The 57,671-nt window shown below is 46.1% G+C and carries 54 protein-coding genes and 1 pseudogene (2 of these 55 cut by a window edge); 30 read left to right on the top strand and 25 right to left on the bottom strand.

Annotation, left to right across the window (positions count from 1 at the left end; genetic code table 11):
- A protein-coding gene (locus QUB13_RS03760) for a tocopherol cyclase family protein (protein WP_333379082.1) crosses the window boundary here: on the bottom strand, window positions 1-845 show its 5' portion. Its footprint begins 274 nt before the window's first position; the window shows 845 of its 1,119 coding nt (coding positions 1-845); it begins with the start codon at window positions 843-845; its stop codon lies beyond the left edge, outside the window.
- Between the two features lie 238 nt (window positions 846-1,083).
- Between QUB13_RS03760 and QUB13_RS03755 the strand changes: the two genes are divergently transcribed.
- Window positions 1,084-1,665 carry an Npun_F5749 family FMN-dependent PPOX-type flavoprotein gene (locus tag QUB13_RS03755; protein ID WP_333379080.1) on the top strand — a complete coding sequence of 194 codons (582 nt, stop codon included), beginning with the start codon at window positions 1,084-1,086 and terminating at the stop codon, window positions 1,663-1,665.
- The gene (locus QUB13_RS03750) at window positions 1,662-1,856 is read left to right on the top strand and encodes a hypothetical protein (RefSeq protein ID WP_333379078.1); all 195 of its coding nucleotides are present in this window, start codon (window positions 1,662-1,664) and stop codon (window positions 1,854-1,856) included. The genes QUB13_RS03755 and QUB13_RS03750 overlap by 4 nt, the downstream gene beginning before the upstream one ends.
- A gap of 47 nt (window positions 1,857-1,903) precedes the next feature.
- On the opposite strand, the gene cysE is transcribed toward QUB13_RS03750, so the two are convergent.
- Window positions 1,904-2,695, bottom strand: a complete 792-nt coding sequence (gene cysE, locus QUB13_RS03745; RefSeq protein WP_333379076.1) for a serine O-acetyltransferase — start codon at window positions 2,693-2,695, stop codon at window positions 1,904-1,906.
- 278 nt (window positions 2,696-2,973) lie between these two features.
- Window positions 2,974-3,456, bottom strand: coding sequence for a hypothetical protein (locus tag QUB13_RS03740; RefSeq protein ID WP_333379074.1), 483 nt, complete (start codon window positions 3,454-3,456; stop codon window positions 2,974-2,976).
- Window positions 3,457-3,584: 128 nt separating this feature from the next.
- Between QUB13_RS03740 and QUB13_RS03735 the strand changes: the two genes are divergently transcribed.
- Together QUB13_RS03735 and mrdA are read left to right on the top strand one after the other, a co-directional pair.
- Window positions 3,585-3,797: a hypothetical protein gene (locus QUB13_RS03735; protein WP_333379072.1), complete on the top strand. Its 213-nt coding sequence runs from the start codon at window positions 3,585-3,587 to the stop codon at window positions 3,795-3,797.
- A 203-nt stretch (window positions 3,798-4,000) separates the two neighbouring features.
- Complete coding sequence (gene mrdA, locus QUB13_RS03730; RefSeq protein WP_333379070.1) at window positions 4,001-5,812, top strand: penicillin-binding protein 2; 1,812 nt, start codon at window positions 4,001-4,003, stop codon at window positions 5,810-5,812.
- Between the two features lie 246 nt (window positions 5,813-6,058).
- Here the strand turns inward: mrdA and QUB13_RS03725 are convergent, their stop codons facing one another.
- Window positions 6,059-7,795, bottom strand: a complete 1,737-nt coding sequence (locus QUB13_RS03725) for a DUF3352 domain-containing protein (protein WP_333379067.1) — start codon at window positions 7,793-7,795, stop codon at window positions 6,059-6,061.
- Between the two features lie 136 nt (window positions 7,796-7,931).
- Between QUB13_RS03725 and QUB13_RS03720 the strand changes: the two genes are divergently transcribed.
- Complete coding sequence (locus tag QUB13_RS03720; RefSeq protein ID WP_333379065.1) at window positions 7,932-8,558, top strand: Uma2 family endonuclease; 627 nt, start codon at window positions 7,932-7,934, stop codon at window positions 8,556-8,558.
- Window positions 8,559-8,567: 9 nt separating this feature from the next.
- Here the strand turns inward: QUB13_RS03720 and QUB13_RS03715 are convergent, their stop codons facing one another.
- Window positions 8,568-9,167 carry a pentapeptide repeat-containing protein gene (locus QUB13_RS03715; RefSeq protein WP_333379062.1) on the bottom strand — a complete coding sequence of 200 codons (600 nt, stop codon included), beginning with the start codon at window positions 9,165-9,167 and terminating at the stop codon, window positions 8,568-8,570.
- 503 nt (window positions 9,168-9,670) lie between these two features.
- Here QUB13_RS03715 and purL point away from each other — a divergent pair.
- The 3 genes from purL to QUB13_RS03700 all read left to right on the top strand — a co-directional run bounded on the left by purL (window position 9,671) and on the right by QUB13_RS03700 (window position 15,919).
- A complete protein-coding gene (gene purL, locus QUB13_RS03710) occupies window positions 9,671-12,223 on the top strand; it encodes a phosphoribosylformylglycinamidine synthase subunit PurL (RefSeq protein ID WP_333379060.1) in 2,553 nt (850 codons plus the stop codon).
- Between the two features lie 343 nt (window positions 12,224-12,566).
- Window positions 12,567-14,033: an amidophosphoribosyltransferase gene (gene purF, locus QUB13_RS03705; RefSeq protein ID WP_333379369.1), complete on the top strand. Its 1,467-nt coding sequence runs from the start codon at window positions 12,567-12,569 to the stop codon at window positions 14,031-14,033.
- Window positions 14,034-14,833: 800 nt separating this feature from the next.
- Entirely contained in the window at window positions 14,834-15,919 is a 1,086-nt protein-coding gene (locus tag QUB13_RS03700) for a fatty acid desaturase (RefSeq protein WP_194071098.1), read from the top strand.
- 306 nt (window positions 15,920-16,225) lie between these two features.
- Here QUB13_RS03700 and rbsK read toward each other — a convergent pair whose 3' ends face one another.
- On the bottom strand, window positions 16,226-17,152 hold the full coding sequence (gene rbsK / locus QUB13_RS03695; RefSeq protein ID WP_333379058.1) for a ribokinase: 927 nt from the start codon (window positions 17,150-17,152) through the stop codon (window positions 16,226-16,228).
- A 305-nt stretch (window positions 17,153-17,457) separates the two neighbouring features.
- Between rbsK and nblR the strand changes: the two genes are divergently transcribed.
- A complete protein-coding gene (gene nblR, locus QUB13_RS03690; protein ID WP_194012185.1) occupies window positions 17,458-18,153 on the top strand; it encodes a response regulator transcription factor NblR in 696 nt (231 codons plus the stop codon).
- 47 nt (window positions 18,154-18,200) lie between these two features.
- On the opposite strand, the gene QUB13_RS03685 is transcribed toward nblR, so the two are convergent.
- Complete coding sequence (locus tag QUB13_RS03685) at window positions 18,201-18,368, bottom strand: hypothetical protein (RefSeq protein ID WP_333379056.1); 168 nt, start codon at window positions 18,366-18,368, stop codon at window positions 18,201-18,203.
- A gap of 1 nt (window position 18,369) precedes the next feature.
- Between QUB13_RS03685 and QUB13_RS03680 the strand changes: the two genes are divergently transcribed.
- The 4 genes and pseudogenes from QUB13_RS03680 (at window position 18,370) to QUB13_RS03665 (ending at window position 20,232) form a co-directional block, all read left to right on the top strand.
- Complete coding sequence (locus tag QUB13_RS03680; RefSeq protein ID WP_333379054.1) at window positions 18,370-18,885, top strand: DUF192 domain-containing protein; 516 nt, start codon at window positions 18,370-18,372, stop codon at window positions 18,883-18,885.
- 398 nt (window positions 18,886-19,283) lie between these two features.
- A pseudogene (locus QUB13_RS03675) lies at window positions 19,284-19,421 on the top strand (RNA-guided endonuclease TnpB family protein); the annotation flags it as partial.
- A gap of 3 nt (window positions 19,422-19,424) precedes the next feature.
- A complete protein-coding gene (locus tag QUB13_RS03670) occupies window positions 19,425-19,568 on the top strand; it encodes a hypothetical protein (RefSeq protein ID WP_333090957.1) in 144 nt (47 codons plus the stop codon).
- Between the two features lie 451 nt (window positions 19,569-20,019).
- Entirely contained in the window at window positions 20,020-20,232 is a 213-nt protein-coding gene (locus QUB13_RS03665; RefSeq protein WP_194012183.1) for a DUF2949 domain-containing protein, read from the top strand.
- A 58-nt stretch (window positions 20,233-20,290) separates the two neighbouring features.
- On the opposite strand, the gene QUB13_RS03660 is transcribed toward QUB13_RS03665, so the two are convergent.
- The 3 genes from QUB13_RS03660 to trpC all read right to left on the bottom strand — a co-directional run bounded on the left by QUB13_RS03660 (window position 20,291) and on the right by trpC (window position 23,032).
- Window positions 20,291-21,448 carry a pyridoxal-phosphate-dependent aminotransferase family protein gene (locus QUB13_RS03660; RefSeq protein WP_333379051.1) on the bottom strand — a complete coding sequence of 386 codons (1,158 nt, stop codon included), beginning with the start codon at window positions 21,446-21,448 and terminating at the stop codon, window positions 20,291-20,293.
- A gap of 86 nt (window positions 21,449-21,534) precedes the next feature.
- Window positions 21,535-21,780 carry a DUF5340 domain-containing protein gene (locus tag QUB13_RS03655; protein ID WP_106148463.1) on the bottom strand — a complete coding sequence of 82 codons (246 nt, stop codon included), beginning with the start codon at window positions 21,778-21,780 and terminating at the stop codon, window positions 21,535-21,537.
- Between the two features lie 352 nt (window positions 21,781-22,132).
- A complete protein-coding gene (gene trpC, locus QUB13_RS03650; protein ID WP_333379049.1) occupies window positions 22,133-23,032 on the bottom strand; it encodes an indole-3-glycerol phosphate synthase TrpC in 900 nt (299 codons plus the stop codon).
- 106 nt (window positions 23,033-23,138) lie between these two features.
- On the opposite strand from trpC, the gene QUB13_RS03645 reads away from it, so the two are divergent.
- Together QUB13_RS03645 and QUB13_RS03640 are read left to right on the top strand one after the other, a co-directional pair.
- Window positions 23,139-23,474 carry a DUF433 domain-containing protein gene (locus tag QUB13_RS03645; protein ID WP_333090952.1) on the top strand — a complete coding sequence of 112 codons (336 nt, stop codon included), beginning with the start codon at window positions 23,139-23,141 and terminating at the stop codon, window positions 23,472-23,474.
- Window positions 23,471-23,830, top strand: a complete 360-nt coding sequence (locus QUB13_RS03640; RefSeq protein ID WP_333090951.1) for a DUF5615 family PIN-like protein — start codon at window positions 23,471-23,473, stop codon at window positions 23,828-23,830. Before QUB13_RS03645 ends, QUB13_RS03640 begins: the two co-directional genes overlap by 4 nt.
- Window positions 23,831-24,090: 260 nt before the next feature.
- Here QUB13_RS03640 and QUB13_RS03635 read toward each other — a convergent pair whose 3' ends face one another.
- The 3 genes from QUB13_RS03635 to QUB13_RS03625 form a co-directional block, all read right to left on the bottom strand.
- Window positions 24,091-24,516: a helix-turn-helix domain-containing protein gene (locus tag QUB13_RS03635; protein ID WP_333090949.1), complete on the bottom strand. Its 426-nt coding sequence runs from the start codon at window positions 24,514-24,516 to the stop codon at window positions 24,091-24,093.
- Complete coding sequence (locus QUB13_RS03630) at window positions 24,479-24,778, bottom strand: type II toxin-antitoxin system HigB family toxin (RefSeq protein ID WP_333379046.1); 300 nt, start codon at window positions 24,776-24,778, stop codon at window positions 24,479-24,481. The genes QUB13_RS03635 and QUB13_RS03630 overlap by 38 nt, the downstream gene beginning before the upstream one ends.
- A gap of 102 nt (window positions 24,779-24,880) precedes the next feature.
- Window positions 24,881-26,314, bottom strand: a complete 1,434-nt coding sequence (locus QUB13_RS03625; RefSeq protein WP_333379044.1) for an NB-ARC domain-containing protein — start codon at window positions 26,312-26,314, stop codon at window positions 24,881-24,883.
- 215 nt (window positions 26,315-26,529) lie between these two features.
- On the opposite strand from QUB13_RS03625, the gene QUB13_RS03620 reads away from it, so the two are divergent.
- Both QUB13_RS03620 and QUB13_RS03615 read left to right on the top strand, forming a co-directional pair.
- A complete protein-coding gene (locus QUB13_RS03620) occupies window positions 26,530-27,033 on the top strand; it encodes a hypothetical protein (protein ID WP_333379042.1) in 504 nt (167 codons plus the stop codon).
- Between the two features lie 87 nt (window positions 27,034-27,120).
- Window positions 27,121-27,600, top strand: a complete 480-nt coding sequence (locus QUB13_RS03615) for a hypothetical protein (RefSeq protein ID WP_333379040.1) — start codon at window positions 27,121-27,123, stop codon at window positions 27,598-27,600.
- A gap of 304 nt (window positions 27,601-27,904) precedes the next feature.
- Here the strand turns inward: QUB13_RS03615 and QUB13_RS03610 are convergent, their stop codons facing one another.
- Window positions 27,905-28,102, bottom strand: coding sequence for a hypothetical protein (locus QUB13_RS03610; protein WP_333379038.1), 198 nt, complete (start codon window positions 28,100-28,102; stop codon window positions 27,905-27,907).
- A gap of 33 nt (window positions 28,103-28,135) precedes the next feature.
- Here QUB13_RS03610 and QUB13_RS03605 point away from each other — a divergent pair, with 33 nt between their 5' ends.
- Together QUB13_RS03605 and QUB13_RS03600 are read left to right on the top strand one after the other, a co-directional pair.
- Window positions 28,136-29,170, top strand: a complete 1,035-nt coding sequence (locus tag QUB13_RS03605; protein WP_333379036.1) for a mechanosensitive ion channel family protein — start codon at window positions 28,136-28,138, stop codon at window positions 29,168-29,170.
- Window positions 29,167-30,513: a DUF2254 domain-containing protein gene (locus QUB13_RS03600; protein WP_333379033.1), complete on the top strand. Its 1,347-nt coding sequence runs from the start codon at window positions 29,167-29,169 to the stop codon at window positions 30,511-30,513. Before QUB13_RS03605 ends, QUB13_RS03600 begins: the two co-directional genes overlap by 4 nt.
- A 400-nt stretch (window positions 30,514-30,913) precedes the next feature.
- Here QUB13_RS03600 and lpdA read toward each other — a convergent pair whose 3' ends face one another.
- Window positions 30,914-32,350 carry a dihydrolipoyl dehydrogenase gene (gene lpdA, locus QUB13_RS03595; RefSeq protein ID WP_333379031.1) on the bottom strand — a complete coding sequence of 479 codons (1,437 nt, stop codon included), beginning with the start codon at window positions 32,348-32,350 and terminating at the stop codon, window positions 30,914-30,916.
- Between the two features lie 968 nt (window positions 32,351-33,318).
- On the opposite strand from lpdA, the gene QUB13_RS03590 reads away from it, so the two are divergent.
- Window positions 33,319-33,477, top strand: a complete 159-nt coding sequence (locus QUB13_RS03590; protein ID WP_333379029.1) for a hypothetical protein — start codon at window positions 33,319-33,321, stop codon at window positions 33,475-33,477.
- Window positions 33,478-33,657: 180 nt separating this feature from the next.
- On the top strand, window positions 33,658-33,936 hold the full coding sequence (locus QUB13_RS03585) for a hypothetical protein (RefSeq protein ID WP_333379026.1): 279 nt from the start codon (window positions 33,658-33,660) through the stop codon (window positions 33,934-33,936).
- 118 nt (window positions 33,937-34,054) lie between these two features.
- On the opposite strand, the gene QUB13_RS03580 is transcribed toward QUB13_RS03585, so the two are convergent.
- Complete coding sequence (locus tag QUB13_RS03580) at window positions 34,055-34,363, bottom strand: hypothetical protein (protein WP_333379024.1); 309 nt, start codon at window positions 34,361-34,363, stop codon at window positions 34,055-34,057.
- 252 nt (window positions 34,364-34,615) lie between these two features.
- On the opposite strand from QUB13_RS03580, the gene QUB13_RS03575 reads away from it, so the two are divergent.
- The 4 genes from QUB13_RS03575 to QUB13_RS03560 all read left to right on the top strand — a co-directional run bounded on the left by QUB13_RS03575 (window position 34,616) and on the right by QUB13_RS03560 (window position 42,511).
- Window positions 34,616-35,752: an ATP-binding protein gene (locus QUB13_RS03575; protein WP_333379022.1), complete on the top strand. Its 1,137-nt coding sequence runs from the start codon at window positions 34,616-34,618 to the stop codon at window positions 35,750-35,752.
- Window positions 35,753-35,781: 29 nt separating this feature from the next.
- The gene (locus QUB13_RS03570; protein WP_333379020.1) at window positions 35,782-36,015 is read left to right on the top strand and encodes a hypothetical protein; all 234 of its coding nucleotides are present in this window, start codon (window positions 35,782-35,784) and stop codon (window positions 36,013-36,015) included.
- Between the two features lie 372 nt (window positions 36,016-36,387).
- Complete coding sequence (locus tag QUB13_RS03565) at window positions 36,388-38,679, top strand: AAA family ATPase (RefSeq protein ID WP_333379018.1); 2,292 nt, start codon at window positions 36,388-36,390, stop codon at window positions 38,677-38,679.
- A gap of 673 nt (window positions 38,680-39,352) precedes the next feature.
- Window positions 39,353-42,511, top strand: coding sequence for a Calx-beta domain-containing protein (locus QUB13_RS03560; RefSeq protein WP_333379016.1), 3,159 nt, complete (start codon window positions 39,353-39,355; stop codon window positions 42,509-42,511).
- Between the two features lie 325 nt (window positions 42,512-42,836).
- Here the strand turns inward: QUB13_RS03560 and QUB13_RS03555 are convergent, their stop codons facing one another.
- From QUB13_RS03555 to QUB13_RS03535, 5 genes are all read right to left on the bottom strand, one after another.
- Window positions 42,837-45,149: a GumC family protein gene (locus QUB13_RS03555; RefSeq protein WP_333379014.1), complete on the bottom strand. Its 2,313-nt coding sequence runs from the start codon at window positions 45,147-45,149 to the stop codon at window positions 42,837-42,839.
- A 319-nt stretch (window positions 45,150-45,468) separates the two neighbouring features.
- Window positions 45,469-47,094 carry a polysaccharide biosynthesis/export family protein gene (locus tag QUB13_RS03550; RefSeq protein WP_333379012.1) on the bottom strand — a complete coding sequence of 542 codons (1,626 nt, stop codon included), beginning with the start codon at window positions 47,092-47,094 and terminating at the stop codon, window positions 45,469-45,471.
- A 214-nt stretch (window positions 47,095-47,308) separates the two neighbouring features.
- The gene (locus QUB13_RS03545; RefSeq protein ID WP_333379010.1) at window positions 47,309-48,010 is read right to left on the bottom strand and encodes a cyanoexosortase B system-associated protein; all 702 of its coding nucleotides are present in this window, start codon (window positions 48,008-48,010) and stop codon (window positions 47,309-47,311) included.
- A gap of 8 nt (window positions 48,011-48,018) precedes the next feature.
- Window positions 48,019-48,894, bottom strand: a complete 876-nt coding sequence (gene crtB / locus QUB13_RS03540; protein ID WP_333379007.1) for a cyanoexosortase B — start codon at window positions 48,892-48,894, stop codon at window positions 48,019-48,021.
- A 227-nt stretch (window positions 48,895-49,121) separates the two neighbouring features.
- Window positions 49,122-50,303 carry a DegT/DnrJ/EryC1/StrS family aminotransferase gene (locus QUB13_RS03535; protein WP_333379005.1) on the bottom strand — a complete coding sequence of 394 codons (1,182 nt, stop codon included), beginning with the start codon at window positions 50,301-50,303 and terminating at the stop codon, window positions 49,122-49,124.
- Between the two features lie 197 nt (window positions 50,304-50,500).
- Here QUB13_RS03535 and QUB13_RS03530 point away from each other — a divergent pair, with 197 nt between their 5' ends.
- The 4 genes from QUB13_RS03530 to QUB13_RS03515 all read left to right on the top strand — a co-directional run bounded on the left by QUB13_RS03530 (window position 50,501) and on the right by QUB13_RS03515 (window position 53,909).
- Window positions 50,501-51,538 carry an NADP(H)-dependent aldo-keto reductase gene (locus QUB13_RS03530; protein ID WP_333379003.1) on the top strand — a complete coding sequence of 346 codons (1,038 nt, stop codon included), beginning with the start codon at window positions 50,501-50,503 and terminating at the stop codon, window positions 51,536-51,538.
- A gap of 891 nt (window positions 51,539-52,429) precedes the next feature.
- Window positions 52,430-52,780 (top strand): hypothetical protein, encoded by a 351-nt coding sequence (locus tag QUB13_RS03525; RefSeq protein WP_333379001.1) that lies wholly within the window; start codon window positions 52,430-52,432, stop codon window positions 52,778-52,780.
- Between the two features lie 87 nt (window positions 52,781-52,867).
- Complete coding sequence (locus QUB13_RS03520) at window positions 52,868-53,548, top strand: DUF433 domain-containing protein (RefSeq protein ID WP_333378999.1); 681 nt, start codon at window positions 52,868-52,870, stop codon at window positions 53,546-53,548.
- Window positions 53,532-53,909: a type II toxin-antitoxin system PemK/MazF family toxin gene (locus tag QUB13_RS03515; protein WP_333378996.1), complete on the top strand. Its 378-nt coding sequence runs from the start codon at window positions 53,532-53,534 to the stop codon at window positions 53,907-53,909. Before QUB13_RS03520 ends, QUB13_RS03515 begins: the two co-directional genes overlap by 17 nt.
- Window positions 53,910-53,961: 52 nt before the next feature.
- On the opposite strand, the gene QUB13_RS03510 is transcribed toward QUB13_RS03515, so the two are convergent.
- On the bottom strand, window positions 53,962-54,429 hold the full coding sequence (locus tag QUB13_RS03510; protein WP_333378995.1) for a DUF2281 domain-containing protein: 468 nt from the start codon (window positions 54,427-54,429) through the stop codon (window positions 53,962-53,964).
- A gap of 9 nt (window positions 54,430-54,438) precedes the next feature.
- Window positions 54,439-56,451 carry an excinuclease ABC subunit UvrB gene (gene uvrB / locus QUB13_RS03505; protein ID WP_333378992.1) on the bottom strand — a complete coding sequence of 671 codons (2,013 nt, stop codon included), beginning with the start codon at window positions 56,449-56,451 and terminating at the stop codon, window positions 54,439-54,441.
- A 184-nt stretch (window positions 56,452-56,635) separates the two neighbouring features.
- Between uvrB and QUB13_RS03500 the strand changes: the two genes are divergently transcribed.
- On the top strand, window positions 56,636-57,106 hold the full coding sequence (locus QUB13_RS03500; RefSeq protein WP_194009683.1) for a hypothetical protein: 471 nt from the start codon (window positions 56,636-56,638) through the stop codon (window positions 57,104-57,106).
- Window positions 57,107-57,225: 119 nt separating this feature from the next.
- Here the strand turns inward: QUB13_RS03500 and QUB13_RS03495 are convergent, their stop codons facing one another.
- Entirely contained in the window at window positions 57,226-57,573 is a 348-nt protein-coding gene (locus QUB13_RS03495) for a DUF5615 family PIN-like protein (RefSeq protein ID WP_194068457.1), read from the bottom strand.
- On the bottom strand, window positions 57,570-57,671 hold the end of the coding sequence (locus tag QUB13_RS03490; protein ID WP_333090912.1) for a DUF433 domain-containing protein. It continues 132 nt past the right edge of the window; the window shows 102 of its 234 coding nt (coding positions 133-234); the start codon falls outside the window, past its right edge; it ends in the stop codon at window positions 57,570-57,572. The genes QUB13_RS03495 and QUB13_RS03490 overlap by 4 nt, the downstream gene beginning before the upstream one ends.

Here is a 57,671-nt window from a genome sequence, read left to right as displayed (position 1 = left end):
TTCCAGCTTCCCCAAGGTTGAATAGTCCAACTAACTTGCGAATTCCAAGGCACAAATTCGTAAAACTTGCCTCGGTAATGCAGACAAATCATTGCTACCGATTCCATCCACCACAGCACGCCCCGCTTGCCGCCGCCAGCAGTTACAGCTAAATCGCTTTCGCCTTGAAAACAATTGCAATTAATCCAAAACCACTTTTGCGGAAAAGCACCGCCCCAGTTTTTTTCGCTGTAAGCGGGAGCGTCTTTAAATTCGTAGCGTTCGCCGTTCCAATCTATCCAGCCCGTGGCTAAACCGTGAGCCATTAAAATTTGCCATCCAGGCTCAAATATGGGCAGAAAAGATAGCATTCCCGCCGTGGATTTCTGGAGTTCCTGAGAGTTTCCCCAGCCGTAAATAGGTTTGATTTCGTACTGCCAAAAACAGTGACCGCCACTTCCCGGATCGTGCAGATAACCTTGATTCAAAGTAGCAGTAGCTTGATAGCCTTCTTCGACGCTGCTGTCGAATACTTGCGGCTCTAAATATTGGGGTTTAATTTGTAAATCTGTTTTGCCCCAATGTCCAAAACCTAAGCTTTCTCGGTGCGCCCAAAACTTATTTACATCGGGGAAGGTGCGGCACAAATAGCTATCTTTGGGGCCGAGAATTTGGGCAGCACCGCCGCTGTATGGTTGACCACCTCTGGGGTCTTCGATGGAATACATGAAGGCAAAGGATTGTCCGTGAATTGGTAATGTTATTCGGTAGTACCAGCCTTCAAAAAAGCGCCGGGAACTGCCGTCCCAGTGGTAGCCGCTGTGGGGAGTTTCTATAGTTTTGATTTTTGAGAGTGCATTTGACATAAAATTACCAATAGCAGAAAGAAGTGTCAGTTGTTAGTTGTCAGTTGTTAGTTGTCAGTTGTCAGTTGGCAGTTGGCAGTTGGCAGTTGGCAGTTGGCAGTCAACAGTCAACAGTCAACAGTTAACAGTTAACAGTTAACAGTTAACAGTCAACAGTCAACAGTCAACAGCTAACCATTCCCTAATGACTAATGACTCATGACTGATGACTACTGACTAACATGATAGAAGATTAATTATGACTTTAGCACTTTGGCGATCGCCCTTAGCGCAAGCTCTCCACCGCAACCGCAGTCTTGCTTTTGCTCGCTACTTGCAATTAGCAACCGTTCGCGCCACTGGTCGTCCGGCTAACCGCACTGTGGTGTTTCGAGGCTTTTTAGGAGATACTAATCAGTTGAAGTTTATTACTGATATTCGCAGTCAGAAGGCGGAAGAAATTGACCTCTATCCTTGGGGGGAGATTTGCTGGTATTTCCCTAAAACTCGGGAACAATTTCGGATTGCTGGACAACTGATTTTGGTGCGGCAAGACGATGCAGATTCCGAGTTGTTGACAGCGCGCCGCACAGCTTGGCAGGAGCTTTCTGAGGCTGCTCGATCGCAATTTGCTTGGCCTGCACCGGGGGAAGATAAGGCGGATGCTGGTGCTTTTGATTCTGCTTCCCCAGATGCTCACGAGCCGCTACCGAATTTTTGTTTGCTGTTGTTGGAACCGGAAACGGTGGATTTTTTGGAGTTGCGGGGAGAACCGCAGAACAGATCGCTTTACGGGCGCGATGGGGATGGAAATTGGTTTGTGCGATCGGTCAATCCGTGAAAAAGAAGTTATTAGTCAGTTGGCAGTTGGCAGTTGGCAGTTGGCAGTTGGCAGTTGGCAGTTGGCAGTTGGCAGTTGGCAGTTGGCAGTTGACAGTTGGCAGTTGGCAGTTGGCAGTTGGCAGTTGGCAGTTGGCAGTTGGCAGTTGGCAGTTAACAGCTAACAATTCCCTAATGACTAATGACTACTGACTAATGACTAATGACTAATGACTAATGACTACTGACTAATTAAATTTTTAGATGCCGGTGCCGTCGAAAAATTCTTGAATTGCTTTATCTTTTAACTGACAAGCGGCGGCAACTTCGGTTTTTTCAGCTAGGGCTACATTGCTGGTTTTGTTTGAAGTTTGAAATGCTGAATGGGAAGTGGGAACAGAAGTTAAGGAGACAGATTCTTGAGGAATCAAACTTTTTACTTGCTGTTCGAGGGATTCGATGCGATCGAGCAAAGAGCGAATTACCACAGCTTCCGAATCCGGCAAACTGCCGTGTTCTAGGGGATTGACGCGCACTCCCGATCGATATACGATGCGGCCGGGAATCCCTACTACCGTGCAGTCTGACGGTACATCGCGGAGGACGACGGAACCTGCGCCGATGCGAACGTTGTTGCCAATTAGCAGGTTTCCTAGTACCTTGGCCCCGGCACCGACCACTACATTTTCGCCGACGGTAGGGTGACGCTTGCCGCTTTCTTTGCCTGTGCCTCCGAGGGTGACACCTTGGTAAATTAGGGCAAAATCGCCGATTATTGCTGTTTCGCCGATGACAACCCCCATACCGTGGTCTATGAAGACGCTTTTGCCGATCGTTGCACCTGGGTGAATTTCTATTCCTGTCAAAAACCGAGCAATGTGGGAAATCAAGCGGGGGATGAAGGGAAGTCCCAGTAAATAAAGCCAGTGTGCGAGGCGGTGCAGCACTAGGGCCTGAAGACCTGGGTAACAAAACAATACTTCCAGCCAGTTGCGAGCGGCTGGGTCGCGATCGAAAATTATACTGAAGTCAGCTCTAAGGGTATGAAGCACTTTCGGAGTTCCCAATTTTGGTTAAACACGCCACTTTCAATTTTACAATTTTACTAGATCGGGGGAGTTAGATCGTGTTCGGTCGATTACCACAACACAAACGGTTCGTCGTAGCGCGTCCTGGTGTCCGCAACTAAGCTAGCTGCTGACTGACGCACGCGCGAACCAATCTAATCGAACGGACATGATACTAGCGGGCGATCGGGGAGTAAGAGATTGCGGGAGAATTGGAGGATGTAGAATATTTTAGCGTGTCTATCCCACAGCGTGGCTGCGTTCTATTCCTGTAGTGAGATTGTATAGTTAGACTTGACTCCGGCTTCGAGAGTACCGACCCAAATTCTGTAAGATCCTGCTTGCCAGTCTGAATCAACTATGCTGGCATCTTTATTTTGACCTGTATCGTCTCCGCAGCGCACGCTGTTACCGGGGCCTTGTACGACTAAGGTTGTGTCCTTCCCTCCGCTGTTGACTTGGATTGCGAGTTTGGAAAAGTTTTGCTGCAAGACTATGATGTGGTCGGGAGTGGGAGTGGCAAAACCCAAACATTTGTTTTTGTGGCGATCGGCGTTGGCAATGGCAGAGAGAGAGTACGATCCGCCTGTGGAACCTCTCAACATTGCTGTTGGGGAGTCAAAACCTCGCGATAAATTTAAAGTGCCAAAGTTGGCTGTTTCTGCTAAAACTGGTAGGGCGGCGATCGCGCCGATCGCAGCTAAGAGAGCACTGTTTTTGAAATGGACTGGCCGATCGAACCACATGGCAATACTCCTGTGTCACAACTTAAAATTACAACTCAGAATTTACTCGTCTGAGTCCCCAGAATCGGAACTTCCAGAGGAAGAACAATTTTTGTTTAATTGAGTGAAAAACCTTCTGGCTGTTGTTCGTGATTACTATCATCGGAACCGTGACACGTGCGATCGCCCTCGATGGTGCCACTCCGAGTTCTGCCACACGCGATCGGCTCACATCCGAAATTATACGCTCTCAAGATGATCGATATGATAATTCTGGCTTTGCTGTTGACGATCGGTTCCCTCTTGACATGGCTTTTAATAATGTTACCTGTCGATATATTCGGCTGGCTGCACTTCCCTAATTGGCTGAGCTTGACTTTAATTTTGCTGGTTATTTCTTGGTGCTTGGACGATTAGTCAGCAGTCATGAGTTATTAGTCAAAAGCCAATTATCGATCGTTCCGCTTCGCCTAACCCTGAAGGCCGATCGCCCAGGTCTGATGCTGTATACTGCACAATTGACAATCAAGAATCTAAAATCTAGGATTTGACATCTACCTATAGAATGATGCAACGACAAATTTCTTCGCTCTATGAATTTCGCTCTTCAGACAAAACTCTGGGGGAAACTCCCAAGAAACAGTCGCGTCCGATGCACCGGGCGATCGTATTAATGCTGCTGGCAACCGCTTTGCTGGGCCTGCACGCTAGTCGGCTAGTAGAATTGCAACTGGTACAAGGGAAGCAAAACCGGGAACGAGCCGAAAACAATCGCGTTCGCCTAGTGCCAATGCCGGCGAATCGCGGACACATTGTCGATCGCAAAGGCAAATTGCTAGCGGGAAACAATTTAGCTCGATCGGTCTATTTGTGGCCGAAGGAACAAACGCCGGAAGAGTGGAAAGTGACAGCAGAAAAGTTAAGTCCGCTGGTTAAAATCCCGGCCAAAGAAATTTTACAAAAAATAAAAGAGGTCGATCCTCTATCCTACAGACCGGTGCGGATCAAGCAAGCGATGCCGCCAGAAATTTTTGTGCCGCTAGCAGAACAGGTGGGACAAATACGCGGAGTGGAAGTGCGGCCAGAAGCGAACCGCTACTATCCCGAAGGCAGTTTGGCGGCTCACGTTCTCGGATATATTGGCGAAGCTACCGCAGCAGATTTGAAAGCTCACCCGGAATATCCGATGGGGATGATTGTGGGTCAGATAGGCGTAGAAGCGAGTTCTAACAAGCAAATTGCGGGAGTTTGGGGCGATCGGCTGATCGAGGTCAATGCCCAAAATCAAGAACTGCGGCTGATGGGAGAAACACCCCCAACACCGGGCGAGGCGGTGCAGCTAACCATCGACTTGTCCATGCAAAAAGCAGCGGAAACAGCCCTGGGGAACCGCCGGGGAGCGGTCGTCGCCGTGGATGTCAAAACCGGCGCGGTATTAGTTCTCGCCAGCCACCCGACTTTTGACCCCAATCTGTTTACGCGAAAAATCACTAAGGATGACTGGGCAACTCTTCAAGACGAGGCAGATCCTTTTTTGAATCGGGCGATGCAGGGCTACCCCCCGGGCAGCACTTTTAAAATTGTGACTTCTGTCGCCGGTCTCGAGTCAGGTAAGTTTTCCCCAGATTCAATTTTGGGTACTTCGTCTTACATTACTGTGGGGGGAATTGATTTTAACGAACACAGCGGGGGTTACGGTTACATCGGCTTTCGGGAGGCTTTGGCTTTCAGCAGCAATACGTTTTTTTACCAAGTGGGGATGAGTACCGGGCCCGAGCAAATTTCTAAGTGGGGACACCGCTTGGGAATTGGCAAGGATACTGATTTGAATCTTTTGGGGCTAAGTGGCGGCAGTCACGGTCAAATTCCGACACCCGAGGAGAAGGAGAAAATCTATAAAGAACCTTGGTATGCGGGCGATACAGTAACAATGTCGATCGGTCAGGGGTTGGTGTTGGTCACTCCTTTGGAGGCGGCGGTAATGGTGAGTTCGATCGCTAACGGCGGCTATCGAGTCAAGCCCCATCTTTTGACTTCTATGACTGGCACTCCTGAGACTCAACGGGTAAAGATCGGGATGAAACCTTCGACAGTTCGGGTTGTTAAGGATGGATTGATCGCGGTGGTTGCCGAGGGTACGGGACAGGGACTCAATGACGGTTCGATTCCGCTGACGGCGGGCAAAACAGGGACTTCGGAGGTAATCGGACAGGAAGATCACTCGCTTTATGTGGCATTCGGGCCTGCTCAAAAGCCAGAAATTGCGATCGCCGTGATTGTGGAAAATGGCGGTTTTGGTTCTGTTGCTGCAGCCCCGATCGCGAAAGACGTGTTTCAAGCTTATTTTGGGAAGTCGAAAACACCACCCAAGCCTTAGTAATCATTGGCCAAACAGGGCATTGGCCAAACAGGGCATTGGTTGACAAGTAGAGTAAGGTGTAGTCACGACCTGAGAAACCGGGTTTCTTTCAATATTGATCGTTTCTGTTACAAAAACTCGTAGAAACTCGGTTTCTGAGCGTGATAGGCGCATCCGTTACTAATGACCAATGACCAATGACTAATGCCCCATGACTAATGACTAATGACCAATGACTACTGACTACTGACTACTGACTAACAACTAATTCAGCCGCATAAATATGGTGGCTTTGCGAATTCCTGCGACTTCTCCGGTACTGGTAACGGTGAGCGATCGCAAATGGTCAAACAACGGTCTCGCCGAAAGTTCAATTAACCTCAGCAGCGGGATTTGTTTTTCCCAAATTGATCTGATCGAGGGCCAGTCTAAATAAAAATAGCCGTCGTTAGCTGGCGGCAGCGCTTCGATGCTGATTTGAAAGTCTTGATTGGCCACCAAAGAACCTGTTTCGGCTGCTTTCAGTGCTGCGTCCATTGCTTCTACTGAAGTGGTAAAAATTTCGTATTTACCGACAGTGGCTCGGACTCCTTTTGCCTCGGTTACGATCGCATTTTTTCTCTTATTTTCTCTACCATAATTAGAGCTAGTTGTCAACTGCGTCCAAGCGGTAATTTTCTGGTTTCTGAGAGTGAAGCTGCCGATGCTGTATTCTTTGCTGCGGGCAATTTCATCGAGTTTGTCGATCGCCTGGAGGGAATCTGCAGATGTTTCGGCGACAAAAACCCAATCCGCACTGTTTGAGGAACTCGGAACCACTGCTAAAGCGTATTCTCCTTGTACCCAGTTAAATATATCCTGCGGCAAATTAACGCTCCAACTTTGCTGAATATCTGCGATCGCGCGATCGACTAATTTAGATACTTCTGCATTGACCGAAACCACCGATGACAAATCAGCCCAAAAATTCCTTAAATCGGTGCTGGCGACGGCGAAAGGACTGGCTGAGGGAATATATTGCAAGGCTGGCACCGGTTCGGAGAGTGTGGGAGAAGCCGTGGTTTCTCGCGATGTCACTAAAGCAGTTTGAGCCAGCAATCCCCGTCGGTTGACTCCGACAGCAACTGCGAGGGAATTGGGGGAAACTTGGAGATTTTGCTCGGTTGCGGGCTGCGGCAGATTGACAAATGCTAAAGCTATTCTACCTTGATTTAACTGTTGGAAAGCTTTTTGATAGTTAGAACTGTTGTTGAGATTTAGGTTGGCTGCTTCCAAGTTGTTAATTGCGTCTCGAAGTATATTCGGACTGTTGGAAAATAAAACAAAATTTAGGTTATTTCCAGAATCCGAACGGCCGCGGATTGCCGCCGTCGCGAAACTTGATGGTAAAGTTGAATTCGGCAGAGCCAGCGGGTTGAAAGGCAAAACTGTAGCAGCTTTTTGCTTGGCTGTCGGTAATTTTTTGTAATTTAGTTGGACGCCTTTATATAGTTCCGACTGCACCGTCTTATCCGCACGAGATTGTTTTTGCCAGTAGGATTTGAGAAATTGTTGGCTGCGATCGGCATTTTGGGAAGAAACAGCCAGCAAAAACCCGGTTTGTTCGCCCTTGCTGCGATCGCGATCGTCGAAATCGGGATTTGTGAGGGCGAGGGTAATTTCGTCACCGATCCAAGGTTGGATATCGCGACTGTAATCCAGGTTAGTATTGACGAGGAGGCTTTTTTTGATTTGCTCGAATTCAGCGTGCGCGAGGCTTCTTTCTTCGGGAGTCGCAAAAACTTGTCGCAATGCTTCGAGGCGATCGGGATTTACCAGCATTGAAACCAACAAAGGTACTTCTTTCGAGACAAACACAGCCGCAGCCGGAGTAGTTGTCGGCCCGCCCGCGAGCAAATTTAGGGGAGTTTGAGTTGACAGCCAGTAAAAACCGCCTGCACCCAAGCCTAAGAGTGCTAAAACGCCAGCAATGAGGAAAGAAAAGAACGATCGCAGCTTCATAACAACAAGGACTAATGACCACAGTCTACTATTAACTAGAGTAGCGCATCACCGTAGCGGTCGGCAGATACTTTTTATGCGGTTCGCAAAAAAAAGGATAAACTAAAATACACTAAAGCTCTAAAACCCCAGTAAAATGCTAACAATATCAACGCCCCCCGAACAGCGAGTTTTACTGCCAAATATCAGTTGGAAGTTATATGAAAGCCTGCTAGCGGAACTAGGCAACAAACGTTCCACCAGAATTGCTTATCATCAAGGTCAATTAGAAATTATGGTACCACTACCGGAACATGAAAATCGCAACAGGCTGATCGATCGCTTAATTGTAACTCTCATAGAAGAACTAAATCTGGAGTACAACCCCTTTGGTTCGATGACTATTAAAAAACGCAAAAAAGCAGCCGGAAAAGAACCAGATTCATGCTATTACATTCAGAACGAAGCACTGGTCAGAGGCAGAACCGAATTAGACTTTGCGCGAGATCCTGCGCCCGATTTAGCACTGGAAATTGATATTACCAGCAGTTCCTTAAATCAATTCGATTTATATGCAGATTTAGGCGTACCAGAAATTTGGCGGTATGACGGACGAAGCGTCAAGTTTTATCAATTGCAAAATGGCGAATATACCGAGTGCAATTTTTCCAGGGCTTTCCCGATGCTACCGACTGCAAAAGTTGACGAATTTATCGATCGCACTCAAACAGCAGGCGCAACCGCAGCAGTGCGAGAATTCCGAGAATGGGTAAAAAATCTGTAATTTTGCAGTCTACCACGGCAAACCTCGCGCATCGGAAAAATCAGCATCAAGAACCGCCCCCGCATCGAATATAGCACCAGTCAAATCAGCTTTTCTAAACGACGTTACCGACAATTGTTCTATCTGTTCAACAGCAATAAAAAAGCCGATCGCAGTTAACCCCAAAATCACCCCAGAAACCAAAAACAAACCAATTCCCCTCAGAGTATCCCCGCCCCAAAATGTCACAATACCGCTAGCCCCGATCGCAGCAGCAGCCCCAGCCACAGCCCCAGCCACAATTCCCGCCTCGCCCCGAGTCGCAGCAATCGCCGTCGCAGCCGTCCCCGCCACCGCCACAGCCCCCGCATCCGCCCCGCCAATCATTCCCATCACAGCCCCCGCCGCCGTCACTGTCACCGCAGTTACACCAGCCCTAGCAATCAACTTTTGTACCCGCAGGCGGCTTTGTCCGGTTCTGACACCCTGAAAATTTGCCCCCCTCAAAATCGCCCCGGTGAAATTGCAGCCTCGAATGTCGCTACCGCTGAAGTTCGCCCCACACAAGTCAAGCCCTTTAAATGAACGGTTGCGTAAGTTTTTATTGGCAAAATTGAGATTTTGAGTCATAAGGAAGAGGTACGAACCGCGAAGACGCAAAGGACACGAAGGAAGAGGGAAGAGGGAATCTTCGACCAGGGTTTGAGGAATTAAGAACATCTTAACCGTTGGGCGGGGTTGTCATAGCAGAAAACAAGATATATGTCAATCATTATCGGATATTTGGTAAATTTTCAATTTTCCTGTATAATCGATCGCGTCCGTTGCGAGCTAATCGGAGTCACAAGAAACTGGTAGGATCTTTGAGATTAAGTTGACAAAAATGCAGCCTCCTCAATCTATGCTAGAACTTAAAATCTGAATGCTTTTATCAACAAAAAACTCCCCCTCCTAAAAATAAGCATTAACAGTCTTGGACTCATGGGCGATCGTAAACCGGGTTTTTTACCGAAAAAATGCCTTCCCACCTGCAGATTAAATCAAAAAACCGGTTTTTTCGATCTTGATGCCTAAGTTCTGATTTAAAGAATCCCTAATTGGGATGTAAAATCTACAAAACGATCGCAATTATTATGCCAAACCTCCCATTTTCTCCCGAACAAATTGCCGCCGAAAGACTCAAACCCGAAGAATACGAAGAAATAGTTCAGCGCCTCGGCCGCCATCCCAACAAAGCTGAATTGGGAATGTTCGGCGTAATGTGGAGCGAACACTGCTGTTACAAAAATTCGCGACCGCTATTAAAACAGTTTCCCACAGAGGGCGATCGCATTCTGGTCGGGCCTGGAGAAAATGCCGGTGTCGTAGACTTGGGAGACGGTTTGCAACTTGCCTTCAAAATAGAATCTCACAACCACCCGTCTGCAGTCGAACCATTCCAAGGCGCAGCAACAGGAGTAGGTGGCATTCTCCGCGATATCTTCACAATGGGTGCTCGCCCGATCGCACTTTTAAACTCCCTACGTTTCGGCAACTTAGATGATAGCAAAACTCAGAGATTATTCAAAGGCGTAGTATCGGGAATCAGTCATTACGGAAACTGCATCGGCGTACCCACAGTTGGCGGAGAAGTTTACTTCGATGAAGCCTATTCCGGCAACCCCTTAGTTAACGTCATGGCCTTGGGTTTAATGGAAACTCAAGAAATAGTTAAATCCGGCGCATCGGGAATCGGAAATCCCGTGCTTTACGTCGGTTCAACTACGGGCAGAGATGGCATGGGAGGAGCGAGTTTTGCCAGTGCAGAATTGACCGACAAATCAATGGACGATCGCCCAGCCGTCCAAGTAGGAGATCCGTTTTTAGAGAAATCCTTAATAGAAGCTTGTTTAGAAGCATTCAAAACCGGTGCAGTCGTCGCCGCCCAAGATATGGGCGCGGCCGGCATTACTTGCTCGACATCAGAAATGGCAGCCAAAGGTGGCGTTGGAATTGAATTTGATTTAGACAAAGTTCCGGTTCGAGAAAGCGGTATGGTTCCCTACGAATACCTGCTTTCGGAATCGCAAGAACGGATGTTGTTTGTGGCTCAAAAAGGACGGGAACAGGAATTAATCGATATTTTTCACCGCTGGGGATTGCACGCCGTAGTCGCGGGGACAGTAATCGAAGAGCCGATCGTCCGAATTTTGTTTAAAGGCGAAATCGCTGCCGAAATTACCGCGACTGCTTTGGCAGACAACACGCCAATTTATCACCGCGAACTGTTGACAGAAGCGCCAGAATATGCTAAAAAAGCCTGGGAATGGACGGCGGATTTGTTGCCGGAATGCACCGCTCTTGGGATTGAAGTTAAGGGTGAGTTCCAAACTTGGAATCAGATTTTAATGACGCTGTTAGATACTCCCACCATCGCTTCTAAACGCTGGGTTTATCGCCAATACGACCATCAAGTTCAAAATAATACTGTGCTGTTACCCGGAGGCGGTGATGCTGCGGTTGTCAGGTTGCGTCCTCTAGAAACTTCCCAATCTTCCCTGGGTAAAGGCCTGGAAAACTCCCCTTTTGCTAAGGGGGATTTACAGAGAGAAAATGCTATTTCTATAGCTTCCGAAAGCAAACAGGAAGAAGAGGTAATTCCTCTATTTACAAAGGCACAAGGTAGGGAAACTCCAAAAAATTATCCCCCCCTTAGCAAGAAAGAAGCGCCCCTGGGGATGATTCCCGGAGTTGCTGCAACGGTTGATTGCAATTCTCGTTATGTTTATCTCGATCCTTATGAAGGTGCAAAAGCCGTTGTAGCGGAAGCAGCGAGAAATTTAAGTTGTGTGGGTGCTGAACCTCTGGCAGTTACTGATAATTTGAATTTTGGCAGTCCTGAAAAGCCGATCGGATATTGGCAGTTAGCGTCAGCTTGTCGCGGCATTGCTGAGGCTTGTCGGGAGTTGGGAACGCCTGTAACTGGTGGCAATGTTTCTCTTTACAATGAAACTGTTGATGCTGGGGGGAATCCTGTACCAATTTATCCGACTCCGGTAATCGGAATGGTGGGGTTAATTCCCGATTTGAAGAAAATTTCGGGTCAAGCTTGGCTCAAAAAAGGTGATTTAATTTATCTGTTGGGAATTGGTGAATTATCCCAAAATTCCGAACTGTTATCTGAAAGCTCAAAAATCGCAACTTCTCCTACTCTCGGAGGTTCGGAATATTTAGCGGCAATTCACGGGATTGTAGCTGGAAAACCGCCAAGAATAGATTTTGATTTAGAAAGAAAAGTGCAAAAAGCTTGTCGGGATGGCATTGGCAGCGGTTGGGTACGCTCTGCTCACGATTGTGCGGAGGGAGGAATCGCGATCGCCCTGGCTGAATGCTGCATTTCTGGTAAACTTGGTGCCAAAATCCACCTCGATCTAAACTCGCCGCAGTCTCAGCGTTGGGATGAATTGCTGTTTGGCGAAATGGGAAATTGTATTTTAGTGTCGGTAAGTCCTGAAAATGAGGCTGCTTGGACATCCTACTTGCAGGAGAATTTGGCCGGTAAGTGGCAGAAAATCGGCTTGGTTGGTAGTACCCAATCGTCTTTGCGGGTTTTTACTACCGACAAGGAGCCGTTAATTGAGGTTACGATCGCAGAACTGGGCGATCGATACTACAATGCCATTGAACGCCGCATAGCTTCTGCTTGAAAGGTTGCACAAGCTGGAACGGATATTAGCCGCCTAAGTTAATTAGTGGAGATAGCAAAATTTTAGACTCTAGTCGGGCTCAGCTACTTCCTCTGTTGGGGAGTCAACCTAAAATCTAAAATCTCAAGTGGAGAGAGCAAAATTTTAGACTCTAATCGGGCTCAGCTACTTCCTCTGTTGGGGAGTCAACCTAAAATCTAAAATCTAAAATCTAAAATCGAATGACATATCCGTGGCAACATTAAGGGAGTGTTAAGTTATACGGCATCTTCCCCAACAAAACGCACCGGTGAAACTGCCCCGCTCACGTACCGTCCCCATTACATACAAGCCAACCCAATCTATGATTCCCAACCATTCCTTCGAGGCTGACGAGAATTCTAGCAAACCCGACAAGCCAGAGGAAGCTTGCGGCGTTTTCGGTATCTACGCACCGGGTGAAGATGTAGCCAAGTTGACCTACTTCGGTTTGTATGCTTTGCAGCACCGGGGTCAGGAATCTGCAGGAATTGCCACCTTTGAGGGTGAAACAGTTCATCTGCACAAGGATATGGGACTGGTTTCCCAAGTCTTCAACGAATCGAATTTAGGTCACTTGCCCGGTAACTTAGCCGTTGGACACACTCGCTACTCTACTACGGGTTCGTCGCGAGCGATCAACGCTCAACCTGTGGTAGTCGAAACCCGTTTGGGAAGTCTGGCTCTAGCACATAACGGGAATCTTGTCAATACTAAAGAATTGCGGGAAGAATTGCTGTCTCGCAACTGCGAGTTTGTCAGCTCGACGGATTCAGAGGCGATCGCAGTGGCGATCGGTTCGGAGGTAGACAAGGGTAAAGACTGGCTCGAAGCAGCGATCAGTGCCTTTGGTATGTGCCAAGGAGCCTTTAGTTTGACGATCGCCACCCCGATCGGCGTGATGGGAGTCCGCGACCCCCACGGCGTTCGCCCGCTGGTAATTGGCACTCTCCCCACAACTCCGGTACGGTACGTTTTAGCGTCGGAAACTTGCGGCTTAGATATTATTGGTGCGGAATTTTTGCGGGATGTAGAACCGGGGGAATTAGTTTGGATTACAGAGGAAGGTATGGCTTCCTTCCACTGGAGCCAGCAGCAAAAGCGCAAACTTTGCATCTTTGAAATGATCTATTTTGCTCGACCTGACAGCATTATGGAAGGTGAAAATTTGTACAGCTACCGACTGCGGATCGGACGTATGTTGGCTGCAGAAGCTCCCGCTGATGCTGATATAGTCATCGGTGTTCCCGATTCTGGAATCCCGGCGGCGATCGGCTTTTCTCAAGCTTCCGGCATTCCTTACGCCGAAGGATTAATCAAAAATCGCTACGTCGGGCGTACTTTTATTCAACCGACTCAGGCCATGCGGGAGTCAGGAATCCGCATGAAACTCAACCCTCTCAGAGATGTGTTGGACGGAAAGCGAGTAATCATTATCGACGATTCGATCGTGCGCGGCACTACCAGCCGCAAAATCGTCAAAGCCTTGCGGGATGCGGGCGCGACCGCAGTACACATGAGAGTTTCCTCGCCGCCGGTGACTCATCCTTGTTTCTACGGAATAGACACCGACAATCAAGATCAGTTGATTGCTGCTACCAAGTCAGTCGCAGAAATCGCCACCCTAATGGAGGTGGATTCCTTGGCTTTCTTGAGTAGAGAGGGAATGCTGAAGGCGACTAACGAAGATCCGAAAAGTTTCTGTTCGGCCTGTTTCACCGGCGATTATCCGATCGACGTTCCAGAAATGGTAAAACGGTCTAAGCTTATATTAGAAAAAGCTGCAACCTAAAAAAACCAAAAGCTAAAAAGCGATCGCGCATCAGTCGATTTGAGATTGACTTGTTCGTAGTGCGGACTTTAGTCCGCTATTTTCTTGCGGACTAAAGTCCGCACTACGAACCAATCTGATCTTTGTCAATCGACCGGATATGATATGACTTGCAGCGCAGTCAATCTAGGAGTTGGAACGAAAATCTAAAATGCTTGAATTCTCGACAATTTTCGGGGGATTTCATCCATTTTTTGGCGGTAACATTCAGCAATTTATGAATTTTAAAAATTTTCTGAAAAGTCATTGCCAAGTGTGTGTAGAAATGTTAAATTAACTTAGCTATTGCAACTCTTGCAGAATTTGTGAATTGTAGCGAATTGCCAGTTGGGTAGAACTTGCGGGAAACCCAAGACTCGGATTTAAGGTTTGAGATTAAATAAAAAATCTAAAATCTAAAATCTAAAATCTAAAATCGCTCGGCCTTCCCTACACTATCGTTAACAATTCCTGCCGGAAGCGCTATAGGCCACCTGCGGACTGGAGGTACTGCCTCCAGAAGTGCGATATCAGATTAAAATCGCATTTCGTACTAACAACGAACACAGGAATTTTTTTTAGATAACAGGGTCGATCGCACTAAATTTTCCCACACAAGTATTTGACAAGCCAACTTGCTTGAGAATCGCGGGAAGGCTATTCATGCGAACTAAAGAACTTTAGAAACCCTTGCAGAGTAAAAAATATGGCTCCTTCCGAGCCCAAAGTGAAAGTTAAAAGGCGAAATGCGGTTTCTCAAGTCAGCTTAAATCGGAAACTTCGTGCAATCAAATACTCTTCTCAATCCGCCGAGCGATAAAAGCTCATCCTCCCGTACAAAAGAGTTACCTTTTACTCTTCAAGATGTTAAAGCAGCCATTCCAGCCCATTGTTTTGAACCCTCGACAGGGAAATCTCTAGCTTATTTCTTTTTAGATATTGGCATCATCGCAGGTTTATACGCGATCGCCTACAGCCTCGATTCATGGTGGTTTTATCCAATCTTTTGGTTGATGCAGGGAACCATGTTTTGGGCGTTGTTTGTAGTAGGCCACGACTGCGGGCACGGTTCATTTTCTAAGAAAAAATGGCTGAACAACCTGATCGGACACCTCTCCCACGCTCCAATTCTCGTACCCTTCCACGGTTGGCGGATCAGCCACAGAACCCACCACGCGAATACAGGCAGCTTGGATAACGATGAAAGCTGGTATCCAGTGTCGGAAAGCAAATACAATCAAATGCCCTGGTATGAGAAGCTGGGACGCTTTTATTTGATGTTATTTGCCTATCCAATTTATCTGTTTCGTCGATCGCCCGATCGGGTAGGTTCTCACTTCATGCCCGGTAGCCCGATTTTCCGTCCTTCCGAAAAATGGGATGTGTTGACGAGTTCCGCATCCTTAGTATTGATGGTAGGCTTTTTAGGCGCATTAACCTACCAATTTGGTTGGTTGTTTTTACTCAAGTTCTACCTGGTTCCCTACGTAATCTTTGTAATGTGGCTGGATTTGGTAACATTCCTGCACCACACAGAAGCCGATATTCCTTGGTATCGCGGAGATGACTGGTATTTCTTGAAAGGTGCGCTATCTACGATCGATCGCGATTACGGATTCATCAACTCCATCCATCACGACATCGGCACCCACGTCGCCCACCACATTTTCTCGACAATGCCGCACTATCACTTGAAGGAAGCAACCGAAGCAATTAAACCATTGTTGGGCGATTATTATCGCAAGTCAACCGATCCAATTTGGAAGAGCTTTATTCGCTCTTACTGGGATTGTCACTTTGTCTCCGATACAGGTTCTGGGGTTTACTACGAATCGCCTAACACTCGGCCATCGTCCGAAGTTAAGTAGCTTCAACTAGACAATAAAATACCCCAAGGACTCACTCTGGGGCGATCGGAAACCGGGTTTTTTTGACAATAATTCTTCGCACTAACCTGTAGATTAACTGAAAAACCCGGTGTATGGGCCCTTGCGTGCGTCCGCCCAGACGTAAAAACCAGACTTCTTAAAAGAAACCTGGTTTTTTCATTTTTTGTGCTCGTTATATCAAGTCCGATCGATTACCATAACAATCACGGATCGCGCGATCCAATTTATTGCTATCAATCGACCGGACACACCGTACAAACTGCCGTCTTCCTATCGATCGAATATTTAAGCAATCAGTCTATTCTGCAAAAAACGATCGAACGTTGCGCGATCGGGCATAGCAGCTTGAGCGCCCGCTTTCGTTGCACACAGAGCGCCCGCTGCTGCGCCCCACACCACTGCTTCACGGAGCGATCGACCGCCATCTAAAGCACAAGCCAATCCGCCGTTAAAAGCATCGCCAGCGGCCACAGTGTCGATCGCCTCCACAGCAAAAGCCGGCACAAAAAAGCTCTCATCTGCAGTCACCGCCACCACCCCGCGATCGCCCAATTTGACAATAACATTTTCGACACCGCGTTCCTGCAACTGTTTAGCCGCTGCCATCGCCGTTTCCGTGTCATTCACCGCAAAACCGACTAACTGGCCAGCTTCCACTTCATTCGGCGTGATAATGTCAATTAGCGGATAAAGTTCGATCGGCAAATCCCCCACAGCCGGCGCAGGATCGAGAATCACTCGCACCCCCGCTTCCCGGCCAACTCTAGCAGCTTTTCGGACAACTTCCAGGGGAATTTCTAACTGTAATAGCAGCGATGTAGATTGGGGCAACAGTTTTTTCAGACATTCTATATCTGCTGCACCAACATTGTTATTCGCCCCCGGAATCACAATAATATTATTTTGACCGCTATCATCTACAGCGATAATTGCCACACCCGAATGAGTGGTTTTATCTATCAATACATTCTCTGTATTTACACCATAAGATTGTAAATTAGTCAATAATTCTTCAGCAAATTTATCATTGCCGACGCGACCGACGATGTGGGTAAAAGTTCCAATACGCGAGGCGGCGACGGCTTGATTTGCTCCTTTGCCGCCGCCGGCCGTCAAAAAATTGCTACCGATAATAGTTTCCCCCGGCTGCGGTAAACGGGGAGTTTTTGCTGCTAGGTCAATATTGATACTGCCGAATACGATGATGGTCATTAGTTATTGGTTATTGGTTATTAGTTGTGAGTTGTGAGTTGTGAGTTGTGAGTTATTAGTTATTGGTTGTTGGTTGTCAATTAATTGTTGGTTGTTAATTATTATTAGTTATTGGTTGTTGGTTGTTAATTGTTGGTTGTTAATTGTTGGTTGTTAATTGTTAATTGTTAACAAGAGCTAATAATTACTGCCAACTGCCAACTGCCAACAACCAACTGCCAACAACCAACTGCCAACTACCAACTGCCAACAACCAACTGCCCTCAAACGTGCTACAACAGTTATGGTCTTCACCGGTCAATTCAATGGCTGCAATTACTTTCGATCGCAATCCCCGTGTCCTGCTAGTAGAAACAGACGAAGTTCTCGCCGGACACTTGAGTCTCGACTTAAAATCTTCAGGCTACGAACCGGTAATAGCTTCAAATACCGCCGCCGGCCAACATTTAGCCCGTGAATTGCAGCCAGCTTTGATTGTAATCGATCGCATACTCGGCCCTGAGTCGGGACTGTCGCTGTGTTCTCACCTCCGAAGCAGTGGCAATCGGGTACCGGTGTTATTATTGATCGGTCGTGATACAGTTGACGATCGCGTGGCTTGTCTGGAAGCTGGGGCGGACGATTATTTTCTCAAACCTTACCGCACTGACGAGTTTTTGCACTTGGTACGCTTGTATTTGCAGCCGGAACGCCCCAGCAGCGAACAGTTGAGGTTTGGCGATTTAGTTTTGGATTTGGCTTCTAGGCGCGCCCTCCGCAACGGACGGACGATCGACCTGACGATGAAAGAATTTGAGCTGCTAAAGTATTTGATGGAACATCCCCGCGAGGTTTTGACTCGGGAACAAATTCTAGAGAATGTTTGGGGTTACGACTTTCTGGGCGAGTCGAATGTGATAGAAGTTTACATCCGCTATCTGCGGCTCAAGATTGAAGATGAAGGCGAAAAACGCTTGATTCAGACGGTGCGGGGTGTTGGCTACGTGATGCGGGAAGCTTGAAGAAGTCATTAGTCATTAGTCATTAGTTATTGGTTATTGGTTATTGGTTATTGGTTATTCCCAATGGCCAATTCCCAATTCCCAATTCCCAATGGCCAATTCCCAATTCCCAATTCCCAATTCCCAATTCCCCATTCCCAATTCCCAATTCCCAATTCCCAATTCCCCATTCCCAATTCCCAATTCCCCATTCCCGATTCTAAATCTAAAATCATTATGAGTTATTTCGCTACTTTCCTAAATATTGGGGTAATTATATTTTTGCTGGGATGTTCGCCGGCTTTACCTGTCGCGGATGCTGGTGTTACTGGCATTTTGGCCTCGCAGTCTCCGACGGCGACAACATCGGGTCAAGTGCTGCCTATTTCTGCTAGAGCTCGGATAGCCGATCGCCAGATCGAACTCGAAGTCGCTAAAACATCGGAACAACAGGCTATGGGTTTAATGTACAGAACTTCTCTGGCCGATGACAGAGGAATGCTGTTTGAGTTTAAACCGGCGCGGTGGGTCAATTTTTGGATGAAAAATTGCCAGATTTCTCTGGATATGATTTTTCTGCGGGATGGAGTAGTCACAGCTATCGCAGCCGAGGCTCCTCCCTGTACAGCCGAGCCTTGTCCTACCTACGGGCCTGATACTCCTGTCGATCGAGTGATCGAACTTCGTGGCGGGCGGGCTGCTGAACTCGGTGTCAAAGTGGGCGATCGGATTGAAATCGAGTTTTTCAAGTAATAATTATCACCCGTCATAGCGTTTCCGGTTGCATCGGAATAATCAAATCTAGTCAACAGTCAACACTCAACCATTCAGTTTTTTGACCAGTCAACAGTCAACAGTCAACAATCAACAGTCAACAATCAACAGTCAACAATCAACAGTCAACAGTCAACAGTCAACAGTCAACAGTCATGTATGAGCTCAACCGGAATTGATATCACTCTCCGTTCAGATCCGGCTGAGTTCGGCTTTGTATAACCAGCAAAAATTTATAAACTTTACAAAAATTTACAAAATTTGTTAGATTATTAATGTAAGATTCAGCACAAATAGGAAAAGATTTGCTACGATGTCAATCTCAGTCAGTCTAGACTTGAGCTTGTTTGTGGAAGCTGTAGATTGTGCGTCGCAGGTCTTACAATATTTTTAGAAAAGCAATCCCAAATGCTTTTAGTAATGGGATAGAGAGCTGCGTAGTTCAGCCGAGGCGGGTTAATCTGCTCGAAGTGAGAGCGAAAGGGGAGGGACTCAACGCCTCCCGTGTCATGTAATAAATGACTATACTTTTACAAGCTATGAGACGAGTCAGCGACTCGTTATCAATCCTGAGAGACGGTGGTGGTCTCCAAGACCTCGATCGCGAAAGGCAATTTTCTGGAACTTCAGGCGATCGACCTCAATCTACTAAACCTATCTGAAGTAAGATGCGACGCGCTAAATTAATTGGCAAAGTTGATCTCAGGTAGCAGATTCGGGTTAGAGCAAAATATCTGACCAATATTGCGGCAGTAAATTTGCGGATTCTGCATTTTCGCAGATGAAGCTAGACTCTGAACCTAGTTTATTAGTTTTCAGTAGCAGAATTTATTTCAGATTCGTGCTTCACAGATGCCGAGGTATTCAGTTTAGGTTTTGATCGCGATCTATTGAGCGATCGGGCTATCCGCAAAAGTACAAAATCTTTTGGTTTTTGGGAAAGATTGGCTTTCAACTCCCACCCAGCACTAAGTTTCACATTTTTAACAACCGCTAATACTGTTAAAACAGCTAAGCCACGGTTAAAAGACAGATTTAAAACTGGCTTATTACTAATCACAAACATCAGGTTCACATCAGAAAATGGTGTCCTATACTTGGAGGCAAAATGACATGGCACCCGCTACTTACACTAAATTAATTCGATTTTTACAAGAAGATTTGGCGATTTCTCCCGCTTCAATAGCCGTAGCCGAACGTCGCGGCGACAAACAGCGGCAGCGCGACAAAGACCCGAATTCGTTGCCGATGGTTCTGTGGCAGTACGGTTTAGTCACTCTCGACCAGTTGGATAAAATCTTTGATTGGTTGGCGCAAGCATATTAAAAGGATTTTAGATTTTAGATAATAAAATCCCAAATCCAAAATCCTTTAATAACTTAGATTAAGATTCTGCCAAAAGTTTCGCAGCAGCGGCAACGCCGGCACCAGGAGTATAGCCTTCATGGCCCAATTCTTGCAATACGACTTCCAAGGCGGAAATAGCTGCTAGAATATCGCGATCGCACACGAAGCCCAAATGACCGATTCGGAAGATTTTACCTTTCAAATGGTCTTGTCCGTCGGCTAGAGCAATATCAAATCTCTTTCTCATCAAAGTCCGCACTTTTTGAGCATCTACAGATTCAGGTGGCATCACCGAAGTAATCGCAGGGCTGGCTGCACCGTCAGCCGCGAACAACGGCAAACCTAAAGCTTTTACAGCAGCGCGAGTAGTTGTCATCAACCGTTTGTGCCGCGCGAAAACGTTTTCTAACCCTTCGGCTTTCATCATCTGCAATGTTACTTGCAGTCCAAAAAACATATTGACCGGCGGAGTAAAAGGAGTGGTATTTTTGGCAGCGTCTTTGCTATATTTGCCCAAATCCAAATAATAGCGGGGCAGCGTCGCAGTTTTGTAAGCTTTCCAAGCTTTTGGACTAACAGCCACAAAACCCAAACCTGGGGGAATCATGTAAGCTTTCTGAGAACCAGAAGCAATCACGTCAATTCCCCAAGCGTCCATCGGTACGTTGGCAGCGCCTAAACTGGTGACAGCATCGACCATGATTAAAGCTTCGCCGTGGGCTTTGACGTGGCGATTGATGGTTTCGAGGTCGTTGAGAACGCCGGTGGAGGTTTCCGAGTGGGTGATGATGACAGCTTTGATTTGCTTTTCTGTATCAGCTTCCAGTTTTTCGCGGAAATTTTCGGGGTCTAATTGTTGGCCCCAATCGGCTTTGATGATTTCGACATTTAAACCGTAGGCTTCTGCGACTTCGGCCCAGCGTTCGCCAAATTTACCGTTGCATCCGACTAAAACTCGATCGCCCGCACTCAAGAAATTAATTATCCCAGCTTCCATCGCGCCGGTACCGGAAACGGTCAAACTCAGCACGTCACTTTTTGTTTGGTGCAGCCATTTGAGGTTTTCGGTACATTCCCCAAAAATCGCATCAAATTCCTTGCTGCGGTGGCCCATCGGGTGTTTAGCCATCGCCAGCAAAGCCGCTTCCGGCACCGGTGTCGGGCCGGGAATCATCAGCATTAATTTGTTGTCCATAATCCTGTCCTAACTTTTTCTGTGGGAGTTAATAGAATAAATCAAAAACTGAAACTTTAAAGTCTGCACTCTAAGTTTTTTAACTTTTAATTTTTAACTCCCGTAGAGTTAGTTTCATTTAAAGACCAGCGGTATTCTACCGCTAAGTTCGATCGCTCGCAGCTTTGTTCTAATTGCTTTTGAATGGCAAGGGCTTTACGCAGTGTAATAATAAGTTGGTGAACTTGTTGCTGCTGCGGCGATTGTGGACTGACAGCAAACATTGTTTTGCGTTCTAACAATTGAAGTAACAATTCATAATGAATGTACGAAGGCAGGGGAATTGGCTCCATGAAAGCTAACATACCTCAGCGAACAGACACCCCATTGCAATTGCATGGGGCATCGCAGGTGGACATTAGATGCCTGATTTTTTATCGGTTTGCTAGCCGTACAAAAACCCTAGCTTTGCCGATCAAATTTTCGGGGGCTGGGTGCGTTGGCAGCGCTAAATTTCGCGATCGACTAACCAGAGCGAATAGATTTAATTGGTTTTTTGCCAGCTATTTCTATGAAATATAGCTGCGAATGCTAATTTTTCATAAATTAAGCGATTGAGTCGATACAGGCCAGAAATGCTGATTATTTACATACTTAATCATTTTCTATCAGAATTCAGGGGTGTTTGTCAAGCGGTCTGGCCTTTTAGGTTTGCGGATGAGCCTTGGCTAGGGAGGCTAAAGCAGCGCCCGGATCCGGCTGTTTGACTAGGGACTCGCCGATGAGGACGGCTTGGACTCCGGCGCTGGCTACTTGGCTGAGGTCGTCTGCTGTGTGGATTCCTGACTCGCTGACGGTGAGGATGTTTTTTGCTTGGATGTCGGTTTGGCGATCGGCTAATAGTTGACCGGTGGTTTCTAGCCTGACGGAAAAGTTTTCTAGGTTGCGGTTGTTGATGCCGATTAATTCGACGCCTTGTAGGGTTAATACTCGATCGAGTTCTTCGAGAGTGTGAACTTCGATTAAAGCAGTCATGCCCAATGTCTTGACAATTTTTACAAAGTATTGTAAGTCTTTGTCAGATAGAATGCTGGCAATTAACAATACAGCATCTGCGCCGTGAATGCGGGCGAGATAGATTTGGTAGGGATAGATAATAAACTCTTTGCAAAGTAGTGGCAATTCGACGGCGGCACGGATTTTAGCGAGGTTGTCGAAGCTACCTTGAAAGAACTTTTCATCGGTGAGTACGGAGATGCAGCTAGCGCCGTTTTGTTGGTATGCTAGGGCGATCGCCACGGGGTCGAAATCTTCACGAATTACGCCTTTGCTGGGGGAAGCTTTTTTGACTTCGGCGATGATTGCGGGTGTGGTTTTACCGTTTTTGAGCGCGCCGAGGAAGTCGCGGATGGGGGGCGCAAAGGGGAGTCTTTTGTGAAGTTCGGCTAGCGGGGTGCGATCGCGCTTTTGGGCCACTTCTGCTTCTTTTTGCCAGACGATTTCTTCGAGGATGTGGCGGGGTTCGGAGTCGGGTACGGCGATTTCGTAGCTGAGGTAGAGTACGGAGACTGAGGTGCTGGGGGGACGGCGGCGGATTTGAAGCATGGTAAGGGGGATAAAGGGCGATCGCGACAAGTTTCTATTATAGAAGGTCGATCGCCCTTTGCAATTATGATAAAATCTTATTAACTAAGTATTCGGAGATAAACCGATGCAACTAGAAGACTATTTTGAATTTCTCGACCCGGATGACATCCGCATCAAAGGACATCGGATCGGTATCGACGACGTGATTAAATATTACTTGGATGGATATTCGCCCGACCAAATTCTGGAAGAATTACCGAGTCTAAATTTAGAGAAAATTTACGCGACACTAACTTATTATCTGCAAAATCGGAGGCAGATGGATGCTTATATGTTGCGGCTGGCGAAGTGGCGGGAAGAACGCTATCAGGAATGGTTGGCTAAGGAACCTTCTGATGTAGTAAAGCGTGTAAGAGCAATCAAAGCACAGCGAGAACAGGAGTTACTTCTACTCAAGTGAAAATTCGTTTTTTAATCGATGAAAATTTGCCGCCTAAGCTCAAAAGTGCTGTTTTAAAACTTCAACCGGAGATAGATATTTTGCGGGTGGGCGACGCAAATGCACCGCCATTAGGAACCCTAGATCCAGAAATTATCAGCTATTTGGAATCATCGCAAAGGCTATTGGTAACGGATAACCGCAAAAGTATTCCCGGACATTTGGAGGAATATTGGGCCGGAGGGGGACAAATTTGGGGACTGTTTTGGGTGCGTCCAAGTGCAAGTTTAGGCAGATGGGCAGAAGAAATTGTGACAGTTTGGGAGACTTCGGAAGCTGAAGAATGGATTGATAAATTGGATTGGATTCCACTATAAAAAAATGATGAGAAAGTGCGTGTAGCTTAGCTATCTCGTAGGAAATCGCACTTTGGGGACGCCAAAATCCCTTCGCTAACCCGCAAGTCCGCCGGGTTGAAAACCCCCGTCTCATAGCGAAAGTCCTCTTTTAGAGGACTGAAAAGCCAATTAAATAAACAAAGGTCGATCGCAAATTTCTAAGATGGATCGGCGATTGAAATCGCGTCTAAACAAATGAAGTCCGCCTGCGCTGACTACAGAGATATGAAAGATTGTAATTAATTAAATATAAACAAACTCGGATTGACATCAAAAAACTTTCCCAAAGCCTCAGCTTGTTTTTTGGTAATTTCTAGCTGGTTATTAATGATTTGAGTTACTATCTCAAGTGTGTCCATAATTTCTACTAAATCCGCTGGCTCTAGATTTCTAGCATCCATCAAATGAAGAAGTCTTGAGTGGGGCGTTGAAGCATTTATTTGATAATGCGTTTCTTCAAAATCTTCAATTAGTTTGACTAATAGTTCTAGGAGGGTATCTTCTTCGGGGGTTAGATTGTTCCGAGAAAGCAAGCTTTCAACTATTTCTAAAAATATTTCGTTTTCATCTTCATTTTTGATAATGCGAGGTTGATATTGAGATAGCAAGCTGCTGTACCTGTCGGAGTCAAAAGTAAGGGTCATTTTTCCAGTTGTTTCTGTCATATTCTGCATGAGTCAAAATGTACTTGATATAAACAATCTGCTTTTGATAGTTAAGACTTACAATTAAGCGATATTTATTTCCTTTGACCTTGAAAATTGTAAAATTTCCAACTGCTTCAGCTTGAGGATAAATAGTTTGAACTTCAATAAGTTTATTCCAGTTGGCTTGACTAGCAATTTTGTACCAATCATCGAGGGCTTCGCAGGAATCAGCATGATTTTGGCAGTAGTCTATTAATTTTTTGCGACTGATAACGTGCATTTAGCGATCGTTCAGATGTTTTGCAGATACCTAATTCTATCAGATTTAAGTGCGATCGGCTAAAACCCCAATTTTACTAAAAGGGCGATCGGGCTTCTTGTTCTATTTTGGGGAATAGTTCGTTTTGACATACTCTTTTAGTACCGGTGCAAGGGTAAAAAATGTGCGTGAAGCGTAGCTATCCCGTAGGGAATCGTCCTTCTGGATTTTTTCAATTAACGAACGCCGTCCCAAGGATTGCATAACTTTCAAAAACTGCGATCGAGATAATTGGATATTCTCTGGCACTTTTGAGATGGAAACTGGCGCGGTTTCACTCGCTAGCCATGACATTACCTGTTTTTCTGACTCGGATAAGCGATTAAATGGCTGATGCAGTAAAGATTCTAAATCCCCTAAAAATAGTGGATCGTCAGACAAAAATTCCGAGACGCTGCCGTTAAATAAATCTTGAATCATTGTCGCCACTATTTTTAACCACAAGGGATTGCCTCTGTATTGTTCAATTAGTTCTGACCATTTTTTATGTTCAGCTAAACCTTGTTCTCTGAGGATTTCCCCCGCTTGATCACCTAAACCATTCAGTTGTAACGATCGCACTGGTTGGTTTTTGCCTTCTAATACGGCAATTTCTCTGGGTGTTTCCCAACTAAGCAACACTAAGCAACTGTTATGAGATAATTCTGCTACTTGTCGAAATAGCGTGCCGTAATCTTCGTATCCAATTTGGTAATTGCCAGCGAGTTGTCCGCTGCTATTTACCATTTGTACGTCATCGAGTATCAGCAGACAGCGGTATTTTTGCAAGTATTCCAGTAGGGGCAATCCCCCTGCGATCGTCCCATCCTCTGGCGCGGATACGGGGACACCGCCCCTACTGAAACATTGAATTATATTTGTTTGAAGTATTGGCTGTGGTGGAGATGTGGCGAGACTTCGCCAGATGACGAAATCAAATTCATGTTTGATTTGTTGGACAAGTTGGGCGGCGAGTGCGGTTTTGCCGATGCCGACTATGCCTAATATGGCGAGTAGGCGGGTGTTTTCGTGGAGAATCCACTGTTTGAGGGTGGTGAGTTCGGATGTGCGATCGTAGAAAATGCCAGACTTAGGCATTCCAGCTAAGAATTGACGCAATTTTGGTTCAGTATCGCCTTTGTTTAGAGGTTCTTCATCAATTGGTGAGTTGGGGACTTTTGGGGAATGTGAATTATTTTCACAGAAGTTGACTTCACCAATTTGTACAATATCTTTATTGAAGTTCCACCAGAGATTTGAGAATTTTACTTGCTCCAATCTGACTCTAAAATTTGCTTTATTGACTTCTTCGCCTAATACTTCTGATAGTAGCTTCCATAATGCAGAGGCCATATCTTTAATGTGACCTTCACTACAGTGAGATTCATCGGCTATTTTTGAGTATTTCAGACCTTGCAAAGTTCCCCGCAGTATCACCTCTTGCAGATTGTCTAAGTGTTTTCCCGTATTGATAAAAACTAGGTCGTCGGCAAGTTTTAAGACTTCTTGAACGTCCATAGGTCGGGTTAATGCTGGGGTTTTGCCTATTATATCCTACTCGATCCGACTTTTTCCGACCCGATCGAGTTTGTCCAGCTTTTTCTGGCATGGGTAAATGGCAAATGATATAAAAGTGCTTACTTTATCCGACTTTTTCCGACTGGACAAGACTGAGATTTTAGAGTCACAATCATATTTAAGAGGCACTATTATAGCTTTCCCATAGGAAAAAAATGACTGCACAAGCATTATCCCTCCCCCAAGCAAACTTAGAAATGGTTCTCTGGCAAGTAGATGCCGATTCAATGAGTAGTAGCGATTTGTATGTCTGGTTAAACGATCTCGGCTTGCCCCACGAAGTCACCATCAGATTGCACGAGTTGGCTACCTACACGAAAAAATCTGGTAACAAAGTTTTGGCTGTAGGGAAAATTATTCTGCTCAAAATTATCGAGTTTGTCAAAGCACATCCTAATTTAGCTACGGGCATTGCTCTAGGAGTTGCTGTGGGACTATTGGTACGTTCAGTACCAGTTATCGGCCCAGTGTTAGCGCCATTGGCAGCAGTGCTAGGTATAACTGTTGGTGCGATCGCTGGACATAGACTAGATCAAGGCTACCGTCAAGTAGATGGGATAGTTGGAGTAGCACAAGACATTATTGAACTCGCCAAATTGTTTTTTCAACTACTGATTGATGTTTTCAATGCAGTTTTTATCAACGTTATCACTGCTTAAATAAGAAAATTTGAAACAATCAGGAGGCTTAATATGTCAGGAAATAAAACCCTAACTAAGGAGCAAATCCTTAAAGCGATCGAGGAATTGGCAAAAAATCCTCATGATAAGTTAGGAATTTTAGCTGATATTGGGATTGGTGTGGTAGGTGCGGGTGCTGCTGCGGGTGCTGTTGCGGCTTTCGGCGGTACATCCATATTATTTGGGCTAATAGCGGTTGCACCCCCAGTAGGATTGGTTGTTGGCGCTGCTGCTTTAGGTGCAGCAGCTCTCGTTGGAGCAAAGAGGATCATCTTTGATGGCAATTTCAACGAAGGGAAAAAAGCAGAAATGCTCCAACAGTTAAAAGAACAGCTAAGAGAGGTTGAAGCAAAAGAAAGAGCATCTAAGGTTAGAGACAGTGACAAGACAAAATTTATCGTTTCCTTGAAAGAACCAGTTAGGCTTAATCTAATTACCCCTCAAAGGGCTCAGGATTTAATGAGGGCTGTCGAAAGTGGTCAAATACCTATCACAGATGCAATTAAGATGGTTCAGGCTATAGTTGAAGCAGCTCAACCCCAATAGTCTTTTAAATCCATGACCTGAAAATGCTCGGCACAGGCTATGTTGCTATGGTATTTATGAGAATTGACTTAGCTGCTGAAAGAGCGATCGCCCTTATATGATTGAAGTGCGATCGCTCTTTGGGATAATAAAAGAATCCCGATCGCACACAACCCAATGGAATCTCTACCTAATAATTGGGATGAACTTGCTAAAATCTTAGAATCTATTCATATAAGTCTCCTCGCAACACAACATTTAGAATCCTGCAATCACAACATACGCGGTTATTGGCATAACAATAATTTTTATGAATAAATAGCTTTTATTCATCCAATCTATGCTGAATCGATCGCCCGATCGGCAGAATCGATCGCCCAAGCACAAGAATTTCTCGAATTCGTTCAAAATTAGCTCGCCCCCCAACCCCCGCCCTCAATAAATCAGAGAGCAGCAATTCAGCCACACTGCACTTGAGCCAATTACTAACCTTTGGTAGAGGTCGATGGGATGGCTTTGGCATAAAATTGGCTGTGACGTATTGGCTAACACTCTTGTGAATACAACAACAAAAATCACCGATGTTTGGAGTAAAATCCAGGCAATGGGAAACGACTTCCTGATTTTATTACCAAATATTGTACTGGCACTGATTGTTTTCGCAATTTTCTTTTTTATTGGCAGAACCCTGAAACGAACGGTCAGAAAACTAACCACCGCTCACCGCCAAGCTCGCAATTTAGGATTGGTGCTGGGGCGATTAGCACAAGGAGTAACCGTTCTTACAGGATTGTTTATTGCTTTGTCGATCGTCATTCCGTCCATCAAAGCAAACGATCTCGTTCAGCTATTGGGGATTAGCGGTGTGGCGATCGGGTTTGCGTTTCGCGATATCCTGCAAAATTTTCTGGCGGGTGTTTTGATCCTGCTAACTGAACCCTTCCAAATTGATGACCAAATTGTCTTCAAAAACTTTGAGGGAACTGTAGAAAATATTCAAACGCGGGCGACAATAATCAAAACCTATGATGGTAGGCGCATAGTAATTCCCAACTCAGAACTATTCACCAACTCAGTCATCGTGAACACAGCCTTTGACAATCGCCGCTTGCAGTATGACATCGGGATTGGCTACGGAGATGATATTGATACGGCCAGACAATTAATTTTAGAGGCAATTGATGAAGTTGATGGAGTGCTAAAAAACCCAGCTCCCGATGCGATCGTCGTAGAATTGGCCGGTAGCAGTGTTAACATTCGCGCTCGCTGGTGGGTGCAGCCGCCTCGCCGTGCCGAACTCTTGGATTTTCAAGATCGCGTATTAACTAACATTAAAAACAAGCTAGTAGCAAATGGGATCGATCTGCCCTTCCCCACTCAGCAGATTTTGTTCCACGATCAGACAGAAGACACAGACGGCGATCGCACCCGTCAACGGGAAGGCTGGCCCGCCGGACAAGCTGAAGTTCCCAAATCGCGCAGTATCAGCCGCGCCCTCAGACAACTGGCCGCAACAGAGTTTCAACGCACTAAATCTGAAGACGGCCAAGTAATTTCCAACAACAAACATACTGAGGAGCAAGATCGGTGAAAAATACGAAGTTGAGCAACTTGTGGGAGTCCTTAAATTCGAGTTTCTGGTTTGTACCAAGCGTCATGGTTTTTTTGGCGATCGCACTTTCGTTCGTCACCATCTGGATTGACCAAAATCAAAAAACCAAGCTGATTGGAGAATTGGGCTGGGCATATACTCTAGGCCCGAGCGGCTCGCGCGCCATTCTTTCGGCGATCGCCAGTTCAATGATGAGCGTTGCTACCACAGCTTTTTCAATTACAATCGTTGCCCTTCAACTTGCATCTTCGCAGTTTGGCCCTCGCTTGCTGCGTAACTTTATGCAAGATAGGGGCAACCAAATTGTGCTGGGAACGTTCATTTCCACCTTTGTGTATAGCTTGATGGTGCTGCGAACAATCAACGGGTTAGAAGAACATGAGTTTGTCCCCCACTTAGCGGTAACTTGTGGCATTGGTTTGGCGATCGCCAGCATTGGCGTATTGATTTATTTCATTCATCATTCTGCCTCATCAATTCAGGTCGATCACGTGATTAAAGTAGTTGGTAGCGAACTTGATGATGCGATCGATCGACTGTTTCCAGAAAGTATGGGAACCAGTAAAGCTAAAAACAAGCAGCAAGACAATCCATCGGACATTTCCGCTGATATTCCAGCTAATTTTGACCGAGATGCCCGTCCAGTTTCAGCAAAGAATGGTGGCTACATTCAAGCGATTAATAATCACGAACTAATGCAAATTGCCAGCGAGCATAACCTGCTGTTACAAATTCAACAGCGCCCGGGTCGCTTTACTGTCGAAGGAAGTGAACTTGTACAAGTCTTTCCTGGAAAACAGGTAAACGAGGAACTTGCCTCCAAGATTAACGGTGCTTTTCTGATTGGCTCGCAGCGCACGGAGCAGCAGGATGTAGAATTTTCGATCGACCAACTCGTTGAGATTGCAGTACGCGCTCTTTCTCCAGGAATCAACGATCCGTTTACGGCTATCCGCTGTATTGACCAACTGAGTGCGGCCCTTTGTCGTTTAACCCAAAGAGATATTCCCTCTCCCTACCGCTACGACGACGGCAACCAGTTGCGGATGATTGCTGAACCAATCGCCTTTGCAGATGTGATCGATGCAGCCTTTAACCAAATTCGACAGAATGGAAAATCGAATGTAGCTGTCACGATGCGCTTGCTAGAGGCGATCGCGATTGTGGCCCGTTTCACCAATCGAACCACACACCGAACAGCACTCAGGCGACACGCCGATCAGACTGAACGCGCCAGCCAGCAGGCAAATTTCGATGAATTAGATCGCAAAGATATTAAAGAGCGATATTTAGCAGCATTGAAAGCTATAGAGCAGGATTGAGGACTACCGGAAGTTTGAATATTTCGACTACTGAATTAGTTAAGTTGTTGTGTATAGCATTTCGAGCTCTCATATGAGGTAATGTCGGGCATAGGGCATAGGGCATAGGGCTATCCTCACAACGCGATCGAACCGCTATAGAACCCATTTGATATCTATTCTGCGTAAATTTCAGAAACCGGTTTCTCTCTATATTTCTCGTCACCCAATCAAAAACTCGTAGAAACCCGGTTTCTCGGCCCTTGCGTAAATCTCAGAAACCAGTTTCTCTCTAAAAGTTGCAATTGCGAACACTTTCATCTCCTTTAACTTTCTCTACCGCCGCCCTAAAACAGAATACCGAAATCCCCGACTTATTCAACAAGTCGGGGATATAAAACAAGAAAACAGCCCCTACAGATTAATGACTACCCGCTCCAGCCGCCCGCTTGAAAGCCTCATCCAGCACTTCCGAAAGCGTCGGGTGCGTGTGAACTCGGAACGCTAAAGTGTTGACCGAATCGCGCTGGGCGATCGCATTTGCCGCCTCCTGAATCAAATCCGAAGCGTGCAAACCAAAAATGTGAACTCCCAACAATTCCCCAGTATCTTTCCGGTAAATCACCTTAGCCATACCGTCGGTTTCACCCTCCGCAATAGCCTTAGAATTTCCCTTAAAATAACTCTTGACAGAAGCGACCTCAAACCCGTCAGCTTTTCCTAACTCTTTCGCCGCAGGTTCCGTCATCCCCACATAGCTAATTTCCGGGTGAGTAAACGCCGCCGCCGGGATGCTCAAATAGTCAATTTCGCGCGATCGCCCGCAGATATTTTCGACAGCCGCAATTCCCTGGGCCGATGCAGCGTGCGCTAACATCATTTTGCCATTAACATCGCCGATCGCCCACAAATTCGCGATCGGTTCTCCAGCCACCAAAACCTGCATCTTATCGTTAACAGGGATATAACCGCGCATCGTTTCCACGCCAAGAGTTTCTAACCCCAAATTCTTGCTTACCGGAACTCGCCCAGTTGCTACCAAACAAGCGTCAACTTCCAAAACTTCAACAACTTCCTTCGTTTTGAAATCTGCTAATTCAATAATTACCGGGGAACCGGGAATAATTTTTTTAGCCAACAAACCCACTTTTGTTTCAATATCGCGGGGTGCAATTAACACTCGTTCTGCTAATTTAGCAATATCCGGGTCAAAAGTCGGCATCAATTGATCTAGAGCTTCAATCATCGTAATTTCGCAGCCTAATGCTGTGTAAATATCCGAAAACTCTAAACCGATGTAACCGCTACCAATAATTGCGATCCACTTTGGTAATGATTCCAATCTGACAGCATCGTCGCTGGTAAATACAGTTTTGCCGTCAATTTCTATCCCTGGGGGAACGAAAGGAATCGAACCGGGAGCGAGAATAATATCCTTGGCGGTAATAGTTTTCTCGCCTTTATCTGTTTCGACAGTAATTTTTTGAGCGGCGGCAATTTTGCCCCAACCTTGGATGATATCGACGTTTAAACGTTTGAGGCTGTTGGTTAAGTCGCCGCGAAGTTTGCTAACAATAGTATTAGCGTGATTGGCGATCGAAGAGCGATCGAAATCCACGTTTCCCAACTGAATACCCAAAGTCTTGAGGTGGTGGGCATTTCGCAAATCCCGCACTCGCCCGGAAGCGGCCAACAGCGCCTTAGAGGGAATGCAGCCGCGATTGACGCAAGTTCCGCCCATATCGCCCGCTTCGATAATTGCCACTTTCAGCCCGCAGCTAACCGCGTGTATGGCCGCGCCGTGTCCGCCCACGCCAGCGCCGATAATTGCTAAATCGTAATCAAATCCCTGAGTCACCTTAAAATCTCCTAATGCCTTTGAAATCTTAGGACTCAAGCAAAAAACACCGTCTGTCCGTCATTTTAAGCTTGTAGGTTGCGATCGCAACCTTAGAACAGCGGCAATAGTTGCTTGACACTCCCCGCGCTCAAGCGACGGGGATTCTTAAGACTTTCCAGCCTTAATATCCCTATTGTCAGGGTTTCCGGGCGCAATCCTTTTGCCACATGGCGGTCTGCTATCCTAGTCTTACAACTAGCTCCTCAGTCGTGACTTTCCTCCAGTCCGGGGGTAGGTTTTAACGTCTTTTACTGACGATTTAGACGATTTAATCGGTTCAGAACTTTAGTATTGGTTGTGATTAATTATTTTGAGCATCCGTACTGCTGAACAGCTAGATACTTGATTTCTCAAAATTCGCAACTTTCGACTTTGTTGACGATAGCACACTAGCCAGACATTTGTGCAATTGTTAGATCTGATAGGCAGGATAAATCCTGCCATGCCCTTTCATCCCTGGACTAAAATCACAGGGTTTTCAGGGTATTTTATTTGACACTCCCCGGCCTTAAGGCACGGGGATTCTTAAGACATTTGTGTCTTAATATCCCTATTGCTAGGGTTCCCAGGCTGACCGCATTTGCACGTTACGTGCACAGTCATATCTCCTCAAAAATGTTTTGGGCGTAGACTTTCCCCCAGTCCGGAGGTAGGTTTTTACATCTTGTCTGATTTAGTTATTCTACCATATTCATTTGTGAAGATGGATTTGTTATTTTACTTAACAATGCAAAAAAGCCGTCCTCAAAGGACGGGGTTTTCAACCCAATTTTCTGATAAGTCCTGTGTCCTTATTCTCGACTAGACTAGGGTTAATTAGACAGTAAATGAGATTTTTTTAGGGTCAATGGTTTCGATCTCGGTGCGCCCCAAGTTTCAAATCACTGACTGGGCGGGTAAAGTTAGATAGACTTTGAGGGCTGACAATGCCGGTTGATGTCAACAACCACGTCAAATGCAGTGCGGGTTTAGTGTTTGATCCTATAGTCCCGATCGCCCTCGCAGCCCCTGAAGAACGGGGAAGAGGCGATCGAAGTCAAGCCCTACTTCCCTTAAGAGGCCCGATCGCCCTCGCAGCCCCTTAAAAATGAGGGAACAAGAGGCGATCGAAGTCACCCTTCTTAAGGGGGATGCGAGGTGGATCTGGTCTCGGCTCAAAGTAAAATTTCTCAATGGTTTTAGCTGATTGGGGTTTTGATGTCCAATATCTGTACGCGCCGGGGGGCGGAGTTTCTCGGCAAGTTTTAAAGTCTATGGAGTAGCTTATGATGGAAGACGACGATCGCAAAGATTCACGCCGGGCCTCGGCTCAATCTTTTTTTCAGTCCCTGGATGAATTGTTCGATTATATAGAAACTGCCAACACTGAAGCGGCGCAGCCTCCGTCTCCGCCTCCTCAAGCTAAGTCTGCGAGTCAGCCTTCGAGTCCGCCGAAGAAGGCTAAACCTGCGAAAATTAATTTGTCGGATTTTGAAGATGCGATCGCGGATTTGGAACAGTTTGTGCAGCAAAAACGCCAGAAACGCCCGGAATCTAATCAATAGCGCTCAAAATTTTTAAGCAATCACATCCGATCAATGACTGATGATAGAAGCTGGCGGGCGATCGCCCCGGTTGGATTTTGCCGTGCCGAGTGCGATCGGGCCAGCGGTTATACTGTGGTTAGTCTTTGTCTGTAAATTGTTGGGATAGGCGATCGAGGCGATCGGTGTTTTCTCGATCGATCTTGACGAGTACAAAGAGAATCTTGATTGTCAACTCGCTGGCGGTGTTAATTGTTCCTTCTGGAAATGTGCCAGCAACAAAGGAACCGATACCTACAAAATAGAGCAAAACACTGGTGATGATGAATCCACGTATTGCCACAGAATAGAAATGAGCTTGATGCAAAATTTCTTGTTCAGGAGTGCGATCGATTTTGCTAGAATTATTGCGCGATAGTTGGTTGGTATTTAATTTGTTATTACGCATTGCTGTTATTTAATTAGTACAATCCTTATTTTTCCGCAGTTCAAGCAGCTTAGGGACGACTCTGAAGACGATAAGCAAGAACTTTGTCAGTTTTGAGTTATCAACTTGACGATGCTAGTTCCAGCTAGCTTTTCAGGCTAAGAGGCTGAGATCGGTGTTAGACTTTGGTTACTGGCTTAAGTTCGTATAAACTATCGCTATCTTTCTTAAGTTCGGAAACATCGTCACCCGAAAGTTAAACTCCGCCAACTGATGAATTCACCAACTCAAAAGCGCGATCGTGGTTTGATACTGACCCCCGAAGGACGGCAGAAGCTTCAGGCTGCCATAGATCGGTTAGGTGTCAGTCAGAAATACGTCATCGGTAAGATAGTCGAAAAAATTCAACTTAACAACGAAACCTTACATCGTGATACAGTCGATAACATAGTGGAAGGTCGGAAAGCCAGCAAAAGCTCGCTTAAGGTTCTGTTTGAGGCGCTTAAATTAAATCTAGATCAGGGTGACTATGTTGTTGCTCGTGCCAACCAACCGGCAGATTCTAACGAATCGGAAACTTCACCCTTCATCACCGGCAATCCCATCACCAATCCGCGCTGCTTCTTTGGACGCGAAAAGGAACTCAAACGCCTATTCAATTTGATCAAACGAAAGCCCCTGCAAAATGCCGCCATTATCGGCAAAAAGCGCAGTGGCAAGACTTCTCTGCTACAATACTTAAAAAACATTACCACCACCCCAATAGAAAAGTTACGTCCCAATCAAAAATCTGATTGGTTGCCCAATCCAGAAAACTATCGCTGGATATTTGTAGATTTTCAAGATTCGCGACTTCAGAATCGGGAAGGGCTGCTGCGCTACATTTTAGAATGCCTAAAAATGGCAGTGCCTAACCCTTGCGACTTGGATAGATTTATGGATGTCGTTAGTTATAATTTACATCAGCCCACTGTCATTTTACTAGACGAAATTGGTGTAGGTTTACAACGCTGTCCCGAATTAGATGATGGGTTTTGGGAAAGTTTGCGCTCTTTGGCAACAAACCAAACAAATGGGAATCTAGGGTTTATTTTAGCAGCTCCTGAATCACCGATTGAATTAGCGAGTAGCACGGGACATAGTTCGCCTTTTTTCAATATCTTTGGATATACTACAACTCTGGGAGCTATGACTGAATCTGAGGCGCGGGAGTTGATAAGCAGTTCGCCCATACCTTTTCCTGATGAGGATGTTGAGTGGATTTTGAATCAAAGTAAATGCTGGCCTCTGCTGCTGCAAATCCTTTGCCGAGAACGATTATTTAGTCTGGAAGAGGGGGAAACAGGGGATGATTGGCAGGAAGAAGGGTTAGAGCAACTAAAACCCTTTGCTGATTTACAATCTAAATAAAATGAAACTAACATTTTGAGAGCGAGACTATGACAACTAATTTACCGATAAGGTTGGAGCGTTTACCCAAAACTTTGCCAAGAGAAGGATCTGTGAGGGTGGAGTTAGCACAAGGAGTTATGGTATTTCGCGCTTCTAGGTTTTTCCTGGAGCGAATTGGAATATTAACGGCCAAAAAAAATGTAGCTGAACTCACTTCCGAAGAATTACAAGAATTGCAGGATTATGAAAAATTAAATAATTATCTTATACCATTTTTCTAAAGATGTGGTATAGATGAAGTCTTAGCCCCCCCTTAGTAAGGGGGGGTTGGGGGGGTAATATCTAGCGCTACTTTATGAAATTGGTATTAGTTGGGTTAATCAGACAATTATCCATAGTTTGCATTATCCCTTGCAAGGGACGGTCGATCGCTACGATGACCCCTTTGAATCTGCTTTACCTCTCCAAGAATGGGAAGCGCTGCAAGGATTGTACTGAATATCCATGCTGATAAAACTGACAAAATAAGACTTACCCACGAATAGTCAGAAACCGGGTTTTTTACGAACATTATTCGTCGTAGCCCGGAGATCAGGTAAAAAACCCGGTTTCTTTGGTCTTGATGTGTAATCCCTGAAAAAATCCTAATCGAAATGACATCGCCAAATGTACCGCGCAACGCCTATACCAATTCACCCGAACAGCACCCCAACTTAATTCTGGGTAGCCTGCAATTGCTATTCTGGTTGTTCTTTCGTCCGTCATCTTGGGAAAACTACCTCAAGCGCACTAATGACTTAGCTTTGTGGAAGAGTCTAATACAAGCATTCCTAATTTTGCCTGTCCTATTTAATTCAATTGTTGTTGTCTTCATACTTTGGCTATTAGGTGTGCCAGTAGAGAAGATTGCCTGGGGCGTGATGTTCGGCGTGGTGTGGGGCGTGGCGTGGAGCATGGTATCGGGTATGCTGTGGGGCGTGGAGTGGGGCGTGGCGTGGGGCATGGTGTCGGGCATGATGTCGGGTCTGCTGTGGGGCGTGGAGCGGGGCGTGGTGTCGGGCGTGATGTCTGACGTGGCGTTGAGCGTGGCGTTGGGCGTGGCGTTGAGCGTGACATCAGGTACAGTGTCGGGCGTGGCGTTCTCCGTGGGGTTGAGCGTGGTGTTGATTGTGGTGTCGGGCGTGATGTCGGGCGTGATGTCGGGCGTGATGTCGGGCGTGGCGTTCTTCGTGGGATTCACTATAAACTTATGGCTGCCAGTCTTACTCTATCCATTCCTAACATTATCTAATATCCTGCTCTACCTACTAGACAAACGACGTACAGCTACTAAACCCAGTTTCTTACGTTGGCATTCCGCTTTTTGGTATGAGTGGCAACGCCTTCCTCTGCTTGGCTTAGACAAGCACCTTCTCTTAGTAACAGAGCGCAATCCAGAAGAGGGAAAAGCTGCACTCCATTATTTAAGTACAGGTCTCCAGCGTTGGGCAGCACAAGCGGTACAAATAGAAGGGCTAGATGCAACGGAGTTAGAAAATTGTACAGATATAATAGCAATCAGCAACGCTCACGGCAGTATACCAATTAGCGAATTAAACAGCCCAGTTAGCGCCTTACTCAGTAGCTTCAGTTATATCAGCCAAGACGTAGATGCAGCCCTCAACCAGAAAAGTGCTTACAACCAGCGTTTAGCCCTCACTCCTGTACCCGAAAAATTAAACAATTTAATACGAGAATTCACCCGCAGCAGCGATAAATATTCTGTTCGTTTTCGCCCTATTGCTACCCATTGGTCTGAAATAGTTACCAACTATATACAAGAACTAGCAGAAGCAGTCGAACTTCGCCAAGAAATTGACAGCCCTTATATCATCGGCGTACCCCTGACAGAACAGCAGGAAATATTCACCGGGCGTACTGATATCGGCACGCGCATCGAGCAATTACTCCTAGACCGCCGCCGCCCTCCTTTGTTACTCTACGGTCAACGGCGCATGGGCAAAACTTCCCTACTCAACAACCTAGGACGCTTGCTACCAAGCAATATTATTCCCATGTTTGTAGACTTACAAGGCCCAGTTTCATCAGCAAGTGATTCTGCTGGGTTTCTCTACAATATCGCTAGGAGTATGGCAAACTCAGCCAAGCGCCAAAGTGCATTAACTCTTCCATCTCTAGACCGCGAAACACTGCAAGATGACCCTTTCACCTGCTTTGATGAATGGCTAGACAAAGTAGAAGCAGTGCTACAAGAAAATATCGCCCTGCTTGCCTTAGATGAATTCGAGGCGCTAGATGATGCTATCAGAAAAGGACGTTTCGACGAGCAAGATGTTCTGGGAATGTTGCGTCACCTCATTCAACATCGTCCTCGCTTCAAAATAATGCTAGCTGGTAGCCATACCATAGAAGAATTTCAGCGTTGGGCTAGCTATTTAATCAATGTCCAAGTTGTTCATATCAGCTACCTGAAACAACCCGAAGCGCGTCAACTAATTGAGCAACCAGTCCCAGATTTTACCCTGCGCTACGAAGCCGATGCAGTTGAGCGAGTTTTGCAACTCACCCGCTGTCACCCTTTTCTAATACAACTCCTCTGCGCTGAAATTATCGCCCTCAAAAACGAGCAAGACCCCTCTATCCGCCGACTGGCAACTTTAGCAGATGTGGAAGTAGCAATCCCAGAGGCTTTAAGTGTTGGCAGTTTATTCTTTGCCGATATTCAAAACAATCAAGTAGATGCGGCAGGATTAGCTGTTTTGCAGTTTTTGGCAGCACAAGGGGAAGGAGAAATCGTTAGCCGGGAAACTATTATGCAAGAGTTTGCTGATAGTTTTGATACTCTCATTTTGCTTCTGCAACGGGAGTTGATTGAGGAAGTTGGCGATGGTTATTGTTTCCAAGTTGAGTTGATGCGGCGCTGGTTTACACAGGGTTTCAGATAGGGATTTGAGGTATTAGTAATTTATTTCGTTCATTGCGAGGAACGTTAGCTTTTGCGATCCGTTCCTCGCAATCGATAACTTCTCACCCAAGCCTATTGCTTTTAATAGCAATTTTTAAAAGTATTGCTACTAAACAATTTTTGGGTTTGTTGGCTCAAATATTGTCGCGGGTGTGCGTTGCTGCAAGCTTTTCGATATTGTTTCGCTACTATCTTTGTTTTGAAGCACTCTACAAATACTTCATTCCTGGCAATAACAAAAAACTTTAATCTAACGGTATTCACCTTGAGGATGCAGAGAGAACACCGCTGCTGTCCAACTACACCTTCACATATTTTGATAATTCTTATAGGTAAATTTACGGATTTCGACAATTATTTAAGCTCTCCTGTACGGATGTAAAAAAACGCTTGTTACAGAAATGAAAAAATTAAAACTTACGTATCGATCGCCAAAAACCGAGTTTTTACGAAAATACCCGTTGTTATCGGCAAATAAGGTAAAAAACGCGGTTTTTGTGTCTGAGTGCGTCTAGGAATAAAAAAAATATCGGAAAATTTTTCCGGATCGAAGTTATTGAGGATGAAATGTTTCTTACCGTGACAGAGAACTATAGCCCAACGCTGAAAGTTTCAGTCACTTCCAATCCTTAATTACTACCAAAAGAAAAGCTATGCCTACTTCTTTCAATGGTTCTTTGGGTCAAACCACTAATTTCACCAGCGTCAATGACCTAATCACAAAATGGCCTACTGCTGCCCAGAATCAAGGCATTAAACTGTCTGGGGTAGCTTTTGATGGCGTCGAAACAGATTACCTCAATCCTCAAGCGATCGCCAATCTCACTTTACCAACGAATGAAAACCCTAAAAGTTGGTTGAGTTACGGCAGCACCCCTGGTATTGGTGTGCCATCCTCTTATAGTGGTTGGTTCACCGATCCTAATAAAAATCGGGCGGAAATTAATTACGATCCGAACACCAGTCAATCTCAGGTACTGAAGCTGAAATGGGCAGAAGACCAAAATATTAATAGCGCGACGATCGACCTCAGCGCATTGAGTCCCAAAACTAACCCCGGACTCGGCGATCAAGGTAATGAAGTTGGTTTGCTGCAAATCTTTAATAATGGGACTCTCGTACCGGCCAGCAATTTTACGATTACTCGTCTAAACTCTCCCGCAGTCGTAAAACCCATTACTGTGGGTTCAGATGGAGTGACATTCACGGGCGATCGCACCGATGGCAATTTCAAATTCAAAATAGAAGCAAACCCTCTGAGCAACATTAGTTTTGACGAACTGCGGTTCTCAGCCAAAGCCTACGATACCCCCACCGCTGCCTACACCGCCACCTCTTTCAAAGACGATAGTTCCGACTACCTGCTGCGGAACATTGAATATCAAGGGACTCAAGATCCGGTTAGCCTTCAGTTTAGCGCCCCAACCTTCAGCGTCAACGAAGATGGAACGCCCGTTGCAGCCGTGACAGTCACTCGCACAGGTAGCAGCGCCGGCACCGCCTCAGCTACCGTGAACCTCACCAATGGTACTGCTACAGCCCCTGCTGATTACGCCAATACTGCCATCCCTGTCAATTTTGCCGCTGGGGATTCTACACCCAAGACGATCGTCGTTCCTATTGTCGATGACGCTTTGGTGGAAGGTAACGAAACCGTCAACTTAAGCTTGACCAATCCCACCGGCACCAGCCGTGTCAGCTTGGGAACGCAAAGTACCGCCACTTTGAACATCGTAGATAATGACACTCTCCCTGTCGGCACCCTGCAATTTAGCGCCCCCACATTCAGCGTCAACGAAGATGGAACGCCCGTTGCAGCCGTGACAGTCACTCGCACAGGTAGCAGCACCGCTGCCGCCTCAGCTACCGTGAACCTCACCAATGGTACTGCTACAGCCCCTGCTGATTACGCCAATACTGCCATCCCTGTCAATTTTGCCGCTGGGGATTCTACACCCAAGACGATCGTCGTTCCTATTGTCGATGACGCTTTGGTGGAAGGTAACGAAACTGTCAACTTAACTTTGGCCAATCCGACAGGTGCCACGATTGGAACGCAAAGTACCGCCACTTTGAACATCGTAGACAATGACGCTGCTGTCCCGACCAGCACCCTGCAATTTAGCGCCCCCACCTTCAGAATCAGAGAAGATGGAACCGCCGTTTCAGCCGTAACAGTCACTCGTACTGGCAGTAGTGTGGCTGCTGTCTCAGCGACGGTGAGCTTGGCCGATGGTACTGCTACAGCCCCTGCTGACTACGCCAATAGTCCGATCGTTGTCAATTTTGCCGCTGGCGATTCTACACCCAAAACGATCGATATTCCGATCGTCAACGATACTTTGTTCGAGGGTAACGAAACTGTCAATTTAAGTTTGATTAACCCGACAGGTAATGCCACGATTGGAACCCAAAGTACCGCCGTTACGACCATCGTAGACAATGACAGCACCCTGCAATTTAGTTCCCCTACCTTTAGTGTCAACGAAGATGGAACGCCGATCGCAGCCGTGACAGTCACTCGCACTGGTGTAACCTCTGGTACAGTCTCAGCCACCGTCAGCTTAACCGATGGTACTGCTACAGCCCCTGCTGACTACAATGCTAATGCGATCGTTGTTAATTTTGCCCCTGGCGATTCTGCGCCCAAGACGGTCAATATTCCGATCGTCAACGATACTTTGTTGGAGAGTAACGAAACTGTCAATTTAAGTTTGGGCAGCCCGACAGGCAATGCCTCGATTGGAACCCAAAGTAGCGCCACTTTGGACATCATAGACAATGACAGCACCCTGCAATTTAGTGCTCCTACCTTCAGGATCAGAGAAAATGGAACGGCCGTTGCAGCCGTGACAGTCACTCGCACTGGCAGTAGTACCGGTGCAGTTTCAGCTACCGTGAACCTCAGTAATGGTACTGCTGTTGCCCCTGCTGACTACGACAATACTGCCATCCCTGTCAATTTTGCCGCTGGGGATTCTGCACCCAAGATAGTCAATATTCCCATTATCGATGACACTTTGGTGGAGGGTAACGAAACTATCAATTTAAGTTTGGTTAACCCGACAGGCAATGCCACGATTGGAACCCAAGGTACCGCCGTTACGACGATCGTAGACAATGACAGCACCCTGCAATTCAGCGCCCCGTTCTTCAGTGTCAACGAAAATGGAACGCCTGTTTCAGCAGTGACAGTCACTCGTACTGGTAGTGGTGTCGGTGCAGTCTCAGCGACGGTGAGCTTGTCCGATGGTACTGCTACAGCCGGCCCTGATTACACTAATGGTTTGATCGCTGTCAATTTTGGCAATGGGGATTTAGTACCCAAAACCATCACCATTCCCATTATCGATGACACTTTATTTGAGGGTGACGAAACTCTCGGTTTAACTTTGGTTAGCCCTATAGGCGCCACAATTGGAAACCAAAGCAGCACGGTTTTGAGCATCATAGACAATGATACTGCACCTGCACCTGCTCCTGCTCCGATCGCTGGTACCTTAACTGCATCGAGCCTTGTCTTCGACGATCCAATTACTAACTTTGCTGCGGCTAATGCGAACAACCAAGTCAGCAATGTCGGGCCAAATGGGATTCTCTTGCAGGGCAGTACCGATATTCAGAACGGGGATTGGATGAGCAATTTCACCAACTCTTTGGGCCGAATGGCGATGGCAAGCCCAGGAACTTCCTCTGACGTCGGGATTAATTCCACTAACTCGATCGGCAATTTCGGTGCCACAGATAATTGGTTGAATTTACCCAAAGAGCCGATTATGGGAAGCAGTGCCCCGAATCTATTGCTGGCTTAGATGCTAGTTTGGTCGCCTTTAACCAATTTGCTCAGTGCGTTTTTTGACTAGCGATTTGCGTTACTAAGTCTTAAAGATTGGTGATAACTTTTAAAGTTGTCACCAATGTCAAGTGGGAGAGGCAGACAGATTTAAATGCTGCCTCATCCTCGCTTGATAATGATATTTGGAGTTGAGACTAAACAACTCTTGCATAAATTTTTGATTTACAGGAAAACCGCTGATGAACGTTGCTGAACGCAGACTATTTGAAAATAGTTGATGAATGAATGAATGAATGAATGAATGAATGAATGCAATTGCTCGTCCAATCAAGCCCCGTAAATTAGTTAAATTTATTATGAATAACTTTGTTTTTGGGCTTAGACTGGTGCGGTAATTGCCTCGATCGCACTTCAATAGCTCGATCGCCCGCATCACTCAAAGGCCACTCCAACTCATCAATATCGTTATCATTGCGGAACTTCTTCACCCGAATATCAGCACCGTTGATAATCGCCCCCAACAGCCGCGGCCCAGATTTATGCGAATCCTCGTCGTCAAATTCCAGCAACTGATCCGCAGCTTCAGACAACATACTAGCCAGAGTATAACCAGCCCGCGCCACCAAAATTATACCGTCCGTGTACGGTTCCAGCGTCAGCGCATCATTGCACTCGCTCAACGCCGGAGAATCCACAACCACAAAATCAAAGCGATTGCGAACATCCTCGAACAATCTCCGCATTTCACTCGATTCGAGTACCGCCGAAGCCTGTCGCAAAAAGCCCGGACTCGGCACAACATAGAGGTTTTCCACATCTGGAACCAAATGAATGCACTCGCTCATATTGCCGTAATAGTGCAAAGGTTCCACCGCCGCTAGAGGATCTGTAGCGATTCTCAAAGATTCTACGTTGGAAGCTGATCGCAAATCTGCTTCAATTAACAAAGTCCGTTTGCCCGATCGAGCCGAGGCAATTGCCAAATTGTAAGCACTAAAACTCTTCCCCTCCAAAGGAGCCGCCGAAGTCAACAACACCACCTTCACCGGACTTTCGCCAATTCGACGCAAATTAGTCCGCAACCGCTCGTAAAACTCCAAATAGGGCGAATTGGGTTCCAAAGCCAGAGGCATATCATCCTCGTAGGAATCAAACACGATCGCTTCAGGCAAAACTGCCAGTATCGGCACCTCTTTTTCCACCAAAGCCGCCCGCACTTCTTCCCAACTGTAAAACTTGCCGTTGAGCATCCCCAACAAAAATATCAATCCGCCGCCCAGCAGCAATCCTACAAATCCCCCCACCGCCAACATCACCAGTAAACCTCTCTTGTTTGAGTCAACATCATCAGTTTTGGGAAGTTGGGCGATTCTCAAACTCCCCGTTGTCTCCGCTACCGCCGCTTGAGCGTCTACCAAAGCTGACTGCATCTTGTCATAGAGAGCTTTTTTGAACCCCACTTGCTGGATCAGCCGCGCTTGTTCTAACTGCTTGTTGGGAATTGTGGCGTGCTCTAAGCGCAATAGTTGTTCAGTTTTTTCGACTCCTTTGATTTGCTGTTGCACCATTTCCCGCTGGGTTTGCAAAGTAATCAAATTTTGAGCTAACTGTTGTCTGGCGGGATCTAAAGAAGAGTCTATCCGAATGCGATCGGTACTTCTGAGCGGTGCCGCCACCCCGTTACCGCCGAGCACCTCCGATTGTCGCTGCTGCAACTGCTCGTCAAAAGCTTGTTTTTGTTTGAGCAATTCTACAATTTTCGGGTGTTCTTCCTGCAAGTCGCTACGGAGAATTTTGAGCTGAGATTCGATCGAGAATAGTTGCACTCGCAGTTGTGCAATAATTGGATCGGCAGAAAGTGCTTGGGCGACGTAAGCTTGCTCCACATTCAATCCCAAGCGATCCTGCAAGCTATTAATTTGAGCTTCAATTCCTCCCAACTGCACGCGGAGTTGCCGCTGCAGCTGTTGGCTGCCGGTAATCGCTTGCGGCAGCGTACCGTTCTGAGCTGCTAAAATTGAAGTCCCTTCTCGTTTTTCGTAGGCTTCTAGTTTTGCTTCCGTCTCTCTGAGTTCCTGAGTTACTTTCGGCAAGCGTTCTTGAATTTGGGCGATCGTTTCTCGCAATCTAGAAGTATTAATATCTTGGCTGCGCTCCACCATTGCGTTCATCAGCACCTCCAGTACCTCTTCTGCTGTTGTGCGATCGGCATTTTTGTACAATACTTGAATCAAAGCGCTGGGGTCATTATTCCTAGTCGGCATCTTGATCTGCACCTTGTCTGCCAGCTTTTTAGTCAAAACTTGTACTTTTTTTTCCATTTCTTTTGGATTGACTATTGCTGCTACTTTTGTGTTTGGTTTTTTTTGGGCTTTGATGAGTTTTTCTGCTGCTGGTTTAATCACATTTTCTTGATCCAGCAGCATATCTTTAGTTATTTCTTGTCCTTCCTGTTGAATTTTAGTAGTAGTCGATGAAAAAATCACGCTCGGCCTGCGGTATGCCAGCGTACCGGAAGCAACGTAAACCGGCGCGGGAGTTGGCTGCAAAGCCACTACTCCCGACACGCCCACAGTCGTCGCCAGAGTAGCCAGTCCCACCCACTTGTATTGGTCGAAAGCAATTAAATAACGTTTTACAACTGATAAAGTCATAATGATTGTTGACTGTTGACTGTTGACTGTTGACAACTAAGAGGGCGGGCACGCACCATCCACCGCCCCTACTGACTGTTGACCGTTGACTGTTTGCTCGTTACCAGGCTCTGCCTGGTAATGCAGATCCGGAGGCTCTGCCTCCTTTGAGGAAGGCAACTTACAGGAGATAGGACTGTAGGAGGTGTTTCAGTTATTAAGCTTTCGAGCCTAACTGTTAACTGCTGACTGTTAACTGTTGACTGTTGACTGTTGACTGTTGAGTAAATCATAACTAATAACTAATAACTAATAACCATCACTAATACCTAATAATTACCTACCTATTATTAGGTGATGGGCCGAATAGATTTGTTACCCCATTTCTTAACTGATCGAAGAACAGAATAAAACCCAAAATATCGCGGAACGGTCGAGTAAAAGTATTGATTACATAACCAAGGCGCTCTACCAGATTCCTACCGATTACGATCACATCATTATCTTCGAGCATCGGGTTCTCAGAAACATTGCCCTCCAAAGCAGCTTTAGCATCTATCTTGCGGTTGATAGCTCTACCTTGTTTTTGGTCGAACCGAATCAAGGCCATTTTCCGCAAGTCAGCTAGATTTACAGGTAAGTTGTTGATAGCATCCAAAAACTTGCTGCCATTTTCTAGGTAGAACGAAGTCAAACTACCACTAGCGTAACTCAAAACTCGAACGTATATCCTGGGCTTAATCAAGGTAGACCGCGCCACCAGAGCTTTGTTGTAGTCTAGGTTTTTGGTACTAGCGTCCAATTCCGGGATGACAATTACATCTCCCGAGGCCAAAGGAAAATCGAACAAATCCTGAGCGTTGGCTAGGGGAGTGTAGAGGTCGATGGGTTCATCCACTGAGGAGCCGTCCACCAGCGTCCGCCGCACTCGCACCTCGCGCAAATCGGCTTTTCCCGTGACTCCCCCCGCAATCACCAAAGCAGCGGAAATTCGACCGGAACCAGCCGGAAGCGTGTAAAAACCAGGTTTGCTGACTTCTCCGGTGACGGTGATTTGGACGGGAAGGGCGGCAGCGGCTAGGCTGTACCTGGATACTAAATCTCGATCGGACTTGCGATCGGCTGTAATCTGTTTATACGGTACGACGATCGCATCTCCATCTTCCAAACGCAAATCCGGCGGAGCAATACCAGTTTGCAGCGGTGTCAAAATATCAACAACTTGCTCCGCCACTTCCCCACCCGGCAGAGTCCGCCGCACCCGCACCGCCCGCAGTTCGGCCGTAGGATTAGTCCCAGCAGCCGCCGCCAAAGCCGCCGGAAGTTGCGGGGTTTGCAGCGGATAAAAACCAGGTCTCGCCACTTCCCCCGTCACCGTCACCACTACCGGGCGCTGAACCAGCAAAGCACTCGATACTTGAGGATTTTTGATAAATTGGGAAAAGCGCTCGCGGAGTCGCTGCTGTGATTCTTCGACAGTCAGACCTCGCAAATTTACCGATCCAATCAGCGGTAGTACAATTATCCCTTCAGGGCTGATAGCACCTGTAAAATTCAGCTCTGGGAAGCGCTGAACTTGAACCGAAATCTGGTCTCCAGGGCCTAGGCGGTAAGGCCGATTCCGAAAAGCTGGGTTAATTTGCCGGTTGAAGTTGGCTGGCGGTGGCGGTACGCGCAGTGGTGGCGGCGGCACCAACTGTTCTGCACTAGGAACAACGGATTGAGCTAAAGCTGTTTCGGGAAAAATTTTGCCGTTAAAGCCCCAGAATACAGCAGCAAAAGATAGAGTCCAAGCTGTTGAGTGCAGACCAGCCAAGGAAAAAGCAACGCGATTTTTAATTGTAAATTTTTCCCGCATTTTTATTGGCAGATAAAATCTCGTATTATTTGGAATAATATCCTGTCCGGTCGATCGATCTAAAATTAGTTCGTAGTGCGGTTTAGTCCGCAATCCGGTCGCTGACACTGACTGACGCACGCGCGATCCTACTGTTTTTGTTATGGTAAGCGATCGGAGATGATATAATTAGTTATTTTTTAAATTTCATTTTGGTTTGGCAAATCTCAACTAAAAATCTTTTTTCTTGATACCAAATCAATTTAAATTCTTTGATTCTTCTAGCCCGCAGACGCGGTGTTTGTTTGTATAAAAGCGATTTCAATCGCACTCTTGATTAAACTCAGAAAGTTTCTGCCATTAATTGAGCTTGAACAGTTTGACTCAGAGATTCCAGCAGCGGTTCAACTATCTTAATCTCGCTTTGCGCTTCAATGGGAAGGATGATACTGACAGCAACCCAAGAGGCGCGGCGGTTCGACAGTCTCGCTATACTGTCTTCCCAAAACCAGCGGCTGGTTGCTGGAGAACCTCCGTTAGGCCAAGCGTACCACTGCACGACCGCAAAAGTTTGTTGGGGAGTCCAACTTCGGAAAAACCGAGCCTCGATGGTAGATGGCGGCTTGTCGGGTGTTGTCGCTAATTTAACTTTAAACCTCAAAGTGCGATGAGAGTCTGTTTGCCATCGGTGAAATCCATCGATATCTAGCCATTCTACTTGGGGCTGGTTTTTGGGGTCGTTTTGAGGCAACAGCAATAAAATGGCAATTGTTTGATGATTTTTAATTTCTTGAACTAACCACCTGTGACCGCCAATTACGACGTTCTTCTCGACGCTGGTCGCTTTCCAGCCGGGAAGTGTCATCCCGTTTTGACGCAAACTTTTCAATTGCTTGAGGTTTGCAAGAATTGGTGGGTTTGTCCAAGGCCACTTTCCTGTCGCGTAGCCGGGAATTGCTACCGCCCCAACCAGTACCAACAAAAATACCAGTACCACAATTTTTGATAATTGGTAACGCTGCAGTAGTTTCTGTGTTGAAATCATTTGTTTCATCAATTGCCATACTGGTTTGGGGAATACTTTTCCATGCCGTTGAGGATAAGTACCAATAAACCTAGTATACAAGCAGAGTACAAGTCTCCGCCCCATCCGGCGTGCAGCCAATCAAAAAGCGTCTCTCTCTCGGTTCCGTGAAAGTAAGTTAGCAATGTGTTGCGGAGAATGTTGGAAGTGATGCTAATGATAGATGTAACTACTAAAAACAAAAGGCTTTTTTTGTGAGAACTCCAAACTCCCGTCCAATCCAGCAGAATTAAGCTGACATAAAGACTGGTAAACAGCATTTTTAAGCCGGCACAGTGGGGCGCAACTTCTACAATGCGATTGTTGACGTAGAGATAAATTTCTTCTACTCGGACGTTGAGACCAACTTTCATTAATATTAAACCTGATACCTCAGCAATGAAGTGTTGCAGCGGTAATGCGTAGGGTTCTATGAGGTAAGGGATGTGGTTTGGTGATGCCAAAAGTACGAATAAAAGTGGCATTCCCTGCAATTTTAAGCCGGGGATTCCTTTTAAGCATAGGCAAATGCCGGCCAGCATTAGTGGGAGTGATAAATTTACTAAATCGCTTAAGCGACTCAGATAAAAAAGTGTCACTAGTACCAGCAAAAAGCTTCCTAAAAGATGCGGGGTGTTGGGCAAGCGCAGCCAGCACTTTCGGTTCGTCCAAGCAATATAAGCTGCGTAGGGCAAACCAATTATTCCGTGGCTGAAATATTCGTGTTCGATGCTGATGTTTTTGTTGAACCAACCGTCGTACCAGTGTACTAACAGGGGGGCGTACAGCAGCACTAGGAGTATCGCGATTCCTTCGCCCAAAAGGTATCGCTTGAAAATAATCTGGATTCTGCGCTGGATGTGCATAATTTGAGAGGTTTTGATATGGCCGCGCTGGGTTCGCCGAAAGCGGTTGGGAAGTGTGAGTTAAATATTTGTTAATTTTTGACATCGAACACTAATATAGCTTTTCTCAAAAAGGTACGGATTTTTGATATTGGTTGGTACCGGATGTGAGTTGATTTTGAACTTGAATGCTTTGATAACTGCACTCTACTGCTGTAAACACTTTTAGCATAACTTGATATTAACAATTAGCAATTCAACGATCGCCCGATCGCCCCTACAACCTGCTCGATCTGAGTATTGCTCAATCCGGGATAAATTGGCAAGGATAAAATCTGTTGGCAGAGAGTTTCTGCGTGGGGGAAGTCGCCCGGATTGCCTAAGTTTTGGTAGGCTGGTTGTAGGTGGCAGGGTACGGGATAGTGGATGCCTGTTTCAATGCCTTCTTGGGCGAGTTTTTGCTGGAGGGTATTGCGGTCGATCCTCTTCGTTGGCGCAGCCCCCGTAGGGGCGGGCTTCGCTAACGGGCTTTTCTCAGTAATTTGGATCGCATAGATGTGATAAATGTGACCGCTGCTGCTGTGATTGGCGATCGGTACAATGCCTTTGTCTTTGAGCGGCTCTAATAAAGTATTGTAATGTTGGGCGGCTAAGTTGCGATCGCGATTCCATTGTTCTAAGTATGGCAATTTAATGTTGAGTATGGCCGCTTGTAAATTGTCGAGACGGCTGTTTGTACCAATTTCTGTATGTAAATATTTGCTAAGAGCTCCGTAATTGCGGAAAGTACGCATGGTTTTTGCGAGCTCTGCATCGTTAGTAATTAACATCCCGCCGTCGCCAAAACAGCCGAGGTTTTTGCTGGGATAAAAGCTGAATGCTGCTGCTTTCCCAAAGGAACCCGCGCGGTATCCTTCTCTTTCGGCTAAGTGCGCTTGGGCGGCATCTTCAAAAATTATTAAATCGTGGCGGTTGGCAAAATCTAAAAGCTGACTGGGCGATACCATTTGACCGTAGAGATGTACGGGAATAATTGCTTTTGTTTTTGAGGTAATTGCTGTTTCGGCTGCTGTGAGGTCAATCAGAGCGGTTTCCGGGTCACAATCTACCAGGATAGGTATTGCTTTGGCTTGAATGACGGCGATTACGGTGGCGATAAAGGTGTTGGCGGGTACGATAATCTCGTCGCCCGGATTAATGCCGCAAGCTTGGAGTCCCAGGGCGATCGCATCTGTTCCACAAGCCACTCCTACGCCGTATTGTACTCCAGAAGCTGCTGCGAATGCTGTTTCAAATTCTGCCAGTGCTTGACCTAAAATAAAGTCTCCTCGCTCAATAATTTTCCCAAGTGTTTCTGTTATTTGGGGTTGAATTGGTTGGTGTTGCAGGGACAGATTGACAAATGGAACTTTGGGCGGGCGACTACTCATACACCACAGGGATACTAATTATTTATATTAACATTTAAGTGCGGATATTTTTTTAAGATTTTCTACCGCAGAGGGCGCAGAGAGCGCAGAGGAAAAGAGGAAGAGAGGAGAAAGCCGATCGCACTTTTTGGGAGTTGTCAATTAAATCAAGGTTTTTCGGTAATATAGAATGAGATAATTGTGCAGCAATCGAAATCATGGAATACAAAAAACTCGGCAACAGCGATTTATCAGTATCTGAAATTTGTTTGGGTACGATGACTTACGGTCAGCAAAATACTGTGGAAGAGGCGGCCCAGCAGCTCGATTTGGCAATTTCCAAAGGAATCAACTTTATCGATACGGCCGAAATGTATCCGGTGCCGGGAAAACCGGAAACTCAGGGAAAAACCGAGGAATATATCGGCGAGTGGCTGGCGAAACAGCAGCGGGATAAGCTTATTATAGCGACGAAAGTGGCGGGCAGAAGCACTCGGTTAAAGTGGATTCGGGAAGGGAAAAATCAGATCGATCGCCCAAATGTCGAAAAAGCCCTGAACGATAGCCTGAAGCGCTTGCAAACTGACTACATCGACCTGTATCAAATCCACTGGCCCGATCGCTACGTGCCGCTATTTGGCGCGCCAGATTACGATATTACTCAAGAACACGAAACTGTACCCATTTTGGAACAGTTAGAGGTGTTTGCTGACTTGATAAAAGCTGGCAAAATCCGCTATTTGGGTTTGAGCAATGAAACGCCTTGGGGAGTTTGCGAGTTTTGCGAATTGGCCGAAAAATACAGTTTGCCGAAAGTTGTTTCGATTCAAAATGCTTTTAGTTTGAGCAATCGGACTTTTCACATGAATTTGGCAGAAACTTGCCGTTTTAAAAATGTGGGATTGATGGCTTACAGTCCTTTGGCTTTTGGAATTTTAACGGGTAAATACTTGAACGGAATTCCCGAAAATTCGCGGCTGGCTTTGTTTGCTGGATTCGGTCAGCGTTACGATAAAACTAATCTGAATGATGCGGTGAAAGCGTATATTGAGATTGCGCGCAAACACGGTTTGACTCCGGCGCAGATGGCTTTGGCCTATGTGCGATCGCGCTGGTTTGTGAGTAGCACTATTATCGGTGCAACTAGCCTCGCGCAACTTGAAGAAAATCTCAGCAGTTTGGATGTGACGCTTTCTGAAGAGATTGTAGCAGAAATTAATTCTGTGCACGCTAAGTATCCGAATCCGACGCCTTAATTCTAATTTGTAGGTTGGGTTGAGGAAGCGAACCCTAGGTTTCACTTAGCCCAACTTACTACTTTTTTAATATCGTGTCTGTGGTTTATGGTTATCCTGTAGATTGTTCAAGTTTGGGACTTCGTGCTGGGAAAAGCAGTTTAAATGCGATCGCGCTTAAGTATTAGATGCGTTTAGAGGGTTTCTGACTGAAGTGATGCAGCTAGCGGTAGATAAGGGTTTCATCACAGCCAAGGAGAAGCTGGAGTTTGTTACTCCGGCTTTTTTTGCGGGTAATACCGATGCTGTGGCGATCGGGCAGTAGTTTGTTTGGGTGGTGTGAAGGGCGATCGGTCTTTTTTTTATATTTCTGAAACCCTTGCCCTATCTGCCCGCGATCGATTCAATCGGGGTCTAATTCTTAATAGATATGTAGGTTGAGTTGGCACCCATTTTATCCATAACGCGGTAGACTGCGCTATTCAAGCCTATTAGATTAAAGCGGCATCGGATGTCGGCAAATTGAGGTTTAGTTAGCACCCATTTTATCCATAACCGGGTACACCAGGCTATTCAAGCATATTAGATTAAAGCGGCATCGGATCTGGGCAATCGGATGTTTAAATCTCCGTAATAAAGAAAACAAACGGTCTTATTGCTCGCTTGACAATTAAAAATTTTAGTGTTAAATTCTTAAAATACAAGCTCGAACAAAACTTCCTCACATTGCCAAGTGTAAGAAAGACAACGCTTTAATGTCTTGTAGTTTTTGCAATAGCAAATCATATCTGATACGGAAAAGCCCCGCCTGAACTAATGATTCAGACAGAGGCCTTGCTTTAGCTAGACAACTCCCGGTGGTTTGACATCTCAACTTCAGACCACCACAAGTCAACGTAACTTTTGAAATATATGTCCCATAATTATACTCCACAATGCGAGTCGTTGTACACCAACCTTCAGCGGACTAAGAAAACCCTCTCTGTTTTGGCGGAGTCACACCGCGCTTTGGCGAAGTCGAACCGCGCTTTGGCGCAGTGGAACCGCAGTCTGCTTGAGGAAAACGAAGCAAAGGATGAAACTATCAAAGCTAAGGATAAAACTATCCAATCCTTTGAGCAAAAAGTCCTTGAACAGCAACAAGAAATAGATGACTTGAGGCGCGAACGTGATTGGCAGCCAAATGACTGGGATAACAATGGTTTATCAAAAGCCGACTCCTTGGAACGCGAATATGCAGCCGAAAGACTAGGAATCTCATAGAAAGCCCGATCGCCCTTCCCATCCAAAAAATAGGACAATGGTAAAGGGCGATCGCACTTCACCCTAAAATCTTTCTCAACTAAACCCATGAGTAGAATTCGCTTACAACTAGCCGAATACTTGAAATGTCGAGGTTTCACCCCCGAAAACTTAGTCGAAGCTGTGGGCGAAACACTCAATCCTGAAACCGTATACCAACTGATCGAAAAAGCCGAAAACCTCAACCACCTAGACTTATCCGTCTTAGCCGCCATTATAGATGGCTTGAGCAAACTCAATGATTTTCCAGTTGGCATCGCAGAAGTGCTAATATTTTTTCCTGACATTTCCGAGGAAGCATTGGCAAAATCGCCTTGGCGTCAACTTTACCTCGTCGATAATGAAATTCCCCCCTATGATTGGGGAGATGTAGACCCCCTCGAAGGCACAAAGCCTGTGCGTTTTATTCCGGGAGTTGGAATAGTAATTCAGGACAATCAAAGTGCAACCAATAGCAAAGAAGATATCCAGCAATTTACTAGAATTACCTGCGATTCAGAATTCATGGGGGGAAAACCTTGCATTCGCCACCTACCCATAACTGTTGAAACTATCATCTCAATGATGGCATCTCACTATTCGACAGCAGAAATACGCCAAACTTATCCAGAACTTGAAGAAGCAGACTTTAAAGAAGTTATCGCCTATGCTAAATGGCGAATTCAAGAAACAAATCAGATCGACATTGGCAATAAAAAGGTAGAGAAAATTTGTGAGTCAGCTACCTAATTTTTTGCAGGTGAGGGCCGTGGTGCTAGTTAACTTCCCGGCTCAAATTCCCCCCGGTCGCGAACAGGAAAATACTCGACCTGCGGTAATTGTAGCTTTGCCAAATGTCACAGGGATAACCCGGTTTTCGTTGGTAATAGTCGTTCCCTTGACGACACAACAAGGAGATTGGGCGACACGAAACTCAACGCTATATCCGCAGCTTCAGGCTGGAATGGGAAACCTGCGCTATGACTCTACTGTGTTGCTGGATCAAATACGTGCTGTAGACATAAAGCGCGTTTTGGGCTACCGAGGAGATTTAACCGCAGAAGAGTATCAGCCGATCGCAAATGGAATAAAAGCTATGTTTGGCTTTTAAATTATTCCTCCATTATCTAAACGTCGATCGCGCAAATGCTTAATGCGATTCCCTACGGGATAGATTCGCACGCGCGTATTTTTTGCTCTTTTTCCTGCAAAAACTCGGCAAAATCGCAGACTTCAGCCACTAAATCTTCAGATAAATTATCCAAAATAGACTGTAAACGCTCTCGAACTCCCATCATTTCGCTAGCAGATTTTACTAATTGCAACTGATGCGGATAAACTGTTTCAACACCTATCGTTTCCATAAATGATTCTGGCTCATCCTGAGTTGCGGCAACAAAATCTCCGCCAACTTCTGCTTTCACCCAGCCGCCAAATAATTCGACTAAATAAGCTTCACCGTTCTTGAATACCTCAACAATCGCCCCCGCTGTTTCTGGGGGTGCAACTCCGCCATCTGCGAGAGCGATTTCTTCGGTTAAATTAACTGCATCAAATAACTGAAATTTGCTCATTGCTGTCCAATCTTTAACCCGCGAAGGCGGGTTTTGTTCGTGTAGACGCGGTTTCAACCGCCGGGTTTAATGTCCCAATAGCTTATCCCGCAAATGCTTAATCCGATCGCGCAACTTACCAGCCTCCTCAAACTCCAACTTCTTCGCCGCCGCCTTCATCTGCGCCTCCAACCGCCCGATTAACTGAGGAATCTCATCCAAAGATAACTCATCAACCTGTTCGTAAACCTCCTCCAACTGCTGAGAATTTAGCTTGCGCGACACATCCAGAAACGCCAAAATCGCGTTAGTCGATCGCTTTTTCGCGATCGGCTGAGGCGTAATCCCGTGCATCTTATTGTACGCTAGCTGAATCCCCCGGCGGCGATCGGTTTCATCGATCGCCTTAACCATACTATCAGTCAAATTATCCGCATACAAAATAGCCTGTCCCTGAACGTGCCGCGCCGCCCGCCCGATCGTTTGAATCAACGAACGTCCCGATCGCAAAAACCCCTCCTTATCCGCATCCAAAATCACCACCAGCGACACTTCCGGCAAATCCAAACCTTCCCGCAGCAAGTTCACACCAATCAATACATCAAACTTACCATCCTGCAAATCTTGGATAATTTCAATGCGTTGAATTGACTGAATTTCCGAGTGCAAATACCGCACTCTAATTCCCCTTTCCTGCAAATATTCGGTTAAATCTTCCGCCATCCGCTTCGTTAAAGTCGTCACCAAAACTCGCTCATCCCGAGTGACTCTCTCCTTAATTTCCCCCAACAAATCATCAATTTGTCCTTCCGTCGGACGCACGAAAATAGTCGGATCGATTACTCCCGTAGGGCGAATAACTTGCTCCGCAACTCTGCCTTCCGATCTTTCCATTTCCCAATCACCAGGCGTAGCAGAAACAAAGATGCACTGATTCTCTTTTGCCCAGAATTCCTCAGCTTTCAAAGGGCGGTTATCGGCCGCGCTGGGCAACCTAAAACCGTGTTCGATCAACACTTTTTTCCTCGCTTGATCGCCGTTGTACATCCCCCGAATTTGCGGGACTGTAACGTGGGATTCATCTATCACCAACATCCAATCTTTAGGAAAATAATCAATCAAACATTCTGGCGGTTCCCCCGCATTTCTACCTGCTAAATGCCGCGAATAATTCTCAACTCCGTTGCAGTATCCTACCTCGCGCAGCATTTCCAAATCGTAGCGGGTGCGCTGTTCTATTCGCTGAGCTTCTAAGAGTTTTCCATTTTTTTCAAATTCTGCCAGTCTGTCTTCTAATTCGAGTTCTATTCCTTGACAAGCAGCTTCTAATTTATCATCAGCAGTCACAAAGTGGCGGGCTGGATAAATATTTAAAGCAGTTGTACTTGCCATAATTTTACCAGTTACGGGGTCAACATAGCGAATGGCATCGATTTCGTCGCCGAAGAATTCGACGCGAATAATTCTATCTTCGTAGGCGGGGCCGATTTCTACAACGTCGCCTTTGACGCGAAATTTGCCTCTGCCTAAATCGATGTCGTTGCGACTGTATTGGACGTTGACTAAATCTCGCAAAACTTGCCGCTGGTTGACTTCCATTCCTACTTGCAAAGGGATAGCAGCTTTTAGATATTCTGCGGGCATTCCCAAGCCGTAGATGCAGCTAATTGATGCTACGACAATTACGTCGCGGCGTTCAAAGAGCGATCGCGTGGCGGAGTGTCGCAGCATATCGATTTCATCGTTAATTGCTGCGGTTTTTTCTATGAATGTATCGGTGACGGCGATGTATGCTTCAGGTTGGTAGTAGTCGTAATAACTGACAAAGTATTCGACTGCATTGTTGGGGAAAAAATTGCGGAGTTCGTTGCACAGTTGAGCTGCCAAGGTTTTGTTGTGTGCTAGAACTAAGGTTGGTCTGCCGATTTTTTCAATAACCGAAGCAATGGAGAAGGTTTTGCCGGTACCTGTCGCGCCGAGTAAGGTTTGAAATCGATCGCCCGCTTGGATGCCTTTGACGAGTTGCTCGATCGCTAGCGGTTGGTCGCCTGTGGGCTGGAAGGGCGCTTGCAATTGAAAAGATGCTGCCGCAGTTACCATAGGAAAATGTAGCTATTACCAATAAATCTTAACAAAAATTGAGAGATTTGGCAATTTCGTTAAGAAAATAGTTAAACTTTGTAATACTATTTTAATCATCGGCCGCAATAGAAAGCAGAAAGCCCAGAAAAGCAGTTGTCCGAACCCAGCAATCAACCCCCAGCAATTAGCAAGGAAAAAAATTATGGCTCTCACACCCAAAGATAAAGTCAAAGCGAGCGCCCGCAACAAAGGCACTACCAAGGCCCTACCAGCCACCAGCGAAGGTCAATCAGCGGGCATCCAACTTTATCGCCCGCAACTCATGCATGATAACCGCCCCGTCGGCCCAGATGATTTTACCATCAGCGAGACAGTCTCGATATCGGGGAATCGCCCGATCGGCACCAGCACCCTGCACATCAGCGAAACTTACGGCATTGTAGGCAATCGCCCGGTGGAAGCCAGCGACTTGGAAGTAGTTGGTACAATGGGGAGACGCCCGATCGGCTCCAGCGCCATTCAAGTCAGCGAAATGTTCAGTATGTCCGGTGCTCGCCCAATTGGAGTAGGTACTCTGCACATTGACGAAATTTACTCCACAATGGGAGGAGACCGCCCCATTGCTTCAAATGAAATTGACGACAGCTCGACTTTAATGGGCTTCTTAGATTAATCAGTCATTAGTCATTAGTTATTGGTCATTGGTTTTTTACTGTTAACTAATGACTAATAAAACATTTGTAGGGAAATTGAGCGCGATCGCTATTGAGCAATTAAATCATCGAAAATGATTTATTTAACCCGGCAAATTTCCACAATATTTTCGCCATTTTTAAGTAGATCGACTGCATCAGGAAAAGCACCAGTGAAAATGCGTTGCAAATCTCTATTCGTAATGTTACCGCAGGTTAGCCAAAGAATTTGTGGTGGACTACCAAGGCGAATTAATAAATCCACAAAATCTCGATCCTTAGTTATGATAACTGTACCTAAGCCGTTGGTACGAGCCGCATTAAATATCTCAATATCCTGAGCATCCTGCAGCCCGAGCTCTTGCAATGTAACAGCGTTAACACCGAATGTTTGGGTTAACCATTTCGCCAAACTTGGAGGAAATTGAGCATTTAACCAGAAAATCATACTGCGATCCTGGGGAAATCTATGCTGAGAGATGCAAAAAGCAGACACGCTTGAATGTCTTCTGGTTCCAAATCGGGGAAATCAGCTAGAATCTCGCT

Origin of the sequence: Microcoleus sp. B4-D4 (genome assembly GCF_036705185.1) — a bacterium.
Taxonomy (GTDB): Bacteria; Cyanobacteriota; Cyanobacteriia; order Cyanobacteriales; family Microcoleaceae; genus Microcoleus.
Note: the sequence above shows the minus strand (reverse complement) of the source record. Positions and strands in the feature narration are given on the sequence as shown.

What these genes read in the sequence shown, in the direction of transcription:
- QUB13_RS03755 (WP_333379080.1), top strand. Translation starts at nt 1,084, where the DNA reads ATGACTTTAGCACTTTGGCGATCGCCCTTAGCGCAAGCTCTCCACCGC.
- QUB13_RS03740 (WP_333379074.1), bottom strand. Translation starts at nt 3,456, where the DNA reads ATGTGGTTCGATCGGCCAGTCCATTTCAAAAACAGTGCTCTCTTAGCT.
- mrdA (WP_333379070.1), top strand. Translation starts at nt 4,001, where the DNA reads ATGATGCAACGACAAATTTCTTCGCTCTATGAATTTCGCTCTTCAGAC.
- QUB13_RS03725 (WP_333379067.1), bottom strand. Translation starts at nt 7,795, where the DNA reads ATGAAGCTGCGATCGTTCTTTTCTTTCCTCATTGCTGGCGTTTTAGCA.
- QUB13_RS03720 (WP_333379065.1), top strand. Translation starts at nt 7,932, where the DNA reads ATGCTAACAATATCAACGCCCCCCGAACAGCGAGTTTTACTGCCAAAT.
- QUB13_RS03715 (WP_333379062.1), bottom strand. Translation starts at nt 9,167, where the DNA reads ATGACTCAAAATCTCAATTTTGCCAATAAAAACTTACGCAACCGTTCA.
- purL (WP_333379060.1), top strand. Translation starts at nt 9,671, where the DNA reads ATGCCAAACCTCCCATTTTCTCCCGAACAAATTGCCGCCGAAAGACTC.
- purF (WP_333379369.1), top strand. Translation starts at nt 12,567, where the DNA reads ATGATTCCCAACCATTCCTTCGAGGCTGACGAGAATTCTAGCAAACCC.
- rbsK (WP_333379058.1), bottom strand. Translation starts at nt 17,152, where the DNA reads ATGACCATCATCGTATTCGGCAGTATCAATATTGACCTAGCAGCAAAA.
- nblR (WP_194012185.1), top strand. Translation starts at nt 17,458, where the DNA reads ATGGCTGCAATTACTTTCGATCGCAATCCCCGTGTCCTGCTAGTAGAA.
- QUB13_RS03685 (WP_333379056.1), bottom strand. Translation starts at nt 18,368, where the DNA reads ATGATTTTAGATTTAGAATCGGGAATGGGGAATTGGGAATTGGGAATG.
- QUB13_RS03680 (WP_333379054.1), top strand. Translation starts at nt 18,370, where the DNA reads ATGAGTTATTTCGCTACTTTCCTAAATATTGGGGTAATTATATTTTTG.
- QUB13_RS03670 (WP_333090957.1), top strand. Translation starts at nt 19,425, where the DNA reads ATGACTATACTTTTACAAGCTATGAGACGAGTCAGCGACTCGTTATCA.
- QUB13_RS03665 (WP_194012183.1), top strand. Translation starts at nt 20,020, where the DNA reads ATGGCACCCGCTACTTACACTAAATTAATTCGATTTTTACAAGAAGAT.
- QUB13_RS03660 (WP_333379051.1), bottom strand. Translation starts at nt 21,448, where the DNA reads ATGGACAACAAATTAATGCTGATGATTCCCGGCCCGACACCGGTGCCG.
- QUB13_RS03655 (WP_106148463.1), bottom strand. Translation starts at nt 21,780, where the DNA reads ATGGAGCCAATTCCCCTGCCTTCGTACATTCATTATGAATTGTTACTT.
- trpC (WP_333379049.1), bottom strand. Translation starts at nt 23,032, where the DNA reads ATGCTTCAAATCCGCCGCCGTCCCCCCAGCACCTCAGTCTCCGTACTC.
- QUB13_RS03645 (WP_333090952.1), top strand. Translation starts at nt 23,139, where the DNA reads ATGCAACTAGAAGACTATTTTGAATTTCTCGACCCGGATGACATCCGC.
- QUB13_RS03635 (WP_333090949.1), bottom strand. Translation starts at nt 24,516, where the DNA reads ATGACAGAAACAACTGGAAAAATGACCCTTACTTTTGACTCCGACAGG.
- QUB13_RS03630 (WP_333379046.1), bottom strand. Translation starts at nt 24,778, where the DNA reads ATGCACGTTATCAGTCGCAAAAAATTAATAGACTACTGCCAAAATCAT.
- QUB13_RS03625 (WP_333379044.1), bottom strand. Translation starts at nt 26,314, where the DNA reads ATGGACGTTCAAGAAGTCTTAAAACTTGCCGACGACCTAGTTTTTATC.
- QUB13_RS03620 (WP_333379042.1), top strand. Translation starts at nt 26,530, where the DNA reads ATGACTGCACAAGCATTATCCCTCCCCCAAGCAAACTTAGAAATGGTT.
- QUB13_RS03610 (WP_333379038.1), bottom strand. Translation starts at nt 28,102, where the DNA reads ATGCCAAAGCCATCCCATCGACCTCTACCAAAGGTTAGTAATTGGCTC.
- QUB13_RS03590 (WP_333379029.1), top strand. Translation starts at nt 33,319, where the DNA reads ATGCCGGTTGATGTCAACAACCACGTCAAATGCAGTGCGGGTTTAGTG.
- QUB13_RS03585 (WP_333379026.1), top strand. Translation starts at nt 33,658, where the DNA reads ATGATGGAAGACGACGATCGCAAAGATTCACGCCGGGCCTCGGCTCAA.
- QUB13_RS03580 (WP_333379024.1), bottom strand. Translation starts at nt 34,363, where the DNA reads ATGCGTAATAACAAATTAAATACCAACCAACTATCGCGCAATAATTCT.
- QUB13_RS03575 (WP_333379022.1), top strand. Translation starts at nt 34,616, where the DNA reads ATGAATTCACCAACTCAAAAGCGCGATCGTGGTTTGATACTGACCCCC.
- QUB13_RS03570 (WP_333379020.1), top strand. Translation starts at nt 35,782, where the DNA reads ATGACAACTAATTTACCGATAAGGTTGGAGCGTTTACCCAAAACTTTG.
- QUB13_RS03565 (WP_333379018.1), top strand. Translation starts at nt 36,388, where the DNA reads ATGACATCGCCAAATGTACCGCGCAACGCCTATACCAATTCACCCGAA.
- QUB13_RS03560 (WP_333379016.1), top strand. Translation starts at nt 39,353, where the DNA reads ATGCCTACTTCTTTCAATGGTTCTTTGGGTCAAACCACTAATTTCACC.
- QUB13_RS03555 (WP_333379014.1), bottom strand. Translation starts at nt 45,149, where the DNA reads ATGACTTTATCAGTTGTAAAACGTTATTTAATTGCTTTCGACCAATAC.
- QUB13_RS03545 (WP_333379010.1), bottom strand. Translation starts at nt 48,010, where the DNA reads ATGATTTCAACACAGAAACTACTGCAGCGTTACCAATTATCAAAAATT.
- crtB (WP_333379007.1), bottom strand. Translation starts at nt 48,894, where the DNA reads ATGCACATCCAGCGCAGAATCCAGATTATTTTCAAGCGATACCTTTTG.
- QUB13_RS03535 (WP_333379005.1), bottom strand. Translation starts at nt 50,303, where the DNA reads ATGAGTAGTCGCCCGCCCAAAGTTCCATTTGTCAATCTGTCCCTGCAA.
- QUB13_RS03530 (WP_333379003.1), top strand. Translation starts at nt 50,501, where the DNA reads ATGGAATACAAAAAACTCGGCAACAGCGATTTATCAGTATCTGAAATT.
- QUB13_RS03525 (WP_333379001.1), top strand. Translation starts at nt 52,430, where the DNA reads ATGTCCCATAATTATACTCCACAATGCGAGTCGTTGTACACCAACCTT.
- QUB13_RS03520 (WP_333378999.1), top strand. Translation starts at nt 52,868, where the DNA reads ATGAGTAGAATTCGCTTACAACTAGCCGAATACTTGAAATGTCGAGGT.
- uvrB (WP_333378992.1), bottom strand. Translation starts at nt 56,451, where the DNA reads ATGGTAACTGCGGCAGCATCTTTTCAATTGCAAGCGCCCTTCCAGCCC.
- QUB13_RS03500 (WP_194009683.1), top strand. Translation starts at nt 56,636, where the DNA reads ATGGCTCTCACACCCAAAGATAAAGTCAAAGCGAGCGCCCGCAACAAA.
- QUB13_RS03495 (WP_194068457.1), bottom strand. Translation starts at nt 57,573, where the DNA reads ATGATTTTCTGGTTAAATGCTCAATTTCCTCCAAGTTTGGCGAAATGG.